The sequence below is a fragment of the Pseudomonas sp. 5P_3.1_Bac2 genome, from assembly GCF_025465995.1.
Lineage (GTDB): Bacteria > Pseudomonadota > Gammaproteobacteria > Pseudomonadales > Pseudomonadaceae > Aquipseudomonas.
This window is the reverse complement of record NZ_JANLNY010000022.1, coordinates 170420-226606: the sequence shown is the minus strand read 5'-3', so window position 1 is coordinate 226606 and position 56187 is coordinate 170420. Positions and strand designations below refer to the sequence as shown.

54 protein-coding genes and 1 tRNA gene (2 of these 55 only partly in view) are annotated in these 56187 nt (G+C 59.3%); 25 read left to right on the top strand and 30 right to left on the bottom strand.

The features are described 5' to 3' along the window. The 3 genes in view from NTD81_RS12485 to NTD81_RS12475 are tightly spaced (at most 50 nt apart) and all read right to left on the bottom strand, a layout consistent with a single transcriptional unit that may run on beyond the window. Positions 1–305: the 5' portion of an ABC transporter permease gene (locus tag NTD81_RS12485; RefSeq protein ID WP_262182780.1), read on the bottom strand. The gene continues 391 nt to the left of window position 1, outside the view; the window shows 305 of its 696 coding nt (coding positions 1–305); the start codon lies at positions 303–305; its stop codon lies off the left edge, out of view. A gap of 50 nt (positions 306–355) precedes the next feature. Continuing rightward, a complete protein-coding gene (locus tag NTD81_RS12480; protein ID WP_262182778.1) occupies positions 356–1108 on the bottom strand; it encodes an ABC transporter substrate-binding protein in 753 nt (250 codons plus the stop codon). A gap of 13 nt (positions 1109–1121) precedes the next feature. Then, positions 1122–1895 (bottom strand): ABC transporter ATP-binding protein, encoded by a 774-nt coding sequence (locus NTD81_RS12475; RefSeq protein WP_262182775.1) that lies wholly within the window; start codon positions 1893–1895, stop codon positions 1122–1124. Between the two features lie 879 nt (positions 1896–2774). Here NTD81_RS12475 and NTD81_RS12470 point away from each other — a divergent pair. Next, on the top strand, positions 2775–3731 hold the full coding sequence (locus NTD81_RS12470) for an adenylate cyclase (RefSeq protein ID WP_262182977.1): 957 nt from the start codon (positions 2775–2777) through the stop codon (positions 3729–3731). A gap of 273 nt (positions 3732–4004) precedes the next feature. On the opposite strand, the gene NTD81_RS12465 is transcribed toward NTD81_RS12470, so the two are convergent. Further along, the gene (locus NTD81_RS12465; RefSeq protein WP_262182772.1) at positions 4005–5375 is read right to left on the bottom strand and encodes an ATP-binding protein; all 1371 of its coding nucleotides are present in this window, start codon (positions 5373–5375) and stop codon (positions 4005–4007) included. After that, positions 5372–6037: a response regulator gene (locus tag NTD81_RS12460; RefSeq protein WP_262182976.1), complete on the bottom strand. Its 666-nt coding sequence runs from the start codon at positions 6035–6037 to the stop codon at positions 5372–5374. The genes NTD81_RS12465 and NTD81_RS12460 overlap by 4 nt, the downstream gene beginning before the upstream one ends. Before the next feature lie 148 nt (positions 6038–6185). On the opposite strand from NTD81_RS12460, the gene NTD81_RS12455 reads away from it, so the two are divergent. From NTD81_RS12455 to NTD81_RS12445, 3 genes are read left to right on the top strand one after another with little or no spacing between them, the layout of a single operon-like run. Further along, positions 6186–6452: a PepSY domain-containing protein gene (locus tag NTD81_RS12455; protein ID WP_262182769.1), complete on the top strand. Its 267-nt coding sequence runs from the start codon at positions 6186–6188 to the stop codon at positions 6450–6452. After that, complete coding sequence (locus tag NTD81_RS12450; RefSeq protein WP_262182767.1) at positions 6452–6997, top strand: cytochrome b/b6 domain-containing protein; 546 nt, start codon at positions 6452–6454, stop codon at positions 6995–6997. The genes NTD81_RS12455 and NTD81_RS12450 overlap by 1 nt, the downstream gene beginning before the upstream one ends. A 6-nt stretch (positions 6998–7003) precedes the next feature. Then, a complete protein-coding gene (locus NTD81_RS12445) occupies positions 7004–8725 on the top strand; it encodes a sulfatase-like hydrolase/transferase (RefSeq protein WP_262182765.1) in 1722 nt (573 codons plus the stop codon). A gap of 542 nt (positions 8726–9267) precedes the next feature. On the opposite strand, the gene NTD81_RS12440 is transcribed toward NTD81_RS12445, so the two are convergent. The 4 genes from NTD81_RS12440 to NTD81_RS12425 form a co-directional block, all read right to left on the bottom strand. Further along, positions 9268–9343: transfer RNA gene (locus tag NTD81_RS12440), tRNA-Phe, on the bottom strand. Between the two features lie 147 nt (positions 9344–9490). Next, a complete protein-coding gene (locus tag NTD81_RS12435; RefSeq protein ID WP_262182763.1) occupies positions 9491–9763 on the bottom strand; it encodes an oxidative damage protection protein in 273 nt (90 codons plus the stop codon). Next, the gene (gene mutY, locus NTD81_RS12430) at positions 9760–10839 is read right to left on the bottom strand and encodes an A/G-specific adenine glycosylase (RefSeq protein WP_262182761.1); all 1080 of its coding nucleotides are present in this window, start codon (positions 10837–10839) and stop codon (positions 9760–9762) included. The genes NTD81_RS12435 and mutY overlap by 4 nt, the downstream gene beginning before the upstream one ends. Beyond that, positions 10836–13070, bottom strand: coding sequence for an AsmA family protein (locus NTD81_RS12425; RefSeq protein WP_262182758.1), 2235 nt, complete (start codon positions 13068–13070; stop codon positions 10836–10838). Before NTD81_RS12425 ends, mutY begins: the two co-directional genes overlap by 4 nt. 324 nt (positions 13071–13394) lie before the next feature. Between NTD81_RS12425 and NTD81_RS12420 the strand changes: the two genes are divergently transcribed. The 7 genes from NTD81_RS12420 (at position 13395) to hisF (ending at position 19615) form a co-directional block, all read left to right on the top strand. Next, positions 13395–14609 carry a sterol desaturase family protein gene (locus NTD81_RS12420; protein WP_262182756.1) on the top strand — a complete coding sequence of 405 codons (1215 nt, stop codon included), beginning with the start codon at positions 13395–13397 and terminating at the stop codon, positions 14607–14609. Positions 14610–14735: 126 nt separating this feature from the next. Then, the gene (locus NTD81_RS12415) at positions 14736–16394 is read left to right on the top strand and encodes an OFA family MFS transporter (RefSeq protein WP_262182755.1); all 1659 of its coding nucleotides are present in this window, start codon (positions 14736–14738) and stop codon (positions 16392–16394) included. Positions 16395–16512: 118 nt separating this feature from the next. Continuing rightward, the gene (hisB, locus tag NTD81_RS12410; protein WP_262182754.1) at positions 16513–17106 is read left to right on the top strand and encodes an imidazoleglycerol-phosphate dehydratase HisB; all 594 of its coding nucleotides are present in this window, start codon (positions 16513–16515) and stop codon (positions 17104–17106) included. Next, positions 17107–17745: an imidazole glycerol phosphate synthase subunit HisH gene (hisH, locus tag NTD81_RS12405; protein WP_262182751.1), complete on the top strand. Its 639-nt coding sequence runs from the start codon at positions 17107–17109 to the stop codon at positions 17743–17745. It abuts the gene before it with no gap. Further along, positions 17745–18005, top strand: a complete 261-nt coding sequence (locus NTD81_RS12400; RefSeq protein WP_262182749.1) for a DUF2164 domain-containing protein — start codon at positions 17745–17747, stop codon at positions 18003–18005. Before hisH ends, NTD81_RS12400 begins: the two co-directional genes overlap by 1 nt. Before the next feature lie 37 nt (positions 18006–18042). Next, positions 18043–18780, top strand: coding sequence for a 1-(5-phosphoribosyl)-5-[(5-phosphoribosylamino)methylideneamino]imidazole-4-carboxamide isomerase (gene hisA / locus NTD81_RS12395; RefSeq protein WP_262182748.1), 738 nt, complete (start codon positions 18043–18045; stop codon positions 18778–18780). 64 nt (positions 18781–18844) lie between these two features. After that, positions 18845–19615 (top strand): imidazole glycerol phosphate synthase subunit HisF, encoded by a 771-nt coding sequence (hisF, locus tag NTD81_RS12390; RefSeq protein WP_262182747.1) that lies wholly within the window; start codon positions 18845–18847, stop codon positions 19613–19615. A gap of 525 nt (positions 19616–20140) precedes the next feature. On the opposite strand, the gene NTD81_RS12385 is transcribed toward hisF, so the two are convergent. From NTD81_RS12385 to gpmI, 3 genes are all read right to left on the bottom strand, one after another. Beyond that, the gene (locus NTD81_RS12385; RefSeq protein ID WP_262182745.1) at positions 20141–21442 is read right to left on the bottom strand and encodes a S41 family peptidase; all 1302 of its coding nucleotides are present in this window, start codon (positions 21440–21442) and stop codon (positions 20141–20143) included. A gap of 39 nt (positions 21443–21481) precedes the next feature. Further along, the gene (locus tag NTD81_RS12380) at positions 21482–22732 is read right to left on the bottom strand and encodes a murein hydrolase activator EnvC family protein (RefSeq protein WP_262182743.1); all 1251 of its coding nucleotides are present in this window, start codon (positions 22730–22732) and stop codon (positions 21482–21484) included. A gap of 148 nt (positions 22733–22880) precedes the next feature. Beyond that, positions 22881–24416 carry a 2,3-bisphosphoglycerate-independent phosphoglycerate mutase gene (gene gpmI / locus NTD81_RS12375; RefSeq protein WP_262182742.1) on the bottom strand — a complete coding sequence of 512 codons (1536 nt, stop codon included), beginning with the start codon at positions 24414–24416 and terminating at the stop codon, positions 22881–22883. A gap of 187 nt (positions 24417–24603) precedes the next feature. Here gpmI and NTD81_RS12370 point away from each other — a divergent pair, with 187 nt between their 5' ends. The 3 genes from NTD81_RS12370 to secB are packed head-to-tail and all read left to right on the top strand — an operon-like array spanning position 24604 to position 25792. After that, positions 24604–25017 carry a rhodanese-like domain-containing protein gene (locus tag NTD81_RS12370; protein ID WP_262182740.1) on the top strand — a complete coding sequence of 138 codons (414 nt, stop codon included), beginning with the start codon at positions 24604–24606 and terminating at the stop codon, positions 25015–25017. 1 nt (position 25018) lies between these two features. Further along, positions 25019–25273: a glutaredoxin 3 gene (gene grxC / locus NTD81_RS12365; protein WP_262182738.1), complete on the top strand. Its 255-nt coding sequence runs from the start codon at positions 25019–25021 to the stop codon at positions 25271–25273. Between the two features lie 39 nt (positions 25274–25312). Continuing rightward, positions 25313–25792, top strand: coding sequence for a protein-export chaperone SecB (gene secB / locus NTD81_RS12360; RefSeq protein ID WP_262182736.1), 480 nt, complete (start codon positions 25313–25315; stop codon positions 25790–25792). Between the two features lie 144 nt (positions 25793–25936). Here the strand turns inward: secB and NTD81_RS12355 are convergent, their stop codons facing one another. Continuing rightward, positions 25937–26185, bottom strand: a complete 249-nt coding sequence (locus NTD81_RS12355) for a DUF2790 domain-containing protein (protein WP_262182735.1) — start codon at positions 26183–26185, stop codon at positions 25937–25939. A 356-nt stretch (positions 26186–26541) separates the two neighbouring features. After that, complete coding sequence (trmL, locus tag NTD81_RS12350; protein ID WP_262182733.1) at positions 26542–26997, bottom strand: tRNA (uridine(34)/cytosine(34)/5-carboxymethylaminomethyluridine(34)-2'-O)-methyltransferase TrmL; 456 nt, start codon at positions 26995–26997, stop codon at positions 26542–26544. On the opposite strand from trmL, the gene NTD81_RS12345 reads away from it, so the two are divergent. Beyond that, positions 26996–27436, top strand: coding sequence for a hypothetical protein (locus NTD81_RS12345; protein ID WP_262182731.1), 441 nt, complete (start codon positions 26996–26998; stop codon positions 27434–27436). The genes trmL and NTD81_RS12345 overlap by 2 nt on opposite strands. Positions 27437–27719: 283 nt before the next feature. Here the strand turns inward: NTD81_RS12345 and ntrC are convergent, their stop codons facing one another. The 4 genes from ntrC to NTD81_RS12325 all read right to left on the bottom strand — a co-directional run bounded on the left by ntrC (position 27720) and on the right by NTD81_RS12325 (position 31627). Beyond that, on the bottom strand, positions 27720–29153 hold the full coding sequence (gene ntrC / locus NTD81_RS12340) for a nitrogen regulation protein NR(I) (protein ID WP_262182730.1): 1434 nt from the start codon (positions 29151–29153) through the stop codon (positions 27720–27722). Then, positions 29153–30232: a nitrogen regulation protein NR(II) gene (gene glnL, locus NTD81_RS12335; RefSeq protein WP_262182975.1), complete on the bottom strand. Its 1080-nt coding sequence runs from the start codon at positions 30230–30232 to the stop codon at positions 29153–29155. The genes ntrC and glnL overlap by 1 nt, the downstream gene beginning before the upstream one ends. Positions 30233–30451: 219 nt before the next feature. Continuing rightward, on the bottom strand, positions 30452–31069 hold the full coding sequence (locus NTD81_RS12330) for a DUF4124 domain-containing protein (protein WP_262182729.1): 618 nt from the start codon (positions 31067–31069) through the stop codon (positions 30452–30454). A 9-nt stretch (positions 31070–31078) separates the two neighbouring features. Beyond that, entirely contained in the window at positions 31079–31627 is a 549-nt protein-coding gene (locus tag NTD81_RS12325; protein ID WP_262182728.1) for a DUF4124 domain-containing protein, read from the bottom strand. Positions 31628–31825: 198 nt separating this feature from the next. Here NTD81_RS12325 and NTD81_RS12320 point away from each other — a divergent pair, with 198 nt between their 5' ends. After that, entirely contained in the window at positions 31826–33994 is a 2169-nt protein-coding gene (locus tag NTD81_RS12320) for a mechanosensitive ion channel family protein (RefSeq protein WP_315974690.1), read from the top strand. A gap of 3 nt (positions 33995–33997) precedes the next feature. Here the strand turns inward: NTD81_RS12320 and NTD81_RS12315 are convergent, their stop codons facing one another. Continuing rightward, on the bottom strand, positions 33998–34465 hold the full coding sequence (locus NTD81_RS12315) for a nuclear transport factor 2 family protein (RefSeq protein WP_262182727.1): 468 nt from the start codon (positions 34463–34465) through the stop codon (positions 33998–34000). Positions 34466–34628: 163 nt separating this feature from the next. Between NTD81_RS12315 and NTD81_RS12310 the strand changes: the two genes are divergently transcribed. Further along, positions 34629–35012 carry a winged helix-turn-helix transcriptional regulator gene (locus NTD81_RS12310; RefSeq protein WP_262182726.1) on the top strand — a complete coding sequence of 128 codons (384 nt, stop codon included), beginning with the start codon at positions 34629–34631 and terminating at the stop codon, positions 35010–35012. 63 nt (positions 35013–35075) lie between these two features. Here the strand turns inward: NTD81_RS12310 and glnA are convergent, their stop codons facing one another. After that, the gene (gene glnA / locus NTD81_RS12305; protein ID WP_262182724.1) at positions 35076–36482 is read right to left on the bottom strand and encodes a glutamate--ammonia ligase; all 1407 of its coding nucleotides are present in this window, start codon (positions 36480–36482) and stop codon (positions 35076–35078) included. A 326-nt stretch (positions 36483–36808) separates the two neighbouring features. Here glnA and thiI point away from each other — a divergent pair, with 326 nt between their 5' ends. The 4 genes from thiI to NTD81_RS12285 all read left to right on the top strand — a co-directional run bounded on the left by thiI (position 36809) and on the right by NTD81_RS12285 (position 41931). Then, positions 36809–38263, top strand: coding sequence for a tRNA uracil 4-sulfurtransferase ThiI (thiI, locus tag NTD81_RS12300; RefSeq protein WP_262182722.1), 1455 nt, complete (start codon positions 36809–36811; stop codon positions 38261–38263). Between the two features lie 191 nt (positions 38264–38454). Further along, positions 38455–40275 carry a translational GTPase TypA gene (gene typA / locus NTD81_RS12295; protein ID WP_262182721.1) on the top strand — a complete coding sequence of 607 codons (1821 nt, stop codon included), beginning with the start codon at positions 38455–38457 and terminating at the stop codon, positions 40273–40275. A gap of 203 nt (positions 40276–40478) precedes the next feature. Then, positions 40479–40727 (top strand): DUF2790 domain-containing protein, encoded by a 249-nt coding sequence (locus NTD81_RS12290; protein ID WP_262182720.1) that lies wholly within the window; start codon positions 40479–40481, stop codon positions 40725–40727. 259 nt (positions 40728–40986) lie between these two features. Continuing rightward, complete coding sequence (locus NTD81_RS12285) at positions 40987–41931, top strand: LysR family transcriptional regulator (protein ID WP_262182718.1); 945 nt, start codon at positions 40987–40989, stop codon at positions 41929–41931. A 50-nt stretch (positions 41932–41981) separates the two neighbouring features. On the opposite strand, the gene NTD81_RS12280 is transcribed toward NTD81_RS12285, so the two are convergent. The 9 genes from NTD81_RS12280 to NTD81_RS12240 all read right to left on the bottom strand — a co-directional run bounded on the left by NTD81_RS12280 (position 41982) and on the right by NTD81_RS12240 (position 51378). Next, complete coding sequence (locus NTD81_RS12280; RefSeq protein WP_262182717.1) at positions 41982–42872, bottom strand: HlyD family secretion protein; 891 nt, start codon at positions 42870–42872, stop codon at positions 41982–41984. Positions 42873–42884: 12 nt separating this feature from the next. After that, the gene (locus NTD81_RS12275; protein ID WP_410017150.1) at positions 42885–43100 is read right to left on the bottom strand and encodes a DUF1656 domain-containing protein; all 216 of its coding nucleotides are present in this window, start codon (positions 43098–43100) and stop codon (positions 42885–42887) included. Then, positions 43093–45243: an FUSC family protein gene (locus NTD81_RS12270; protein WP_262182716.1), complete on the bottom strand. Its 2151-nt coding sequence runs from the start codon at positions 45241–45243 to the stop codon at positions 43093–43095. Before NTD81_RS12270 ends, NTD81_RS12275 begins: the two co-directional genes overlap by 8 nt. 27 nt (positions 45244–45270) lie before the next feature. Further along, positions 45271–46764, bottom strand: coding sequence for an efflux transporter outer membrane subunit (locus NTD81_RS12265; protein ID WP_262182715.1), 1494 nt, complete (start codon positions 46762–46764; stop codon positions 45271–45273). Positions 46765–47081: 317 nt separating this feature from the next. Beyond that, positions 47082–48158, bottom strand: a complete 1077-nt coding sequence (locus NTD81_RS12260) for a polyamine ABC transporter substrate-binding protein (protein WP_262182714.1) — start codon at positions 48156–48158, stop codon at positions 47082–47084. Positions 48159–48224: 66 nt separating this feature from the next. Beyond that, positions 48225–48566, bottom strand: a complete 342-nt coding sequence (locus tag NTD81_RS12255; RefSeq protein WP_262182713.1) for a cupin domain-containing protein — start codon at positions 48564–48566, stop codon at positions 48225–48227. A 14-nt stretch (positions 48567–48580) separates the two neighbouring features. Then, complete coding sequence (locus NTD81_RS12250) at positions 48581–49987, bottom strand: NAD(P)/FAD-dependent oxidoreductase (protein WP_262182711.1); 1407 nt, start codon at positions 49985–49987, stop codon at positions 48581–48583. Positions 49988–50039: 52 nt separating this feature from the next. After that, complete coding sequence (locus NTD81_RS12245; protein ID WP_262182971.1) at positions 50040–50801, bottom strand: helix-turn-helix domain-containing protein; 762 nt, start codon at positions 50799–50801, stop codon at positions 50040–50042. 181 nt (positions 50802–50982) lie between these two features. Next, on the bottom strand, positions 50983–51378 hold the full coding sequence (locus NTD81_RS12240) for a YkgJ family cysteine cluster protein (RefSeq protein WP_262182710.1): 396 nt from the start codon (positions 51376–51378) through the stop codon (positions 50983–50985). A 233-nt stretch (positions 51379–51611) separates the two neighbouring features. Between NTD81_RS12240 and estP the strand changes: the two genes are divergently transcribed. From estP to NTD81_RS12220, 4 genes are all read left to right on the top strand, one after another. Then, positions 51612–53516 carry an esterase EstP gene (gene estP / locus NTD81_RS12235; protein ID WP_262182708.1) on the top strand — a complete coding sequence of 635 codons (1905 nt, stop codon included), beginning with the start codon at positions 51612–51614 and terminating at the stop codon, positions 53514–53516. A 91-nt stretch (positions 53517–53607) separates the two neighbouring features. Next, the gene (locus NTD81_RS12230) at positions 53608–54615 is read left to right on the top strand and encodes a class 1 fructose-bisphosphatase (protein ID WP_262182706.1); all 1008 of its coding nucleotides are present in this window, start codon (positions 53608–53610) and stop codon (positions 54613–54615) included. Between the two features lie 336 nt (positions 54616–54951). Beyond that, the gene (gene bamE, locus NTD81_RS12225) at positions 54952–55206 is read left to right on the top strand and encodes an outer membrane protein assembly factor BamE (protein WP_262182704.1); all 255 of its coding nucleotides are present in this window, start codon (positions 54952–54954) and stop codon (positions 55204–55206) included. Beyond that, entirely contained in the window at positions 55203–55742 is a 540-nt protein-coding gene (locus NTD81_RS12220) for a lipocalin family protein (RefSeq protein WP_262182703.1), read from the top strand. The genes bamE and NTD81_RS12220 overlap by 4 nt, the downstream gene beginning before the upstream one ends. Before the next feature lie 57 nt (positions 55743–55799). Here NTD81_RS12220 and NTD81_RS12215 read toward each other — a convergent pair whose 3' ends face one another. Then, on the bottom strand, positions 55800–56187 hold the 3' portion of the coding sequence (locus tag NTD81_RS12215; RefSeq protein WP_262182702.1) for a DUF2141 domain-containing protein. The gene runs 26 nt beyond the window's last position; only the last 388 of its 414 coding nucleotides appear in the window; its start codon lies off the right edge, out of view — the gene reads right to left on this strand; its stop codon occupies positions 55800–55802.

Sequence of the window (56187 nt, the reverse complement as noted above, 5' to 3'; positions counted from 1 at the left end):
GCAATGGTGCCGGCGGCGAAGGCGTTTAGCTCCAGGCTTTCCAGGCCCAGCCAGTCGGCGACATTGCGCAGCAACTGCACGGTGCCGAAATAAATCAGCAGCACCCAGAGCAACTCCGGGATGCCACGCACAATGGTGGAGTAGGTGCCGCCAAGCCATTGCAGCGGCTTGTAGGGCGAAGTCTTGGCCAGGGCGCCGAGCAGGCCGAGCACTAGGCCCAGAGCCAATGCGCAGAGCGCTAGCTTGATGGTCATCAGGGTGCCAGCAGCAAGTGCTGGACCGAATCCGTAGAGGTCAAAAGTCATGGGTAGCTCAGAAGGCTGCGCCGCCCAAGGAGCGGCGCAGTACGGTCAGCTTAGTAAATGCTGAACGGGAAGTACTTGTCGTTGATTTTCTTATAGGTGCCGTCAGCAACGATTTCTTTCAGCGCGCCGTTCAGCTTCTCGCGCAGGGCGTCGCCTTTGCGTACCGCGATACCGATCTTGTCGTTATCGAAGACGGGTTCACCTTTGAACTCAAAGCCTTTACCGGTTTCGCTCTTGAGCCATTCCCACTGCACGAAAGTGTCAGCGAGGATGCCGTCGAGGCGCCCGGAAGCCAGGTCGAGGTAGGCGTTTTCCTGGGTGTCGTAGAGTTTTACGTCAACCACACCATCGAGGTTGTCTTCCAGCCAGGTGCCGGCGATGGTGGCGCGCTGCGCACCGATGACCTTGCCTTTGAGGCTGGCTTTATCGGTTTTGAATTCGCCGCCTTTCGGGGCCACGAATTGCAGCTTGTTGGTGTAGTAAGCATCGGTGAAATCCACCGCCGCTTTGCGCTCTTCGGTGATCGACATGGAGGCGATCAGGAAGTCGAATTTCTTCGCGTTCAGCGCCGGGATGATGCCGTCCCAGTCAGAAGTCACGACTTCGCACTCAACTTTCAGTTTGGCGCACAGCGCCTGGCCGATTTCAACGTCAAAGCCGCCGACTTTGCCGCTAGCATCGATCAGGTTAAAGGGTGGGTAGGCGCCTTCAGTGCCTAGTTTAAGTTTGTCGGCAGCCACGGCGCTGGTGCCGAAAGTGAGGGCGGCGACAGCAGCCAGCAGGATGTTTTTGTAGTTCTGCATGGGGGGAGCTCCGTTATAGGTTGCTGGACATGAATTGTTTACAACGCGCTGAGGTGGGGTTGTTAAACACCTGCTCGGGTGAGCCTTGTTCTTCAACCAATCCTTGATGAAGGAACACCACTTCGCTGGAAACCTGACGAGCAAAGCTCATCTCATGGGTTACTAACAGCATAGTGCGGCCTTCATCAGCCAGTGCACGAATCACGTTAAGCACTTCTTGTACCATCTCCGGGTCGAGGGCCGAGGTCGGCTCATCGAACAGGATCACTTTCGGCTGCATGGCCAGGGTGCGGGCAATCGCCGCGCGCTGTTGCTGGCCGCCGGATAATTCGTTGGGGTAAGCGTGGCGCTTGTTGGCAATGCCGACTTTAGCCAGCAGCGCTTCAGCCACTTCAATCGCCTCGGCCTTGCTCTGGCCCAGTACGCGGCGCGGTGCTTCGATGATGTTATCGAGCACGCTCATGTGCGGCCACAGGTTGAAGTTCTGGAAGACGAAACCAATTTCGCTGCGCAGGCGGTTGATTTGGCGGTTGTCGGCTGCGATCAACTCGCCATTCTTGCTGGCCTTGAGCTTGAGCTCTTCACCGGCCAGCAGGATTCGCCCTTGATGAGGATTCTCCAGCAGGTTGATGCAACGCAGAAACGTTGATTTACCGGAGCCCGATGAGCCGAGAATGGAGATCACGTCGCCGTCGCGGGCGGTCAGCGAAATGCCCTTGAGCACTTCTAGTTCGCCGTAGCGCTTATGTAAGTCGCGAATTTCCAGCGCGGGCGTAGCCTCGGCCATGGTTTCTCCTAGGTAAATGGGGCGCTGGAATGGGGCGTGGCCTGTCTGACAATGGGCGCAACGCTAGCATAGCGTTTGGCGGAGCGCCAAGACGCAGGACGCTTTCACAATACGCTGTCGCGATCAGTGTGCAGGCACCCGCAAGATAAGGTGCACGGGTTAAACACTGTCCGATTTATCAGCAAAGTGATCCAGCAAAGCGGCCAATTGTAAAAGTCTTTGCGCAGATAGGCCAACACTGCGGCGACATTTACCGATGAATTAGCTGCGTCCAGGCGCTCAGCCAGCCAGATCACGTGCCTGCTATCAGGCAGCGGTCGCGCCGAGCAGTTTTTCGGCTGTGCATTTCTAGTCGTTTAGTTCCACAACAGCTTGGTGCGCGAGGGTGCTTGTGACGCAACGCTGTGTGCTGGCGCAGGTGTCGAGAATGTTACTGAGTGGGTGAGCTTATTGCAGAGGCGGATTTCGTCAGTCATCTGCTGTAGCCAGTAGGGTGTTCGACGGTATTTTTGCCCGCGAGGCGCAATAGCTGAGCTTAAGTGCAAGTTATTGTTTATATGTGGGATTAATAGATTGGTATTTATTAATTGATTAATAGTGGAGTGTTGGTGCTAGTTTATTTTTTGACTAAATAGCTTGTGTGTATATCTATTTGGTATTCCTCTGTCGGTTGTGTTTTAAGGTTTATGTGTTAATTGTGGATGCGCTGTAAATGTTTCTTGATCTTTGTATTTGATTCTAGCGGTGCCTCTTTTCGGGGTTGATTTTTCCTAGCCGATTCTTCTCAGTGTACTTACATAAGGATATGACGATGAATGCTATTAAGAACTTACTCTTAGAACACAATTAATCTGTACTGCAGCCGCTACTTTGCTCAGCGTGACGGCGTCTGTGCAGGCCTCGCAGTTGTTCGCAGCGTTTGGCCAGGCTAACGACCAGTACGCTGCCGTTGATAGCGCGGGCCCCTATGCTGTGGCGACCAACTCAGTGGCGGCTGATTGTCGTAGCTTGGTCGGGGTCTTGGCTAAGGTGGTGTTACTGGATTCGAATGTGCAGTGTAATGAGTCCTTTCCCTACGGATTTAAAAACCCCGTATCAAACAGTGTTTATTATCCAGAAAATATTCAGCAGTTGGATAAGCTGCCAGTCATTAACTTCGTGGGAGGAATACTTTCCAATCCGGGGGAGCATGAGCATTTAGTAAGGCAATGGGCCAGTTATGGTTTTGTTGTAGTCAGTTCGTCAGACTTTATTAATATTACGCCCACCATGCATGTGTTGGGGGTTTTAGAGGTAAGTAAGTTGAACAAAGACCCGCAGTCTCCTTTGTATGGCAAGGTGGATCTCAATAAAGTCGTGGTGGCGGGTCACTCCGCAGGTGGGCAGGCAACCGTACAGGTGTCGTCATTGCCGCAAAGTCTTTTGAGTTTGATCGATCCTGATCTTAAGCAGGTGGCGTCGCTACCGATTGAGCCGGGGGCTCTGGGCATTGGCCTGTTTGTTAACGTCCCGACGCTGATGCTGACCGGTGCTGCGGATTTTGTGGTGCCGGCATTTACGTGGCCCCTGCTGCAGAGCAGCACCCTCAAAAATGCTCCGGGGTGGTTCGCCACCGCCCATAACGCGACCCATTTCAGTCCGGTTCGAGTGAATAAGGAGAACGAGTTTGCCGGGATCAGTACGGCCTGGATTCTCTATACAGCGAAGGGGGATGCCACTGCCAAGCAGTACTTCGTGGGGCCTGACTACCGGCTGAGTAAAGATTCTCAGTTTATTCAGTCGCGCTTGCTGCCCGACCACGTTCAGCGTAACGCGTTGGCCGATGCACTGCGCTAGCTGGCCCTTGTGCAGCTATCGGCTGTCATGCAGTGCATAGCTAATGCTTAAGCGACATGCTGGCTGTAGTCGCTTAAGCACTGAGTGCTTGGGCTAAACGTCAGGTATTAAAACCCCTGTTACCTGCGGTATCAGGGGTTTTGGTATTTTGGTGCCCAGGGACGGAGTCGCGTACTCGGCATCGGTGAAGGTTTGACCAGTAAAACAATGAACCTAGGTGTTTTACTCAAGACATTTGCTGATGCTGCTAATGGTGCGACTGGTGGTGTGAACTCAAGAGTGAGCCTGCCGGGGGAATCTTAGCTGCACGCAGAAACCACCCTGGTCTCGATTGGAGAACTGCAGGACGCCACCCATGCGAAGGCTAATCATCTCGACGATGGCCAAGCCGAGTCCAACCCCATCGGGGTTACCTTCACTGTAAAAACGATCACACAGGCGGTTGAGCATGGCATCGCTGACTCCTGGTCCCTCGTCTAACACCTGCAACTCCACTTCCTGGTCACTGCAATGGCGCAGCCGCACGCGCACTTCGCTACCTTTTGGGGCGAAGGCCAGTGCGTTACTGAGCAGGTTTTGCAGAAGAATAGCGATAGAGCTAGGCTCACCCAGCAAGGAGCAGTCAGACTCGTTATCGAGCACGAGCTCAACTTCGCGACTAAGGGCAAGTGGCGCAAGCTCGGCCAGTTCTTCGCGCACTAGGGCGACCAAATCGAGCGGGCGTCGCTCATAGCCGGCAGGCTCCAAACGGGCCATGGTCAGCAATTGGCTGGCGGTTCGTGTGGCACGTCTCACACCCTGCTGTAGAAAATCCAGCGCCTCGTTGCGTTCCTCTTTGTTACTGGCTTGGCGTGCATTTTGTACGTGGATATCAATGACCGCCAGCGGCGTACGCAGCTCGTGGGCTGCGTCGGCAATAAAGCGACGTTCGCGCTCCAATACACATCGCAACTGTCCGAGCAGGCGGTCGAGTGCCGTGCGCATGGGCTCTAGCTCGGGTGGAAGCGGGCCTGAATTAAGAGGATCAAGGCTGTCCGCCGGGCGCGCGCGGATCTGCCAGGCCAAACGTTGCAGGGGCCTCAGCCCCCAGCCGAGAAGTAGCCAAATGATCATCGCCAGTAGAGGTAGGCCGATCAGGGTCGGAATTAGGGCGTGCTGCACGATGCGTTGGATGAGGTCCTGCCGCAGGTCGTCCTGTTCGCCTACCCAGATGCGCATTCCGTGCACGCGGTCCTGCAGTAGCACGCCACACCAGTTCTGGCCGTCGATAAGCAGGTCATGTAATCCCGCTGCTGGCGGTGATGGCAGTAACGGCGCATGTTGCGAGCGAACCAGTAGCTGACCATCCTGCGACCAGATTTGGAAGGACAGGTTGATTTCATAGGGGTGGCTGAGGATGCCCTCGCCGGATCGATCCAATGCCGCATCAAGGGCTGCGCCAATCTGTGCCCAATCAGTCTGCTGCGGATCATCCTGACGTTGGAGGATGCCCTCCAGTAGTCGTGCTGCTTGTACCAGTTGGGCGTCATAGACCTCCTCGATCTCGCGATGGCTATCGCGCCAAGCGAGTAGCCCCAGTGCCAAACTGCCGAAGATGACTAGGATGATGGTCGGCGCGAGGATGCGGGTGCGGATGGCAATCACGATCCGCGCTCCATCACGTAGCCGACGCCACGCACTGTGCGGATCAGGCGGCTATCCAGCTTTTTGCGTAGGTTGTGGATTAGCACTTCCAGAGTGTTGCCCGGTCCGCTTTCATGCCAGCCATAAAGGGTGTTGCTGAGCCGCTCGCGCGTCACCACCACGCCAGGGCGTATCAGCAACTGATGCAGTAACTGGTATTCCATGGGCGTCATCGTCACCAGGTTTTCCTGGTAGCGCACCTCTTGAGTGGCCGGGTCCAGGCTGATCCCGGAGTGCTCCAACAATGGCTGTGCACGCCCCTGGCTGCGACGCAGCAGAGCGCGGATGCGGGCTTTCAGCTCGTCGAGGTCGAAAGGTTTGATCAGGTAGTCGTCGGCGCCGGCGTCAAGGCCTTGGATACGGTCGGTGGTGGTGTCGCGTGCGGTGAGGATCATAACCGGCACATTGCCTTCTTCTCGTGCGCGCATTTCACGCAGTAAATCCAGGCCGTCTTGACGTGGTAGCCCCAGGTCCAATAGCACCAGGTCGAATCGCTCGCAACGCAGGGCGTGGCTAGCGTCTAGACCGTCGGCAACCCAGTCCATGGTGTATCCCTCACCTCTAAAGGCCATTCGAATCCCCTGGGCTAGGGCGCGATCATCTTCCACCAGTAACACCCGCAAGTGGCCGTCCTCCTTCTCAAGAATGCCGCCATGATGGCGAGCAAGGCGCTCGCTGGCTGCGGCCATGTGTTACTGGATATTGCTCGCTAAGACTTCATTAAGCTTCGCCCCTCACCGTAAGCCTCCCATCGACAAGAGAGCTTTGATCATGCGCTACGTACTGTTTTCAGCCTTGCTGCTGGCCAGCCCATTAGCGTTCGCCAAAACCGAATGCACCACTGCCCAGCGCTCCACCTGGCAAGACCCGGAGAAGTTCCAGGCGCAACTGAAGAGCCAGGGTTATCAGATCAGCAAATTCAAGATCACTGATGGCAACTGCTACGAGATCTATGGTCTGGACAAAGATAAGCGCAAGGTAGAGATCTACCACGACCCGGTTAGCGGTAACGCCGTGAAGACTGAGATCGAAGACTGATGAGCGCGGCGACGATCCGGCTGTGGGACCCACTAATACGTCTGTTTCACCTTTCCCTCGCGGGTGTCTTCGTCGCCAACTACTTCTTCAACGAGGCCGGCGATGATTGGCACACCTGGCTCGGTTACTACGCCTGTGCTTGGTTGCTGCTGCGTCTGGTCTGGGGCTTCAGTGGTCCGCGCAGTGCACGCTGGACGGACTTCTGGCCGACCCGTATGCGTCTGGCCGAGCACCTGTCTGCGTTGCGTCACGGACGCCCCTTTCACCGCCTAGGCCATTCGCCGCTCGGTGCCTTGGTGATGTTGCTGATGATGCTGGCAATTACCGCGCTGGGGCTAACTGGCTTACTGATGCAAGAAGTTGATGCGTTGTGGGGCGTCGACTGGCTGATGACACTGCATTCCTGGATCGCCGATGGCTTGCTCGCGCTGGTGTGCTTGCATGTGGCTGCTGCCCTCTACGAAAGCCTGCGCCTGCGAGAAAACCTGCCCTTGTCGATGATCACGGGGCGCCGCCGCCCTCTGCCCGACAAACACGGAGTCTGACCACGCATGTTGCTTTCCTCCCCCTTGCCCACCAAGCCGGTTACCTCGCGTGCCTGGCTCAATCTTGTGCTACTGGCCAGCCTAAGTTGTGCGCTATTACTCGCCGACGACTTTCTGCAGCAACTGTTCACTTCCAGCAACCGCGCCGAACTAGAGCTTGGCTATGGGGTGACGCTATGGCTGTTCAGTGCGGCGCTGTGGTTGTGCAATCTGCGCGCACTGACGGTGGCTATCGTGCTGCTATTCGTGCTGATGCAATTACTGCAACTGGGAAACATTAGTTTTTTCGGCGAGCCGCTCAGCGCTGTTGACATCCAGTCGCTGCTCAATGACTCCGCCGAAGTGCGCCAGACCGCGCTGCATAGCGCCGCACAGCATTGGCCGGTACTGTTCTGTGTGACAGTGCCCTACGGCCTGCTGTTGGCCCTTCACCTCCTAGTGCCGACACGGGTTGCCCTGCCACAGAGTCGTTGGGCGCTGGTATTGATTGCCGTGGTGCTGCTTTCGAAACCGTATCGGGCAACCTACCGAAACCTCGATTCCTTCGTGGCCAGCCCAAGCCGTAGCGCGCTGCACAATAGCCTCAATGCGTTTTCCGCTTGGGCGGTACGCCTGGCCTTTCGTGGCGAGGCCAGCCTGCCGCCTTCACCATTCGCTCCCTACAAGCTCAGCGCAATCCCAAGCAGCGCGCGCCATGTGTGGCTGGTAGTGGCCGACTCGCTGCGTAGCGATCGGTTGGGGCTGTTCGGCTATTCCCGCGATACCACGCCACAGCTCACGGCTTATCTACGCGACCACCCAGATGCCTTCTCCAGGCGCGGAGTTGCCGCCGGCGTAGCCACCGATGTAAGCCTCCCCTATTTGCTCAACCCCATTCGCGAACCAGGCCAGGACAACCTGTTGCGTAGCGGGCAAATCAACTTGTTCCGCTTTGCTCGTGAAGCGGGCTTTCGCACGCACTGGCTGTCATCGCAGGAGTCCAAGTTGTTGGCTCACCTCGGTAGCCGCTACCTTGATGTGTCCATCACCCGTGAAGATCATCCGCTGCGCTTTCTCCAGCGCCAGGATCGGGCGCTACTCGACATACTCGGTCAGCAGCGCTGGGCTGACCGAAACTTCGTGGTGCTCAATCTACGTACCGCTCATTTGCCGTATGCCCAGAACTATCATCATGAGCCGACCCCGGCACCCTGGCCGGACCAGGGGCCTGACGGGCAAAGCAACGCTTACGACAACTCGATTCGCTACCTCGACACAATGCTGGCGGAGATCCTTGCCGACTTCGACCGCTTGGAAGGTGAGCGCTATCTGATCATCACCGGTGACCATGGTCAGCGCCTGGGTGAGGGCGGTTATTGGGGGCACAACGACCTGGTGCCAGAAGTCAGTGACGTGCCGGTGATTGTGGTCGCTCGGGATGCACCGAGCGGAGCCTTGACTGACCTCTCCCGACAGCGCTGGATCAGTCATTACGAGGCCGGAAGCTGGTTGGCCGCTCGACTGGGTACCAAGATCGACAATCCCAATCTGCGGCCGAACGAATATTTCGTGCACGGTAAGCTGTTGTTCACCGATAACTTTATTCAACGGGTCTGCGAATCACCATCAGGGTTGCAGCACCAGCCACCACAGCAGTTGAGCGTGCTGCTGATCAATCCTGGAACTGGATGCCCTGGTAATCCCGCCTTAAATCCGTACTCGTCAGAAGTAGAGCTTTCTCATAATTGACGTCCCCCCAAATATTGCACCACTCAAAACTAGAGTTTCTCCCTAAGCGGCCTTGATCTTGGTTGCTGGGGAGAACGTCAGGCCACGAAGAGTACTGGTCAAAGTCGATGCAAATGGCTGATTAGTCGAATGCAAAGGGGGCAAGTCGGATCAGTTACCCAGTTGCAGCGCAGATCCAGTATTTGCCCTGCTGTTCGACTCGAGGGGCTGGGCTATGCGTGCCGCGCATACCGCGTAACTTGTAATCGTTCGGAGTGAAAGGCGGTCGGGCGCGCTCAGAGATCCTGTGGCGTGCCTGGGGAGCGAAAGGGTGCCTGGGGCGAGCTGTATGGCCGGCGTCTCAGCTTGTCTGTCGGAGGCTCTCAAGCTGAACGTTTCATTCAGATTAAAACTATTCAGTTTTTGGGGCTGTACCGAAAGTCTGTTGGACTGCTTGCCATCAAACGATCAAAGCGCCTTGGCCCAGAAATGCTCTAGCAGCCATTAAATCGTAGGTATTAAAAAACCCCTGGTACCTTGCGGTATCAGGGGTTTCGGTATTTTGGTGCCCAGGGACGGAATCGAACCGCCGACACGGGGATTTTCAATCCCCTGCTCTACCGACTGAGCTACCTGGGCAACGGGGCGCATTAAACGCGTTTCTCGAGGGGGCGTCAAGCGTGAAGTGAAAAAATATTTAATTATTTCCTGCGCTTAGCTTTGTTCGAGGGTTACAGCTAGGTTTTTCACCGGGCGTATTGAGCTGTCAATACGCCCGCAAAAGCTTTATTCACTAGGCGGCACATAGCCGTCGGCTTGGGCGTAGTCCTCGCCGGAGAGGAACTTGTCCATTTCGCCTTGGAGGAACTTACGATCGTCGGCGTTCATCATGTTCAGGCGACGTTCGTTGATCAGCAGGGTCTGGTGCTTCTGCCATTCGTCCCAAGCTTGCTTGGACACGTTATTGAAGATGTCCTCACCTTTGGCGCCTGGATAAGGCGGGCGCTCCAGGCCGGGGAGCTCTTGCTTGTGTTTGCGGCACTGTACGGTGCGGGTCATGCGGGTTCTCCAATAGTCGCGGTGGTGGCGAGTGCATCGGCGGCGCGTTTCAGTAGTTTTTTTACTGGGGCGGCAAGGCCCAGGCGCGGCGGGGTGGCGAGGTTATACCAGAGCCAGTCCGCCTCGGCCACGGCGCTAGGGGCACGCTCGACCTGCACCAGCCAGGGTTCGATTGCCAGCTGGAAATGGCTAAAGGTGTGGCTTAGCCCTGCCAAAGCTTGGCGCTGACCGATCTGGAGCTGGTGCTGGGCGGCGAGGTCATCCAGCGCGGCAATATCTTCGAGCTCCGGCAGGCTCCATAAACCGCCCCACAAACCGCTGGATGGCCGTCGATAGAGCAACACCTCGCCTGCGCGGTTGTGCAGCAGAGGCATCAGCGTGCGGCGCTGCGGCACAGCTTTACGTGGCTTGGCGATAGGGTAGCGAATCTCCAGGCCAAGCAAATGGGCTTGGCAGCCGCTTTGCAACGGACAAATCAGGCAGCTCGGTTTGCTTCGGGTACACAGGGTCGCGCCTAAGTCCATCATGGCTTGGGTGTAATGGTTAACCCGGCTCTGTGGCAGCAAGCGCTCGGCCACGTCCCATAGCTGCTTAGCCACCTTGGGCTCGCCGGGATAGCCCTCCTGGGCCACGTAACGGGCCAGCACGCGCTTGACGTTGCCGTCGAGGATCGGCGCGCGCAGGCCCATGCTTAAACTCGCGATAGCGCCGGCGGTGGAGCGGCCAATACCGGGCAGGGCGGTGAGTTGCTCGACATCGCGGGGAAACTCGCCGCCATGCTCGCTCATCACCCGTTGCGCAGTTTTTTGCAGGTTGCGCGCGCGGGTGTAGTAACCCAGCCCTGTCCAGAGGTGCAGCACTTCATCTTCCGGCGCTTCGGCCAGTGCCTTCACGGTGGGCAACGCATGCATAAAACGGTCGAAGTAACCCAGCACGGTGCTGACCTGGGTTTGCTGCAGCATGATTTCTGACACCCAGACCCGGTAGGGGTTGATGTTCTGCTGCCACGGCAGGTCCTTGCGGCCGTGGCTGTCGTACCAGGTTAATACCGCTTGGGAAAATTGCTCAGGGCTCATCGTTTGAACAGGCCCTTGAGTGCTTCCTTGAGTTCGGGGCTGACTTTATCGCCGAGCTTCTCTTCGATTTTTTCATTGAGCTTGTTGCCGGCCAGTTTGGCGGCAACTTTGCCCAAGCCGTCCTGATCCAGGCGGCAGGCTTTGCCGCCCATCTCCAGCGGGCCACGGCAACGTACCGGCCATTCGATGCCGACGTAGCGCGAGTTCACCTGGCAGGCTGGGTCTGGCATGGCGCGGGTATCGCCCTCCACGGTGATGCCGATGCGATAGTCCAGGCCCAGAATGCGCAGATCCAGATCGCCGTCGCCCTTAACCGCGAGGCCAGGTATGGCCACCTTCAGATCCGGGTTGCTGGCCACGCCATGGTTGATGTTGAGGCTGCCTTGCAGGGTTTCGAATGGAGTGTCCTTGCTGCGCACTTCGCTGCTGAGGGATTTACGGTTGAGCGTGGCAATGCCGCGGCACAGTTGTTGTTCCAAGTTGGCGCCGACCAGCGCGCCTTTATTGAGCAAGAAGCTGGCGTTGCCGTTCAGGCCGTCGACCCAGGCGCGTTGGCTGTTGCCGCTGGTGCTGAGGTTGGCGGTTAAGTCCAGCAGGCCTTTAACCGGCGCCGGTTGCTCTGGTTTGGTGAGGAAGGCTTGCACGGGGATTTGCTTAAGCGTGCTGTGCAGGCTGAGCAGGGCGTTGTCCGGGCGGGCGTCGATGGTGCCGTTGAAGGCGAAGTTGCCGTTGCCCAATTTGCCTTGTGCTTGTTGCAGGTTGATCAGGCCATCTTTGCCTTGCGCCTTGAGGCTGAAGTCACTGATGGCTTGCGTCTTGGCGGTGAGCTGCGCGAGGGCCAGGTCGAGCTGCAGATCAACCTTGCGCAGGCTGTTCAGTGGCAGCACTTCGGCAGTGCTCCAGGCATGTTGAGTTGGGGCGTTGGGCAGCGGGGTGCTGCCGCTTTCACCGGCGCTGGCGATGCTGGCTTTTACTTCCGAGGCGCGGGCGGCGCTGCTGCTCTTGGCGTTTTTATCCGGCGCTGGCAGGTAGCGGTCGAGGTTCAGTTGGTCGCCCTTGAGCTGCACGCGCAGGGCCTGCTTGCTGAAGTCGGCTACGGCGACTTGGCCGGTAAAATGGCTGTCGTCGAGGGTGACTTTCAGATCATCCAGACTCAGGCTGTTGGCGGTGCCGTTTAAGCGGGTGACCAGCTCGAATTGCTTGAGGGTTTTGTCGTCCGTCAGCGTCGGCAGTTTTTGCCCGATGGTGGCGAGGAATTCACGCAGGTTCAGTGGTGCAATGGACAAGCCACCGGTAATTTTCGGTGCGCTGCCAAGGTCGCGGACTTTGATCTCACCGAGTGCGCGCAGTTGGTTGCCGGAAAGCTTGAGGCCATTCCATTCGGCGATCTGTGCGGCTTGGTCGAGCAGCAATTGGCCTTGGGCGGAGTAGGTGAGGGTCTGGCCGTTAAGCGGCTCGCCGGAAATTTCCCCGGACAGCTTGCTGTCTTCCAGCTGGTAGCGCTGCAGGGCGCGGTCGAAGCGCAGGTTGCCTTGCAGCTCGGTGCGGGCGCGGATGATCGGCTGGTTAATGCCGAAGAAGGCACTGAGCTTGATCGGCACGCTGGCGCCGTCGCGGATGGCGCCGGTGGTGAGCTGGATGCTTTCCGCGCTGAATTGCTGGCCTTTTTGCAGGTCGTGGTAATCAACCCGCGCGCCGTTGACGATCAGGCTGTCGATATCCAGCTTGAGCGATTTGCTGGTGCTGGCGACCACGCTACTGTCGGCTGGGCTTGGGCTTTCATCGGTTGTCGCCGGTGCAGGGCTGTTGGCCGGGGTCTTGGCTGCGGCCGGTTTGCCGACGTTTTCCCAGTTGCTGTGGCCTTTTTCGTCGCGTTGCAGGTCGAGGCTTAAGCCATCCACGCGGATATCGCTCATCTGCAGCTCTTTGCGCAGCAGTGGCAGTACCCGTACCGACAGGCCGAGCAGACGCAGGTTGGCGAAAGGTTTGTCCGGGGTCTCGAGGCTGGCCAAAGTGGCATCAGTCAGTTCGAGGCCGAGCCATGGGAATAGGCTCCAGCCGATATCGCCCTTGAGATTCAGCTCGAGGCTGGCCTTTTCCCGCGCCAACTGCTGAATTTCGTCTTTGTAATCATTGGGATCGAACAGGTGGGTGAGGGCGAAACCGAGGCCCACGATGATCAGCAATAGCCCGAGGATTACCAGGCCGATGATTTTGCCGAGCGCTTTCATGTGCGAATCCTTGTGGTGAAGCTTAAAAGTAATGAGCGGCTTAGACCGACGAGTATAACGCCAGCGTTCGCCGAAGGGCGGCGTTGGCTGGCGGGGACGCGCTGATTAACCCAAGTGCTTGGCCCGGTGCGCTGTTTATGGCGCGCCCATGGCCGTGCGGCGCTTGGCGTGCGGGTGCAACTGGATGTTGTGTTTGGATAGCCGGTGAGCATGGCGGTTCCCCGCGGCTGGCGGATTAGGCTCGGTCATTTGGCGTTTTTAGCTGCTCGCAGGGCGGCGTGCTGGCGCTAGTCTGGCAGGCAGAATAATAAAACCGAGGTGGTTATGAACGTCGCGGTGCTGGCTTTTCCCCTGTATGTCCTGCTGATCCTGCTGGAGTTAGCTTACGAGCGTTACAGCGGCCGGCATACCTATCGCCTGGCCGATGCCAGCACCAGCATGCACACCGCGTTACTGCGCGTGCTATTGGAAGCGCCGCTGCGCCTGTTGTTGATCGTGCCCTACGCTTGGCTTTATGAGCATGCGCGCTGGCTGGAGTGGGACAGCCATTCGCCGTGGCAATGGCTGCTGGGTTTTATCTTGGTGGACTTCTGCTTTTACTGGTCGCACCGCAGCATGCATGGCTACAACCTGCTGTGGGGCGCCCATCAACCCCATCACTCCAGCGAAGACTTCAACTTATCCACAGCCCTGCGCAAAGGTGCCTTTCAAACTGGCTTCGACTGGCCGTTTTATTTGCCTTTGGCGCTGCTGGGCATGCCATTACCGATGTTCCTGCTGTTGTTGGGCTGCCAGCTGACCTATCAGTTTTGGATACATAGCCAGCACATCGGCAAGCTCGGCTGGCTGGAGCAGGTGCTGATCACGCCATCGCTGCACCGCGTGCACCATGGGCAAAACGACTGCTACATCGATAAAAACCACGGTGGTGTGTTCATTATCTGGGATCGCTTATTCGGTACTTATGCCCAGGAGCACGAGCCGGTGCGTTATGGCGTGACCACGCCGGTGAATAGCTTTGATCCGCTGCGGTTGCAGTTTTCCTGGTGGCGTTTGCTTTGGGCCGATGCCTGCGCCACCCGCCGTTGGTGGGACAAGCTGCGCCTGTGGTGGATGCCCACCGGCTGGCGGCCGCAGGATGTACGCCAGCAACCTTGGCCGAGCATGCCGGAGCATAAGTACCAAGGCCGTTATGCCCCTCAGTTGCAGGCCTATGCGGCAGTGCAGATGCTGTTGATCAATGGCCTGGCGCTACTGTTTTTGTTCAGCCTTAAACAGGCGGCCGCCTGGCAGGTACTGATGCTGGCGGGGCTGACGCTGCTGGGCTGCGTCAGCCTCGGGCGCTTGTTCGATGGCGCGCGCTATGTGTGGCAACTGGAAAGCTTGCGCCTACTGCTGCTGACGCTGGCGGCGCTGAGTTGGGGCTTACAGGGGCAGGTGCTGGGCTTAGTGCTGGCAGGGCTGGCTGTCGCGAACTGGGGCTGGTTTGTCTGGCTATATGGACGCGGATCGGCGCTGTCGGCGAGCCCTCTAAGCTGAGACGATCTGTGCGTTTGATCGTGTATGGCGGCAAAAATAAATGCTAATCTCACCGCTGTCGCGACATTTGCGTGCCAAACAAGGTTGCGGCGCGAGTTTTGCCTAACTCCCAATAAGAGAACAAAAATGACGGTCGCCATTAACCCGGACGGCGCATCTGCGCAGCCTGCTTTTCTCAGTAAAGAACGCATCATTGCCAAACCTGGCTTTAACCGCTGGCTAGTGCCGCCAGCAGCTTTGGCTATCCATTTGTGCATTGGCATGGCCTACGGTTTCTCGGTGTTTTGGTTGCCGCTGTCGAAGGCCATTGGCATCACAGCCCCCGTGGCGTGCAGCGCCGATCTAGGGTTTTTCGAGCAGGTGTTTGCCAGTAGTTGTGACTGGCAAATCTCCATGCTGGGGTGGATGTACACGCTGTTCTTCGTCTTTCTTGGTTGTTCGGCAGCGCTGTGGGGCGGCTGGCTGGAGAAGGCTGGGCCGCGCAAGGCTGGTTTGGTTTCCGCGCTGTGCTGGTGTGGCGGTCTGCTGATTTCCGCCCTCGGTGTCTACAGCCATCAGATTTGGCTGATGTGGCTGGGCTCAGGGGTGATTGGCGGTATTGGTCTGGGGTTGGGCTACATCTCGCCGGTGTCGACCTTGGTCAAGTGGTTTCCGGACAAGCGCGGCATGGCCACTGGCATGGCGATCATGGGCTTTGGCGGTGGTGCCATGGTCGGTGCCCCGCTGGCTACGGCGCTGATGGGCCACTTCGCCAGCGCTGATGGTGTGGGGGTGTGGCAAAGCTTTGTCGCTATGGCAGCGATTTATTTCGTCTTTATGCTGGCTGGCGCCTTGGGCTACCGCGTTCCGCCCACCGGCTGGAAACCTGCGGGTTGGACGGCGCCGGCTAAGCAAGCCAGCAACGTCATGATCACCCAGGGCCATGTGCACGTCAGCAAAGCCTGGCGCACCCCGCAGTTCTGGTTGGTATGGGCGGTGCTGTGCCTGAACGTGTCGGCGGGTATTGGCATTATCGGCATGTCCTCGCCGCTGTTGCAGGAGGTGTTCGCCGGTCAGTTGCTGGGTAATCAGTTGTCGTTTACTGAGTTAAGCGCGGCGCAGTTGGTCGAGATTGCTGCAATCGCCGCAGGTTTCACCGGTTTGCTTAGCCTGTTCAATATCGGTGGGCGCTTCTTCTGGGCTTCCTGCTCGGATTTTATCGGCCGTAAAGCCACTTACTTTGTGTTCTTCGGCTTAGGCTTTGCCCTCTATGCTGCAGTGCCGGCGCTGGGTAATGTCGGCAGTCTGGCGCTGTTTGTGCTGGCGTTTTGCATCATTTTGTCGATGTACGGCGGCGGCTTTGCCACCGTGCCCGCTTATCTGGCAGACCTATTCGGTACCCAAATGGTTGGTGCTATCCATGGCCGCTTACTGACGGCTTGGGCGGCGGCGGGGATTCTCGGCCCGGTGCTGGTTAACTATCTGCGCGAGTACCAGCTGAGCATTGGCGTCGAGCGTGCGGCCGCCTATGACATCACCCTGTATATCCTCGCAGGCCTGTTGGTGCTGGGCTTTATCTGTAACGCCTTGGTGCGTCCTGTGGCGCCTAAGCATTTTATGAGCGAAGCGGAGCTGGCTGCTGAGCGCGCCAGTGAGGCGAAAAAAGCTCCGCAAGCCGCTGAACTGTCCTGGGCGCCTGCCGCTGGCAGCCAAGCCTTGGCGCTGTTGGCCTGGCTGGCCGTGGGTATTCCGCTGGCCTGGGGCGTGTGGATCACCCTCGAGAAAACCTTGGTGCTGTTCCGCTAAGGCCCGTTGCCCTGCGCTCTGGTCGCAGTAGACCAGGCGCAGGCTGCGCTGGTAGCCGTGCAGGCCACGTGCCGCCTATAATGCCTGCCTTTTTCACGAGTTAATTCTGGAGCTGGTGATGGCCGAACGTACGGCATTCGTCGAGCGCAACACCCTGGAGACCCAAGTTAAGGTCTCGATCAACCTGGATGGTACTGGTAAAGCCAAGTTCGCTATTGGCGTGCCATTCCTTGAGCACATGCTCGATCAGATTGCCCGTCACGGCCTGATCGACCTGGATATCCAGTGCCAGGGTGATCTGCATATCGACGACCACCACACCGTCGAAGACGTCGGCATCACCCTGGGCCAGGCGTTCGCCAAGGCCGTGGGCGACAAAAAAGGCATGACCCGTTACGGCCACTCCTATGTGCCGTTGGACGAAGCCTTGTCCCGTGTCGTGATCGACTTCTCCGGCCGTCCTGGCCTGCAGATGCACGTGCCGTTCACCCGCGCGGTGGTCGGTGGCTTCGACGTGGACCTGTTCCAGGAGTTTTTCCAAGGTTTCGTTAACCACGCTTTGGTCAGCTTGCACATCGACAACCTGCGTGGCACCAACACCCACCACCAAATCGAAACCGTGTTCAAAGCCTTTGGCCGCGCCCTGCGCATGGCCATCGAGCTGGACCCCCGCATGGCCGGGCAGATGCCGTCGACTAAAGGGTGCCTGTAAGTGCAAACGGTAGCGGTAATCGACTATGGCATGGGCAATCTGCACTCGGTGGCCAAGGCCCTGGAGCATGTAGGCGCCGGTAAAGTGGTAGTGAGCAGCGATGCGCAGGTGATCCGCGAAGCAGATCGCGTGGTGTTCCCCGGTGTCGGCGCGATTCGTGATTGTATGGCGGAAATCAAACGTCTGGGCTTCGACTCGTTGGTGCGTGAAGTCAGCGTCGATCGGCCGTTCCTCGGCATTTGCGTGGGCATGCAGGCCTTGCTTGAGCACAGCGAAGAGAACGACGGAGTGGATTGCATTGGCCTGTTCCCCGGCCAAGTGCGCTTCTTCGGAAAGAATCTGGTGGAAGACGGCGCGCCGCTGAAAGTCCCGCACATGGGCTGGAACGAAGTGCAGCAGGTCACCGATCACCCGCTGTGGCAGGGCATCGACGATTTGTCGCGGTTCTATTTTGTCCATAGCTACTACATCGAAGCCGGCAACCCGGCGCAGGTAGTCGGTCGTGGTCATTACGGTAAGGACTTCGCCGCTGCGCTGGCCGACGGTTCGCGTTTTGCTGTGCAGTTCCACCCGGAAAAAAGCCACACCAACGGCCTGCAACTGCTGCGCAACTTCGTCAATTGGGACGGCCAACGCTGATGGCGCGCGGTCGCAGCAAAGCGCCCCTGATGACCCTCACGGTGGATCAGGAGCGTGATGCTTGCCAGGCGATCAAGCGCTTTATGGCGGATCGCTTCGAGCTGGACTTAGGCAGTTTCGAGGCCGCCGAAGTGCTTGAGCTGTTCGCCCGCGAGATCGCCCCGCACTACTACAACCGAGCCATTTTCGATGTGCAGACGCAGCTCAAAGAGCGCTTTGAGAGCATCGAAAGTGACCTGTGGGCGCTCGAGAAGAGCTGATCCACCGAATTTTTAAGACTTAGAGCAGGTTTTAGCGATGCTGATTATTCCCGCAATCGACCTTAAAGACGGCGCCTGTGTGCGTCTGCGTCAGGGCCGCATGGAAGACTCCACGGTGTTTTCCGATGACCCGGTAAGCATGGCCGCCAAATGGGTAGAAGGTGGCTGCCGCCGTCTGCATCTGGTCGACCTTAACGGCGCCTTCGAAGGCCAGCCGGTCAACGGCGAAGTGGTCACCGCAATTGCCAAGCGCTACCCGCAACTGCCGATCCAGATCGGCGGCGGCATCCGCTCGCTGGAGACCATCGAGCACTACGTTAAAGCGGGCGTCAGCTACGTCATCATCGGCACCAAGGCGGTGAAGCAACCGGAGTTCGTGGCCGAGGCGTGCAAAGCCTTCCCAGGTAAAGTGATTGTCGGTCTGGATGCCAAAGATGGCTTCGTCGCCACCGACGGTTGGGCGGAAGTCAGCAGCGTGCAAGCGGTGGATCTGGCCAAGCGTTTTGAAGCCGACGGCGTCAGCGCCATCGTTTATACCGACATCGCCAAAGACGGCATGATGCAGGGCTGCAACATCGAAGCCACAGCCGCCTTGGCTGCCGCCAGCCGCATCCCCGTGATCGCTTCGGGTGGCATCCACAACCTGGGTGATATCCAGAAGCTGCTCAATGCCCGTGCCCCTGGCATCATCGGCGCCATCACTGGCCGGGCGATCTACGAAGGCACCCTGGATGTGGCCGAGGCGCAAGCCCTGTGCGACGCCTTTAAGGGCTAAATCCGCCGCCTAGGCTGGCCTCTTGTGAGTGAGAGGCTGGCCCGAGTTAACCGAGAGCAGAGTTATGGCACTGGCTAAACGCATCATCCCCTGCCTGGACGTCGACAATGGCCGCGTGGTCAAAGGCGTCAAGTTTGAAAATATCCGCGATGCCGGCGACCCGGTGGAAATCGCCCGCCGCTACAACGAGCAGGGCGCGGACGAGATCACCTTTCTCGACATCACCGCCAGCGTCGATGGCCGCGACACCACTCTGCATACCGTTGAGCGTATGGCCAGCCAGGTGTTTATTCCGCTGACCGTGGGTGGCGGCGTGCGCACCGTGCAGGACATTCGCAACCTGCTCAATGCCGGCGCCGATAAGGTGTCGATCAACACCGCAGCGGTGTTTACGCCCGAGTTCGTCGGTGAGGCCGCTTCGCGCTTTGGCTCGCAGTGCATCGTGGTGGCCATCGACGCGAAGAAGGTGTCCGCCCCGGGTGAAGCGCCGCGCTGGGAAATCTTCACCCATGGCGGACGCAAGCCGACCGGTTTGGACGCCGTGCTGTGGGCGAAGAAGATGGAAGACCTAGGCGCCGGTGAGATCCTGCTGACCAGCATGGATCAGGACGGCGTCAAAAGCGGCTACGACCTGGGCGTTACCCGCGCCATCAGCGAAGCCGTGGGCATCCCGGTGATCGCCTCCGGCGGCGTAGGTAACCTGGAGCACTTGGCCGCCGGGATTATCGAAGGCAAGGCCGATGCGGTACTGGCGGCAAGTATTTTCCACTTCGGCGAATACACCGTGCCCGAAGCCAAGGCCTACCTGGCCAGCCGTGGCATCGTCGTGCGCTAAGCCTGCACGCAGTAAAAAGCCCGACCTTGAGTGATCAAGGTCGGGCTTTTTTATTGGGGCTGGCGACTAGGACGTGGCTTGAGTTGTTTGGGCGTTTGGGTCGTTATAGCGCGCCGAGAATGACTCGGTGCGTTACGCCGCTGCGCGGCTAACACACCCTACGGGTGGCAGGGGCACTCGTAGGGTGCAGTCGCCGCACAGGCGCTTGCACCATGGGGTCTGCGCGATGGTCCCGCAGGGGCAACGCCGCGCTGTCCGATGCTGAGGTTTGGCGTGGGTATGCTGAGGACGTTTGGTGCGTTACGCCGCTGCGCGGCTTACACACCCTACGGGTGGTAGGGACACTCGTAGGGTGCAGTCGCCGCACAGGCGCTTGCATCATGGGGTCTGCGCGGTGGTTCCGCAGGGGTAACGCCGAGCCGTCCGATGCTGCGGTTTTGCTTGGGGATGCTGGGGCGTAAGGTGCGTTACGCCGCTGCGCGGCTAACGCACCTTACGAGTTTAGGTTGCAAGCCCCGTTGGGGGTCAGTCCTTGCGGGTGACGTTTAGGCCTTTGAGCAGGTTAAGCGCCTGGCTGAGCTGGTAGTCATCATCCTGCGGGCGCGCTGGGCTGCTGGCTTTGCCTTTGCTCGGCTTGTCCGCACCGCCGTTGCCGTTACCCAGGTGCCCTTGCAGATCGGCTTCCTTGATGCTGGCGTCGTCCTGCTCACGGGTGAGCTTGGCACGGGTCACTTCGATGTCCGGGACGATGCCCTGGGCCTGGATCGAGCGGCCATTGGGGGTGAAGTACAACGCGGTGGTCAGCTTCAGGGCGCGGTCGTTGTTCAGCGGCAGCACGGTTTGCACCGAGCCTTTGCCGAAGCTGTCGGTGCCCATCAGCACGCCACGCTTGTGGTCTTGCAGGGCGCCGGCGACGATTTCCGAAGCCGAGGCGCTGCCGCCATTGATCAGCACCACCAACGGTACGCCTTCGCTGGCGTCGGCTGGGTCGGCGCTAAAGCGCAGTTCGGAGTTGGCGATACGGCCCTTGGTGTAGACGATCAGGCCGCTTTTGAGGAAGTGATCCGCCACTTCCACTGCCGCTTGCAGCACGCCGCCTGGGTTGTTGCGCAGGTCGAGGACCAGGCCGCTGAGTTTTTTGCCGTTGTCTTTGCGCAGTTTGCCCAAGGCCTTACCGACTTCTTCGCCGGTGTTGACCTGGAACTGCGAGATACGCACGTAGCCGTAGCCGCTCTCAAGCAGCTGGCTGCGCACACTTTTGACTTTGATCACGGCCCGTTTGAGGGTGACGTCGAACGGCTTGCCACCTTCACGGACGATGGTCAGCTCGATGCTGCTGCCGGCCTTGCCGCGCATTTTCTCGACGGCTTCCATCATCGACTGATCTTTAGTCGGTTGGCCGTCGATCTTGATGATCAGGTCGCCGGGCTGGATGCCAGCGGCTGAAGCCGGGGTGTCATCGATGGGCGAGACCACCTTGATAAAGCCGTCTTCGGTGCCGATTTCAATGCCCAGGCCGCCGAACTCACCGCTGGTGCTTTCCTGCAGGTCGCGGAAGTCATCCGGCTCCAGGTAAGCCGAATGCGGGTCAAGGTTGCTGAGCATGCCCTTGATGGCGTTTTCCAGCAGGGTTTTATCACTCACCGGCTCGACATAGGCCGACTTGATGCGGTCCATGACCTCCGCAAAGGTGCGTAGCTCTTCCAGCGGTAACGGGGCGCTGTCGTCGCCAATGCCCGCTTCGGCGGCAGTGGCGGCATAGCCTGCCGTGCTGCCCAGCAGCGAAAGGGTCAAGGCTAGAGCCGTACGGCGCAACAAATGCGGCATGTCGAAATTACTCCTGTGGTCAATCTTTAGATGCAGCACTTATCCCTGGGCTCTGCACCACTGCGCAGGATCGGTCGCATGACCCTGCTGACGAATGGCGAAATACAGCGCTGAGGTGTCTTGCCCGCCGCTATTGCCGACCGTGGCAATGGCTTCACCTGCTTTGACGACATCCCCGGCATCTTTGAGCAGGCTTTGGTTGTGGCCATACAGGCTCAGGTAACCGTTGCCGTGATCAAGAATAACTAACAGCCCAGCGCCGCGTAGCCAGTCGGCAAAAACCACGCGCCCCCCGTGCACGGCATGCACTTGGCTGCCGGCCGGCGCTCCGATCAGCACGCCATCCCATTTAGTCCGCGAGTCAGTGCCGCGTGGCGTGCCATAACGGGCGACCAGGCGGCCATTGACTGGCCACGGCAACTTGCCGCGCGCACTGGCGAAAGGACCACCATAGCTGGCACCGGCACTCACCAATGGACCATCGACTGGCGCTTTGGTGCTATTGCTTGGGCTTTGTTGTTGCGCCAACAGGGCACGCTGACGCGCTTGTTCAGCTTCGCGGGCCTCACGGGCTTGGCGCGCCAAGGTCTCTTCGATGGTCTTGAGTACGCGGGTCAGGTTGGCTTGATCTTGCTCGCGGGCTTTGAGTTTTTGGTCGCGGGCGGAGAATTCTTTATTCAGCTTGGCCAGCGCCAGTTGCCGTTCTTTACGAGCGGCGGCGAGCTCCTCGCGGCGGCCATCCAGCGCGCTCTTTTGCTCAAGCAGTTGCTGCTGCTGGTTAGTGATGTCGGTTTCGACATTAGCCAGCTGGCGCAGGGTTTCGTTGAACGAACTGAGCTGCTCCAGACGCGCTTCGCTCAGGTAATCGTAATAGGTCAGGGTGCGCGAGAATTTTTCTGGATTCTGTTGGTTCAGCAGCAGCTTGAGGTATTCCTGGCGACCGCTCTGATAAGCCGCGCGGGCTTGAATGCCAATCAGACGTTGCTGCTCGATGCGCGCGCCTTCGAGGGTTTTTTTCTCGCCGTTAAGGCGTTGCAGTTCGCTTTCACTTTTTTTTAGATCCTGCTGCAGACCTTTGACTTGCTTCTCCAGCTGGCCCATTTCGCTTTCGGTTTTCTGCAGTTGTTGCTGCACGCCGGATTTCTCCTGCTGCAGCTTTTCCAGCAGTTGCTTAAGCTCGCCAACGTCAGCGCGCGCAGCATCCAATTGTTTTTGCGTCGCGGCTTTGTCATCGGCGAACGCCGGTAGCAACACAAGGCTCAGTAAAATAACGGCTAGGGCACGGAACATGGGGCTGGCAGCACCTAAAGCGAGGATCGGCCTAGTATGCCTAAAAATTCATCAGCAAGCTGCAAGTGAGCTGATTTGCAGCATTTTCTGCGAACTGTGGCTGACCACTGGCAGGTCAGGCATTGCACCTGACCTGCGCGGGCGTGGCTTACTTGAGTTCGACGATGCTGGTGCCGGTCATTTCGGCAGGCACTGGCAGCCCCATCAGGGTTAGCAGAGTGGGCGCTACGTCAGCCAGCACACCGCCTGGGCGGATGGTCGCCGGGCGTTTGCCGACATAAATGAACGGCACCGGCTCACAGGTGTGCGCGGTGTGGGCTTGGCCGGTGCTGGCATCGGACATCTGCTCGACGTTGCCGTGGTCGGCGGTGATCAGCGCCTCGCCGCCCACTTTATCCAGCGCGGCCACTACGCGGGCGATGCACTGATCCAGGCATTCCACGGCGGCTACAGCGGCAGAGAACACGCCGGTGTGGCCAACCATGTCGCCGTTGGCGTAGTTGACGATGATCACGTCATAGCGCTGCTCTTCGATGGCCTCTACGATTTTGTCGGTGACCTCAGGCGCGCTCATCTGCGGTTGCAGGTCGTAGGTGGCGACTTTCGGCGACGGAATGAGGATGCGTTCTTCACCGGGGAACAGCTCTTCGCGGCCACCGGAGAAGAAGAACGTCACGTGGGCATACTTCTCGGTCTCGGCGATACGCAGCTGGGTTTTGCCGTTGTTGGCCAGGTATTCACCGAGCACGTTGGTCAGCGCCTCAGGCTTATAAGCGCTGGGCGTGGGGATGCTGGCCGAGTATTGGGTGAGCATGATGAAGTCAGCCAGTTGCGGCACGCGCTGGCGCTTGAACTCGGCAAAGCCGGGCTCCACGAAGGCGCGGGTCAGCTCGCGGGCGCGGTCGGCGCGGAAGTTCATAAACACCACGGCGTCGCCATCTTCAATGCGCACTGGCGCGCCGATGCGGGTGGCTTTGACGAACTCGTCGCTCTCATCGCGGGCATAGGACGCGGCCAGACCTTCGCTGGCGCTGGCGGCCTCGTACTGCGCTTGGCCATCGACGATCAGGTGATAGGCCTGCTCGACGCGGTCCCAACGGTTGTCGCGGTCCATCGCGTAGTAGCGGCCGATCAGGCTGGCGATACGGCCTTTGCCGAGCTTGGCGAAGGTCGCTTCAAGGAAGTCGATCGAGCTTTGCGCGCTGCGCGGCGGGGTATCGCGACCGTCGAGGAACGCGTGCAGGAAGATATGCTGAGCCCCGCGCTGCGCGGCCAGTTCGACCATCGCGGCGATGTGCTCCTGGTGGCTGTGCACGCCGCCATCGGAGAGCAGGCCGAGGATGTGTACCGACTTCTCTGCGGACACGGCGCTGTCGACCGCGCCGACGATGGTGGGGTTGCTGAAGAAATCACCGTCGCGGATGGCTTTGGTCACGCGGGTGAAGTCTTGATACACCACGCGGCCAGCGCCCAGGTTCATGTGGCCCACTTCGGAGTTGCCCATCTGCCCGTCGGGCAAGCCGACGTCCATGCCGCTACCGGAGATCAAACCGTTGGGCTGGGTGGCGCGCAGGTGGTCGTAGGTGGGCGTGTTGGCCGCCATGATGGCGTTGGACTCGGCACTGTCGCTGTGGCCGAAGCCGTCGAGGATTATCAGTACCAGGGGTTTTGGCGTGGCGCTCATAAAGCTGGCTCGCTGTGGATAGGTGGCAAGAGTTAACGGGTGCAGGCCTGTCCGGTGTGGCCGGTAAGGCTAAACAAAGTGTCGGCAGTTTACGGGCAAGCGCTTTAAACGTCACCGTCATACGGGGTTTGGCCGGCTTGTTGGGCTGTGTATACTGGCCCACATTTTACCGTCCCGGAACCGCATAATGCTTGCCCACCTGATTGAATTTGTCTCTGCCCACTATGTATTGAGCGCCTCCTTCTTGGTGCTGTTGGCACTGCTGATCTTTACTGAGTCGCGCAAAGGCGGCAAAAGCCTGAGCAGCCGTGAACTGACTGCGCTGGTGAATAGCGAGCAGGGCTTAGTGTTGGACATCCGCACGCAAAAAGATTTTGCCGCCGGTCATATCGTTGGCGCGCTGAACATCCCGCAAGACAAACTCAGCACCCGGGTTAGCGAGCTGGACAAGCACAAGGGCAAGACCATCATCGTGGTCGACGCCATGGGCCAGCACTCCGGTACTGTATGCCGCGATCTGAAAAAGGCTGGCCACAACGCCGCCAAACTGTCCGGTGGCCTGGCCACATGGCGCGGCGACAACCTGCCCGTGGTGAAGTGAGATGCAGACAGTCGTCGTCTACTCCAGCGATTACTGCCCTTATTGCATGCGCGCCAAGCAACTGCTGCAGCACAAGGGTGTCGACTTCACTGAAATCAGGGTCGACGGCAAGCCTGAGGTGCGCGCCGAGATGACGCGCAAGGCGCAACGTACTTCGGTGCCGCAAATCTGGATTGGTGATACACATGTGGGCGGCTGTGATGATCTCTATGCGTTAGAGCGCGCAGGCAAACTGGATTCTCTACTCAAGGCATAACGCCTCTCGTCATAACAACTGAGATAACAAGGACTTTTCATGACAGACCAAGCTACCAACGGCGCAGCACAGGGCGAGACCGCACAATTTTCTCTGCAACGTATCTACGTGCGCGACCTGTCGTTTGAAGCCCCGAAAAGCCCGGAAATCTTCCGTCAGGAGTGGGCACCGAACGTGGCCCTGGACCTCAACACCCGGCAGAAGCCGCTGGAAGGCGACTTCCACGAAGTGGTGCTGACCCTGTCCGTGACCGTCAAAACGGGCGAAGAAGTGGCTTTCATTGCCGAAGTGCAACAAGCCGGTATCTTCCTGATCAAGGGCCTCGACCCAGCAGCCATGAGCCACACCCTGGGCGCGTTCTGCCCGAACATCCTGTTCCCTTACGCCCGTGAAGCGTTGGACAGCTTGGTCGTGCGTGGCTCGTTCCCAGCGCTGATGCTGTCGCCGGTGAACTTCGACGCGCTCTATGCGCAAGAGCTGCAACGCCTGCAACAGGGCGGTGAAGTGACTGCCCACTAAGGCGTCGCCTGCACTGAAGAAACGCCCTGCGGGGCGTTTTTTTATGGGCGCGATTTGTTCTTGGTCGGCAAACGGGCAAAAAAAACGCCCCTCGAGAGGGGCGTTCAACAACTCCTGCGGTGCGCAGGAGGTTGGGACTCGGTATTAGTTGTCGAAGCAACCGTTACCCACGACCAGGTATTGCACGGTGTGTTGCTGACCCTGGTGGTCGAGGTAAATCATTTGCACCGGCGCGACGCCACAGGCGGTGGGGGTGTCATCGCGGTGCAGCACTTTGGCGACGTCGAGGTGAGTGCCGTAGTGGTATTGCTCAACAACTGCTTGATCAGCCAGGGCCATTTGGCTGCCCAGCATGACTAAAGAACAGGCGACTAACGCTTTAAACAGTTTCATTTTTCAGTGTCCCAACGATGCAAACGATTAAGTTCGTCTTCAGTCGGTTACGAAAAGGCTGAAGGCTCTACGTAACAGTGCGGGAGGTTTGCTTAGACCCGGGATCGCTGTTGCGTGGCTTTGTTTCGAAGCTGGGGTCAGTTTATGCCTCTGCCAGATTCGATAAATCCCCGCTCGAGCAAAGCACTGTTAGGGTAAAGGTAATAATAGTTGGCACTATTAGTTTAGTCGAACGTACCAATAACCTGCTTGATCGCCGAAGTTGCAGGTCGATGGCCTCAGTGCTGCGGCCTGGGCGAGGGTGGGCCTCGCAGCTCAGCGAGGCCCTGGCTGACGTGGCAGACAGGGCTGGGTGGTTAAGCGAAGTCGTGTTGGCGCCAGGCTTCGTACACCGCCACGGCCACTGTGTTGGACAAGTTCAGGCTGCGACAGCCTTCACGCATCGGCAGCACCACCCTTTGCTCCGGCGGCAACGCCTCGCGCACTTCTTGCGGCAGGCCACGGCTCTCCGGGCCAAACAAGAAGGCATCGCCGGGCTGATAGCGGACCTGATGAAATGGCTGGCTGCCCTTGGTGGTAAAGGCAAATACCCGCGGATTGCCAATGCTGCTGAGGCAGCTGGCGAGATCGGCATGGCGTTTAAGTGGCGCGTATTCGTGATAATCCAGTCCGGCACGGCGCAGGCGTTTATCATCCAGCTCAAAGCCCAAGGGTTCGATCAAATGCAGCTGACAGCCGCTGTTGGCGCAGAGCCTGATAATGTTGCCGGTATTCGGCGGGATTTCTGGTTGAAAAAGGATAACGTGAAACATGCGCGGCTCCAGCCCCGAAGACGGCGTGCATTCTACCCCTGATATTGGTCCAAGGCCCCGCCCTTGGCTGCGAGTTATTGGTTCATTGGCCATCTTTGGCTTTTTAATCGGTTTAATGATTGGCCGTCTGCTGCAGCCCGACCCGCAGTGGCTGCGCGAAGTGCAGGTGCAAGAGAACGCCTTGGTGCTGTGGCTCGATGCCGAGCCGCAGCCGCGCATCAGCCACGCGGCAGGGGTGTTTAGTTTGCGTCTGGAGAGTCTGGGTCGCGAGCAACAGGGCCAGGTAAGCGTGCAAGGTAATAAGGCGAACTGGCGGCTGCAGCGCGAGGATAGCGATCTGTTGCTGAGGGTGGTCGCGGCCCGTCCACTGCTTGGCACTTGGCGTGCGCAGGCAATGGACGGTCGCTGGCGGCTGATAGTCAGCCTGATGCAGGAATAAAAGAGGGGATTCCCGGCCTGCCTGTACCAAGGTCCCCAAAACGGGTGTTGTTCAACTAATTGAGTGATTGCAGGGCGCGTGCCAACTTTGCGATTTTTCTTAATCGCCCGGATTTAGCGGCTCTGGCTTGCGGGCTTAAGGCCAGCAGTTGCGGGTGTTTGCGCAGAAGTGAACCGTTGCTGTGCGTCCGTTGCGGTGCGTGCCTTGCTGTGGCGCACAATTTTTTCGCAGATGAAAAAAACGGGCCCGTAGGCCCGTCAGGTGTGAGTAGCGCAAGCGCGGCTTATTCCTCGCCTTCTTCCTCGTCGCCACCGTCGATATTCATGCCCAGTTCTTTGATCTTGCGCGTCAGGGTGTTGCGCCCCCAGCCCAGCAGCACGGCGGCGTCGCGGCGGCGGCCGGCGGTGTGCTTAAGCGCCGTCTCGATCATGATCCGCTCAAAGGCCGGTACGGCGCTGTCGAGCAGGCTCGATTGGCCGCGGGCCAGGGCTTGATCCGCCCATTGGCGCAGGCCTTGTTCCCAGTTGCTCACCGGCGCGCATTCCTGCGGCTGGCTAAGCAGTTCCGGCGGCAGGTCGTCGATATGCACTTCACGGCCCGAGGCCATCACGGTGATCCAGCGGCAGGTGTTCTCCAGCTGACGCACGTTGCCGGGCCAAGGCAGTTGTTGCAGGTAATCCTCGGTCTGGCTTTTGAGCAGCTTAGGCTCGACAGCCAGCTCTAGGGCTGCGCGACTCAGGAAGTGGCGGGCCAGGGTGGGGATGTCTTCACGGCGATCCGCCAGGCGCGGAATATGGATGCGGATCACATTGAGGCGGTGGAACAAGTCTTCACGGAACTTGCCGGCCTGCACCAGGCTTTCCAGATTTTGGTGGGTGGCAGCGATGATCCGCACGTCGACCTTGACCGGTGTGTGTCCGCCGACCCGGTAGAACTCGCCGTCGGCCAGCACGCGCAGCAGGCGGGTTTGGGTATCGGCCGGCATATCGCCGATTTCATCGAGGAACAGGGTGCCACCGTCGGCTTGCTCAAAGCGCCCACGGCGCTGGTTGGCCGCGCCGGTAAAGGCGCCTTTCTCGTGGCCGAACAGCTCGGACTCCATTAAGTCCTTCGGAATGGCCGCCATGTTCAGCGCAATAAATGGCGCGGCGGCGCGTGGGCTATGGCGGTGCAGGGCGTGGGCAACCAACTCTTTGCCGGTGCCCGACTCGCCGTTGATCAGCACGGTGATGTTGGAGTGGCTGAGGCGGCCAATGGCGCGGAACACCTCCTGCATGGCCGGCGCTTCGCCGATGATTTCCGGCGTGCGCGGCTGCTCCACTGGCACTGCGAGGCTTTGCTGCTCCTGGGCATGCTGATTGGCGCGCTTGACCAGCGATACGGCTTCATCGACATCGAACGGCTTGGGCAGGTACTCGAAGGCGCCGCCCTGATAGGAAGCCACCGCGCTGTCGAGGTCGGAGTGGGCGGTCATGATGATCACCGGCAGACGCGGGAACAGCTCGCGAATCCGCGCCAGCAAATCCAGGCCGCTGGCGCCGGGCATGCGGATGTCGGAGATGATCACATCCGGTTGCTGGCGATTGAGGCGACTGAGCACGCCGTCGGCGCTGTCGAAACTGTGGGTGGTCATGCCTTCTTGTTGCAGGGCCTTTTCCAGCACCCAACGGATAGAGCGGTCATCATCGACGATCCAGACGGTTTCACTGCGACTCATTACGACGTTACTCCTTGTTCCAGTGGCAAGAAGATCGAAAACACGGTGTGCCCTGGATGGCTCTCGCATTCGATCAGGCCTTGGTGCTGGCTAATGATGTTCTGGGTGATGGCCAGGCCCAGACCGGTGCCGTCGGCACGTCCGCTGACCATGGGGTAAAAAATCGTTTCTTGTAGTTCGGGGGCCACGCCCGGGCCGTTATCGATAATTTCAATTTTGCACACCAGGCGATGGCGGCAATGGCCAATGGTGAACTGGCGTAAGGCGCGGGTACGCAGGGTGATGCGGCCCAGGCGTAGATCGCTCTGGCTGGCTAATGCCTGCATGGCATTGCGCACGATATTGAGCACGGCCTGGATCATCTGCTCGCGGTCGATCAGGACATCCGGGATGCTCGGGTCGTAGTCGCGGACCAAGGTGATGGTGCCTTGGCTTTCGGCTTCGACCAGGCTGCCCACGCGTTCCAGCACTTCATGGACATTGGTCATGAGTAAGGTCAGCAGCTTGTTCGAGCCAAGCATGCGGTCGACCAGGTTACGCAGGCGGTCGGCCTCCTCAATGATCACGTTGGTGTAGTCCTTGAGGCTTTCCTCGGGCAGCTCGCGGGCCAGCAACTGGGCTGCACCACGGATGCCACCTAAAGGGTTTTTGATTTCATGGGCGAGGCCACGCACCAGCATTTTGGTGGTTTCCTGCTTCGACAGCTGGGCCTCTTCTTTGGTGATGCGCAGTAAGCGATCCCGCGGCAGCACTTCGAGCAGCAGAAGGGTTTCGCCGCCGCTCAGCAGGGGCGTCACGGCGTAGTCGACGGTCAGCGTCTGGCCGGCAATGGAAGTGACCACGGCTTCGCGCTTATTAAATGGATGGCCCTGCTCCACGGCTTGGCGCAGGGCCCCTAAGGCCTCGCTGGACTCGGTAAACAGCTCGCTGATGAACTGCCCATGGCTGCGTTGGCCGCTGACGGCCAGGAGCATTTCCGCCGCCGGGTTCATGTACTCCAAGCGCAGCTCGGAGTTAAGCAGCAGCGTGGCTGTAGTTAGGTTGTCGAGCAACAGACGGTGGAGGGCGTCATTGATCATCATAATAGTTATTTGCAGACCCTGAGGTTGCGGCTTTGCTGCGAGAAAATGCAAGAAGCAAACCAAAGCCCCGAAAAGAAGCGTTTTTTTCAGACGATCAGCTGGAGAGGGGCCGATTAGAGCGCATGGCTGAATTGGTGGTGAACCAAAACAGGGAGAGTATAGGAGTGAGTGGAATATAGAGCACCATTATGGTGCAAATATTCGCTACAGCTGGATTTATATGAAGGGCACGAGGGGAATGTCAGATTCTTCTTCTGGTTTGTCCTTCAGCGGGCATTCTGGGCGCACACCGAAATCGGCCTTTTGGCAGGGGTTGACCTTACGCTTCTGCGCCAAGCTGATGCGCAGCATATGAAACGGCTGGCTGGGCGTGCGCTCGATGATGCGCCCTTGCGGATCGATGATCTCCACCGCCAATTGGTGGCTGCCGCGGTCGATATTGTATAGCGGGAATACCGGGCTGGTGCCTGGTTCGCCAACCACCTGGCCGTCCAGTAGCAGGCGATAGCGATGGCCGGGGAATAGCGCCGGTTCGCTATTAACGCTGACGATCAGCTCGCCGGCGCCGTCGCGAATACTGGCGTCTGGCTGCGGCACCAGAATCCGCAGCAGGTTATAACGCAGTTCTGCCGGTGGCGGCGCGCTGGCGCTCGGCGGTGCCGGAATTTCCGCTGCTGGCATGCTGTTGCTTGGCGCCAACTCGACGCGTTGGCTAGCGCTCGACTTGGGGCTGTCGGTAAATACCCGATTCCCTTCGCTATCTATATAGGTATACACCTGCGCGGCAGCGGGCAGGGCGCATAGCAACAAGCAGCTAAACAGCAAACTACGCATGGTTTGGACTTATCTGGGGGTAGGCGGTGGTGGGCGCAGGGCCGGGCTTTGGGTGTTAACGCGCTGCACGGTAAGGGTTTGGGTCAGGCTTTGCTGGATGACTTGCTCACCATTCAGCACTTCCACCGCCAGACTGTGTTCGCCGCGGTCCAAATGACTGACCGGCAGACTCAGCTGGGTAGTGGCTTGGCCATAAGGTTTGCCGTCTACCAGTAAGCGCAGTAAATGGCCTTGGGCTAAACGCGGGGCAATCTCGACGCTGACAGCGAAGCTGCCATTGTTGGCGCGCAGTGCTTCAGCGTTGGGCAGGCCAGTCAGGGCCAAGGTTTTGTAAGGCTGTTCGTGGCTGGCGCTGGGATCTTCCGTTGCGCTTGCGCTGGGGGCCGGAGTGGCCATGGGCAGGCTGTTAATCGGCGCCAGGTCGATGCTTTTGGCGGCGGTGCCTTGCGGGGGCTGATCGGTAAAGACAGTGTTGCCTTTGGCATCGGTGTATTTGTAAATCTGCGCACTGGCGCTCAGGCTCAGGAAACACAGCAGACAAGCAGTGAGCAGGCGCATGGATGACCTCTGGTTAGACAGTTTAATAAGACTTGCACTGTCTTGGCTGCCTGGCAAGTCGACGCCTGGGGTTATGCGCAAGGGTTAACAGTCCCGGATAATCGCCGGGCGATGCAGGGCATGGATGGCGCGCTTGTATGATGCAAACGCGAGCGTGCAGCACCAACGCAGGATGACGTGGAGAGAAGGGTGAAGTTTATGCAGCGATTGATCGGCCTGGTACTGCTCTGGTTCATGTTGAGCAATGTGGCGCATGCAGCGCTGCCGGGGCTGGGCAGTGTCACGGAGAAAACTGAGCCGGGGGTTTCCAACGCACAGTTAGAACAGTCGCTCAATCAAGTCATCCAGGTGCTGGAGAGTGACAAACAGCGCACCGAACTACTGGCTAAGCTCAAGCAGATGCGCGAGGTTACGGCCAAGGGCAATGCCGAAAACCCTGGCGTGATGGGACTGCTGGGGGAAACCCTGGGCAGCCTGGAGAAGCAATTTCGCGGTGCCAACAGCCCGGTGGTGTTGTGGTCGCAGAAGTTTGAGCAGGCCGGTCAGGAGCTGTTGGAACGGGCGCCGAGTTGGCAGCGCGGCTCAGGCATGGTGCTCGACTTCTTCTTGTTGCTGCTGCTGTGGGGCTGTCTGGCGGTGGTCTTGCGCTGGCTGGCGCGGCGCATGCAGCAGCGCTTCGGCTTGTCCCAGGAGCTGCCGCAGCAGCCGAAAACCCGCGATTTAATGTTGTTTGCCTTGCGCAAGTTAGGGCCTTGGCTGATCGCCTTTGTCATGACCTTGTACTTTTCCGTGGTCTTGCCCAGCTCGTTGGGCCGCATGCTGGCGCTGATCACCGCCTATGTGCTGGTGTGTGGCACGCTGTTCTCGGCCCTGTGCGTGATTTCGTTGTCACTGCTCAGCGGTCCCCATCGCATGCGCGCCCTGGATATTCTCAGGCGTCAGGCGTTTCACCCGCTGTGGTTGATTGGCAGCCTGGCCACCTTGGGTGAGGTGATGCACGACGGGCGCGTCGAGGAAGGCCTCGGTGCAGCCGCGGCGCTGTGCGTGGCGTCCCTGGCCAACATTGCGGCGGCTTTGGTCACTGCGGTGTTCACCCTGCGTTTCCGCCGGCCGATTGCCCACCTGATTCGCAACCAGCCGCTGGAGCGCCGCTTAAAGCGCCGTGGCGTGCATGAGCTGCTCGAACTGGTCGGCAATATGTGGTTCGTACCGCTGCTGTTGCTGGTGGCGATCTCTCTGTTCGCCACCTTGATCAGCGCCGGTGATAGCACCTATGCGCTGCGCCGCGCACTGCTCAGTTCGGTGGTGGCGGTGGTGGGGTTGACCGTCATCGGCTTGATTCGCCGCACCCATAACCGCGCGCCGCGCAGTGCTTTGCGGCCTAGCGTGGCCTATGTCGAGCAGCTGAAAAAGTTCTTCTACACCCTGGTGGTGATGGGCACGGTGTTGATTTTCGTGGAGGTTGGCCTGCGCGTCTGGGGCTTGTCGCTGCTGCGTTTTGCTGAGGGCGAAGGTTCTGACATCAGCATGAAGGTGGTCAGTTTTGCCACCACCTTCCTGATTGCCTGGCTGGTGTGGATTCTCAGCGACACGGCAATCCAGCATGTGCTCGGTTTAGGCGGTAAGCAGCGCAGCAGCACCCGCGCGCTGACCATGTTGCCGCTGATTCGCAACGTGCTGTTTGTCACCATTGCCGTGATCGCGCTGATCGTCGCCCTGGCCAATATGGGCATGAACGTCACGCCGCTGCTGGCCGGTGCCGGGGTGATCGGTCTGGCCATCGGTTTTGGTGCGCAGTCGCTGGTGGCGGACTTGATCACCGGGTTGTTCATCATCATCGAGGACTCGCTGTCGATCGATGACTACGTGGATGTTGGCGGCCATATCGGTACGGTGGAAGCGCTGACCATTCGCACCGTGCGCCTGCGGGACCTGGATGGGGTGGTGCATACCGTGCCGTTCAGTGAGATCAAAACCATCAAGAACTATTCGCGCCAGTTTGGCTACGCCATGTTCCGCTGGCCGGTGCCGGCCAATATGCCGATGGACGATGCGCTGGTCTTGATTCGCGAGGTGGCCCACGAGCTGCGCGGTGATCGCGTGGTCAGTCGCAATATCTGGTCGCCGCTGGAAGTCCAGGGCGTGGAGAACTTTGATAACGGCCAGGCGATTTTGCGCTTCCGCTTTAAAACCGCGCCGATCAAACAGTGGGAAGTGCAGCGGGCGTTTAACTTGCTGCTGCGGCGCAAGCTCGACAAGCAGGGCATGGAGCTGTCCATGCCGCGCCTGAATGTGCAGCTGTCGCGGCGCCCGGCTGGGACTAACCCGGCTGGGCCTAAAGAGCAGCCGGACGCCAGCGGCATCTAAACCTTAGAACATGGTGTTGGTGTTAGCGGCTTTCTCTGGGACGGGTTGAATCACGTCCCAGTGCTCGACGATTCGGCCATCTTCAACCCGGAAAATATCCACCAGGGCGACGCCACGATCAGTCTTGCTGTCGGTGGAGTGCACGTGCAGGTACACCAGGTCGCCGTCGGTGGCGCTGCGCACCACTTTGGCGCGGGCATCCGGGTAAGTCTTAAAGAACTCGGTGAAGTACTCCACCATCGGCGCCTTGCCGTCCGGTACGTGCGGATTGTGCTGGCGATAGTCGTCAGTAATGAGCTTGGAGGCTGCGGCGGTGTCGTGTTCATTAAAGAACTGGTTATAGAACGACAGCACCAGCGCGCGGTTGGCTTCTTCCTGGGCCAGATCGCGTGGCGCAGCTTGGCCGGCAAGCAGGTTGCCGGATAGGGCCAGGGTCAGGGCGGCAGCGGGCAGTGCGCGGCGTAGGGTCATGGGAGTACTCCAAAGGCAGGTGAACAGTCTCAAGTTGAGGCCTAGTCTGAAATCTAGACTAGCTTTGGCGGGCGAGGTTACAGTTGCGCGTTTCAGCTCACAAGCAGTCAGCCGGGAGTGACCAGGTCATTGCCGGCTGACCTAGGTCGGTAAGGGGATAGTCGTGACCAAGCGCAACGCAGCCCAGGTGTTTGATCACCCATGCCCGATTCGCGGGGTGTTGGATCGCTTGGGTGATCAGTGGAGTTTTCTCGTGCTCACGGCGCTGGCGCAGGGCACCCGGCGCTTTAACGAGTTGGGTCGGGAGATTGCCGATATCTCCAAACAGATGCTTTCGCAAACCTTGCGCCGCTTAGAGCAGGACGGTTTCGTCCAGCGCACGCTGTACGCGCAAGTACCACCACGGGTGGAATACTGCCTGACGGATTTAGGCCGCTCATTTTTGCTGCCGATGAATCAGCTGATTGATTGGGCGCAGGAGCATCATGGGCAGATTCGCCAAGCTCGTCAGCAGATGGCGCTTCAGGCCGAGCGCCTGCGCGATTAACCGGCAGGCATAAAAAAGCCCGTGGCACGCCAGGCGCCACGGGCTTTTTAGTACCGCTGAAAGTTAGACGCTGTAGTACAGGTCGTATTCCAGTGGGTGTACGAAGGTGCGTACTTTGATTTCTTCTTCGGCCTTCAGCTCGATGTAAGCATCGATGAAGTCGTCGGAGAACACGCCACCTTTGGTCAGGAACGCACGGCCCTTGTCCAGTTCTTCCAGAGCTTCTTTCAGGCTGCCGCACACTTGTGGGATCAGCTTGCCTTCTTCTGGTGGCAGGTCGTACAGGTTTTTGTCAGCTGCATCGCCAGGGTGGATCTTGTTCTGGATGCCGTCCAGGCCAGCCATCAGCAGTGCTGCGAAGCACAGGTATGGGTTAGCGGCTGGGTCCGGGAAGCGCGCTTCGATACGGCGAGCTTTCGGGCTGGAAACGTAAGGGATACGGATCGAGGCCGAACGGTTGCGCGCCGAGTAGGCCAGCATTACTGGCGCTTCGAAACCTGGGACCAGACGCTTGTAGGAGTTGGTCGCTGGGTTGGTGAAGCCGTTCAGTGCTTTACCGTGCTTGATGATGCCGCCGATGAAGTACAGAGCGGTATCGGACAGGCCGGCATAGCCTTCGCCGGAGAAGGTGTTCTTGCCATCTTTGGAGATGGACATGTGTACGTGCATACCCGAGCCGTTGTCGCCGTACAGTGGCTTAGGCATGAAGGTTGCGGTTTTGCCGTAGACGTCAGCGACGTTGTGCACGCAGTACTTGAGGGTCTGAACTTCATCAGCCTTCTTCACCAGGGTGTTGAACTGCACGCCGATTTCGTTCTGGCCGGCAGTTGCCACTTCGTGGTGGTGAACTTCGATGACCAGGCCCATTTCTTCCATGGCATTACACATGGCAGTACGGATTTCGTGGTCGTGGTCGCATGGCGGAACCGGGAAGTAACCACCTTTAACGGCTGGACGGTGGCCTTTGTTGCCGCCTTCGACGTCTTGGTCGGTCATCCACGAGCCTTGCTCGGAATAGATTTTGAACATCGAGCCGGAGATGTCGGACTTGAACTTCACTTGGTCGAAGATGAAGAACTCAGGCTCTGGGCCAACGAATACGGTGTCACCGATGCCGGTGGTTTTCAGGTATTCCTCAGCACGCTTGGCGATCGAGCGTGGGTCGCGATCGTAGCCTTGCATGGTGCTTGGCTCGATGATGTCGCAGACCAGAATCAGGGTCGGCTCTTCGGTGAATGGGTCCAGCACGGCGGTGTCGTCAACCGGCAGCAGGATCATGTCGGAGGCTTCGATGCCTTTCCAGCCATGGATGGAGGAGCCGTCGAACATTTTGCCGACTTCGAAGAAGTCTTCGTCCAGCGCGTCGCGAGCAGGCATGGTCACGTGATGCTGCTTGCCCTTGGTATCGGTGAAGCGCAGGTCAACCCACTTCACGTCGTGTTCTTTAATCAGTTGAATCGACTTCGACATGCTGTCCTCCAGATGGATAAGGCTCAACTATAAGCCCTCAGAATACGGTGCAGCCCGGCGGCATAGTCCTCCAGGGCATCCTGCCTCACAAGGGAGCAAATTGCATGCCAGTGCACGGGATTGGGCGCGAGCCCCGAGATTGAGGCTTGGCGCCTGTAACGGCAGTATTTTGCAAAAATAAATGCACTATTACTGGGCGCGCAGTCTACCTGCTGCGCTGAGTTGGTGCGCGATTTTGGTGCGCGACTTTTTTGATCAAACCTTGAGCAATTTCCGCTATAATCCGCGCCCCTGTTTTTTTGGCTGCCCTGGCGCGCACTGTTTTCATGAAACTGATCGTTAAAGTCTTCCCAGAAATCACCATTAAGAGCCGGCCGGTGCGCAAGCTCTTTATCCGGCAGTTGGCGAAGAATATTCGTGCGGTTTTGCGTGCCTTGGACCCACAGGTGCAAGTCAGCGGCGTGTGGGACAACCTCGAGCTGATCACTGCGGTCACTGATCCCAAAGTGCTGCAGGCGATGATCGAACGTCTCAGCTGCACGCCCGGTATCGTGCATTTCCTGCAGGTTGATGAGTACCCGCTGGGCGATTTCGACGACATCCTCGCCAAGTGCAAGCAGCACTTCGCCGAGCAACTGCCGGGCAAGATTTTCGCCGTGCGCTGTAAGCGTGCCGGTAAGCACAGCTTCACTTCCATGGAAGTCGAGCGTTATGTCGGCAGCCAGCTGCGGCAGCAGTGCGGCGCGGCGGGCATCTCGCTGAAAGACCCGCAAGTGGTGGTACGCATGGAGATCCGCGACCAGCGTCTGTTCGTTATCCACCACCAGCATGAAGGCCTCGGCGGTTATCCGCTGGGCTCGCTGGAGCAGAGTCTGGTGCTGATGAGCGGCGGCTTCGACTCCACCGTGGCGGCCTACCAGATGATGCGCCGTGGCCTGTTGACCCACTTTTGCTTCTTTAACTTAGGTGGCCGCGCCCATGAATTGGGTGTGATGGAAGTGGCGCACTACCTGTGGAACAAGTACGGCAGCTCGCACCGCGTGCTGTTTATTAGCGTGCCGTTTGAAGAAGTGGTCGGCGAGATTCTTGGCAAGGTCGATAACAGCCAGATGGGCGTGATCCTCAAACGCATGATGCTGCGCGCCGCGACGCGCATGGCCGAGCGTTTGCAGATCGATGCGCTGGTGACTGGCGAGGCGATCTCCCAGGTGTCCAGCCAGACCCTGCCGAACCTCTCGGTGATCGATGCGGCGACCGACATGCTGGTGCTGCGCCCGCTGTTGGCCAGCCATAAGCAGGACATTATCGATACCGCCGTCGAAATCGGCAGCGCCGACTTTGCCCGGCATATGCCCGAGTACTGTGGGGTGATTTCGGTCAACCCGACCACCCGGGCGAAGAAGCCGCGTATCGAATACGAAGAAAGCCAGTTTGATATGGCGATTCTTGAGCGTGCCCTGGAGCGCGCCACCTTGCTGCCAATCGATCGGGTGATCGATGAGCTGGGTAAAGATATTCAAGTTGAAGAGGTCAGCGAAGCGCTGGCCAGTCACGTGGTGATCGATATCCGTCACCCGGACGCCAGCGAAGAACAACCCTTGGAGCTGTCGGGTGTGGAAGTGCAAGCGCTGCCTTTCTATGCTCTGAACAGCCGCTTTAAAGAGTTGGACGCCACGCGCCAGTACTTGCTGTATTGCGACAAGGGCGTGATGAGTCGTTTACATGCCCATCATCTACTCAGTGAGGGGCATGCCAATGTGCGCGTTTATCGTCCGGCATAAAACGCCGGGCTTAAATGGTGGCAGCATCCGCCATCGCCCTCCCGACGCCTAGGCGGGGTAACAGCCAGCGCAGCAGCCTGATCGAGAGGCCGCCGCGCCCCTGGTGCACCGCCTGACCGAAATCGCCGTACGTTAATACTCGCCGCCTAGACTAAGTGGCAGACCAAATCCTCTGATCGAGATACACACACGTGATCGAAAAACTACGCAACATCGCCATCATTGCCCACGTTGACCATGGTAAGACCACTCTGGTTGACGCCCTGCTGCGTCAGTCCGGCACCCTGGAACGTAACGAGCTCAACGACGAGCGCGTGATGGACAGCAACGACCAGGAAAAAGAGCGCGGCATTACCATTCTCGCGAAGAACACCGCGATCAAATGGAGCGGCTACAACATCAACATCGTCGACACCCCCGGCCACGCCGACTTCGGCGGTGAAGTTGAGCGCGTGATGTCGATGGTTGACTCGGTGCTGCTGGTGGTTGACGCCCAAGACGGCCCAATGCCACAAACCCGTTTCGTGACCAAAAAGGCTTTCGAAGCTGGCCTGCGTCCAATCGTGGTCATCAACAAGATCGACCGTCCGGGCGCACGTCCTGACTGGGTTATGGATCAAATCTTCGACCTGTTCGATAACCTCGGCGCTACCGACGAGCAACTGGACTTCCAAGTTGTTTACGCCTCGGCACTGAACGGCATCGCCGGCCTTGATCACACCGACATGGCCGAAGACCTGACGCCGCTGTACCAGGCCATCGTTGACCACGTACCGGCGCCGTCGGTAGACGTTGATGGTCCGTTCCAGATGCAAATCTCGGCTCTGGACTACAACAGCTTCCTCGGCATTATCGGCGTGGGCCGTATCGCCCGTGGCCGTGTCAAGCCGAACACCCCAGTGGTTGCCATCGACGTTGACGGCAAGCGCCGCAACGGCCGTATCCTCAAGCTGATGGGCCACCACGGTCTGCACCGTGTCGACGTTGAAGAAGCCACCGCCGGTGACATCGTTTGCGTCAGCGGTATGGATCAGCTGTTCATCTCCGACACCCTGTGTGACATCAACAACGTTGAAGCCATGACTCCGCTGACCGTTGATGAGCCAACCGTATCCATGACCTTCCAGGTCAACGACTCGCCGTTCTGCGGTAAAGAAGGCAAGTTCGTCACCAGCCGTAATATCAAAGAGCGTCTGGACAAAGAGCTGCTGTACAACGTGGCCCTGCGTGTTGAAGAAGGCGACAGCGCGGACAAGTTCAAGGTCTCCGGGCGTGGTGAGCTGCACCTGTCGGTACTGATCGAAACCATGCGTCGCGAAGGCTTCGAGATGGGCGTTGGCCGTCCAGAAGTGATCATTCGTGAAGTGGGCGGCGTGAAACAAGAGCCGTACGAAAACGTCACCATCGACATCCCTGAAGAGTCGCAAGGCAAAGTCATGGAAGAGATGGGTCTGCGTAAAGGCGACCTGACTAACATGTCGCCCGATGGCAAAGGCCGTGTGCGTCTGGAATACAACATCCCGGCCCGTGGTCTGATCGGTTTCCGTAACCAGTTCCTGACCCTGACCAACGGTGCAGGCATCCTGACCTCGATCTTCGATCGCTACGACACCATGAAGTCCGGCCACATGTCCGGCCGTCAGAACGGTGTACTGGTGTCGGTAGAAACCGGTAAGGCCCTGACCTACTCCCTGGAAACCCTGCAAGCGCGCGGCAAGCTGTTCGTTGAGCACGGCCAGGAGATCTACAACGGTCAAATCGTCGGTCTGAACAGCCGTGACAACGACCTGGGCGTCAACCCAACCAAAGGCAAGAAGCTGGACAACATGCGTGCCTCGGGTAAAGACGAAACCATCGCTCTGGTTCCGCCTGTTCGCTTCACTCTGGAACAGGCCCTGGAATTCATCCAGGACGACGAGCTGTGCGAAGTCACGCCTAAGTCGATCCGTCTGCGTAAGAAGATCCTCGACGAAGGCGAGCGTACCCGCGCTGCCAAGAAAGCCAAGAACTAAGTTCGGCTGACTTAAAAAGCCCCCGCCAACGCCAGTTGGCGGGGGCTTTTTGGTTCCTGAGGGCAGCGCTCGGATATTGTTGCGCAAGCGGCAACGGTGGTTTTCTGAAAGTGCCGTTTTTCCCCTAGGGGGGCGGGCAGATAATTGCGCCCATCGAAGGCCAACACCCTGGCACTTCGCCCAAGCCACCCTGGAACACCATCATGAAATACTCAGCTTTAGTACTGGTTGCACTGTTTGCTTCGGCTAACGTTATGGCTGCTGAAGAGTCGGTTAAGGCCGTTGATTACAAATACGGCATGGACCTCGACGTCGCGACCGTGATCAGTATCGTTGACCAACCGCACCAGCCTTGCAGCCTGGTCAAATCGCAAATGACCTACAAAGATTCGCAAGGTGAAGTACACGCTGTGAACTATGTGAAACTCGACTCCGAGTGTGCACAGAACTAACAGATATTAGGTCTCGCCGCCTGCGGGCGGCGACCTCTGTTGCAAGCCCCGCCTAGCTTTTCCCCGCGCAAGACCTTGCGCCGCGTAAATCCCCGTCCGAGCATTCTTCGTCTACGCTGTGATGCTCAATCAATCAGAATGTCCGACTAGCATATTGGCTTAGCCTTAGGCATCCTGCGTGGCTATTCGCTAGTGCGCGAATATTCTTTAGTGTCATAAAGGCAGCGCCTCCATGGGCTGCTGTACAGCGGGTCAAGTTATGGATGTGGTTCAGGCAATGCGGGTGTTTACCCGCGTCGTAGATAGCGGCAGTTTTACTTCGGCAGGGCATTTGCTGGACCTGTCCACCGCCCAGGTGTCGCGACTGGTTTCGGATTTAGAAGCCAGCCTGCAGGCCCGCTTACTCCAGCGCACCACCAGGCGTTTGCGCCTGACTGAGGTCGGCGAGCGCTACTTGCAGCGCTGCCGGGAGATTCTCGCCAGCATCGATGAGGCCACCGCCGAGGCCAGCGGTGCCCATCTGTCGCCGCGTGGTCATTTGCGCGTGCATGCCTTCTCCGGTATCGGCACCCAGTACGTGGTGCCGATGTTGGCACGCTACACCGAGCTGTACCCCGAGGTGCAGTTTGATCTGACCTTGTCGCAGCAAATCCCCAACATCCTTGAAGACGGTCACGATCTGCTGCTGACCCATTCGCGTTCGCTGCCGGACTCCGAGTTGGTGGCGCAGCGTCTGGGCACTTTGTTCAGCGTGGTCTGCGCCTCGCCCGGCTACTTACAGCGCTTTGGCGTGCCCAAGGTGCCACGGGATCTGCTGGAGCATCGCTGCCTGAGCCTGATCGACCCGGTATTCGGTGAGGAGTGGGAGTTCGAGGGCGATTCGCAGCTGCATATCCAGTCCGGCAAGCGCTTTCGCGTTAACCTCTCCGACGCCATGGTCGAGGCCGCCAAGCAGGGCATGGGGGTTTGCGTATTACCTAACTTTATCGCTGCCCGGGCCATGCGTGATGGCCGTTTGGTGCGGGTCTTGCCGCAATGGCGCTTGCAGGAGCGGCAGCTGTACGCGCTGTATTCGTCGCGGCGCTACCTGGATGCCAAGATCAAAGCTTGGGTGGAGCTGATGAAGGAAGAGATTCCGCGCCTGCTGGAGCGCGATGCGCAGGATTTGGAAAACCCCGACTACTGGGCCAGCGGCGCCCTGTAAGCCCGCCGCCGGATGGCTAACGCCGCGCCCGCGGCGTTAGCTGTTGGGCCTTACTGAGGCGCCGCCTCCGACTGTTGCAGGCGCGGTTCAATCACGGTCACGGTGCATGTCAGGCCGGCGGAGAGCATCACGCTTTGCGGCACTTCATCGAGGCTGATGCGCACGGGCACGCGCTGGGCCAGGCGCACCCAGTTAAAGGTTGGGTTCACGTCAGCAATCAAATCACGGCTTTCGGGGTTGTCGCGGTCATAGATGGCGCGGGCGAAGCTGTGTACGTGGCCCTTCATGACCTGGCCATCCATCAAGCGCATTTGCACCTGATCGTTGAGGCGGATCTTCTGCAGCTTGGTTTCTTCGAAGTAGCCGTAGACCCAGAACGAGTGGCGGTCGACCACCGCCAGTTGGCGATCACCGGCACGGGCGTAGTCCCCCGGATGCACCATGCGGTTGGTGACGTAACCATCCACCGGCGACAGCACGGCGGTGCGTTTGAGGTTCAGCTCAGCCTCGGCCAGCATGGCCTGGGCTTGTTGATACAGGCCACGGGCTTCGCCAGCGTCGTTGACCGCGTCCTCGCGGTCTTCGCGCGAGACCACGCGGTCGTTCAGCGCGGCGCGGCGATTGGCGTTGTCTTGGCGCCGATCCAGCGCCGCTTTGCGCGCAGCCACTAAGGCCTTGGCTTGCTTAACCGCCAGCTCATAGCGATCCGGGTCGATGCGCATCAGCAGATCGCCTTTCTTCACTTCCTGGTTGTCCTTGACCGCCACTTCGACCACCAGGCCGCTGACGTCGGGGGCCACGGTGACGATGTCAGCGCGCACGCGACCGTCGCGGGTCCAGGGGGATTCCATATAGTTGAACCACAGTTTTTGCCCCAGCCAAATGGCCAGGAGCAAAACGATCAGGGTGGCGACAAAACTGATAATCGATTGGCGGGACATGAAGGACTCAGCTTAGGAAGAGTGAACAAGCAGACCCATGCCTACGTACACGCAGACAAAGACGCTTAAGCGGAACAGGTTGATATGCCAGACATACTTGTACAGGCCGATGCTCGCGAGGACGCGATCCAGGCCCCAGGTAATAACGCCGGCGAGCAGAAACAGCAGGGCCACGGTGGGGATCAAGACGCCGTTAAAGGCCATCTCCCGTGGCAGGTGATCAAGCATGGCGACCTCTTTGTCGAGCGATCTTGCTGCTCAGTGGCGACTGTGGGTCGAGCAATGAGCTGCGGATAAAGTGCAGGTAGCTTTCCAGGCGCAGGCTAGGGCTGGTGGCGAAATGTGAATTCAGCGGTAGCGGGGTGCGCTGCAACTGGGTAATGGCTTCTTCCAGGACATTCAGGGTGTGTTGAAAATGAGCCTGAGTGGGGCGTTCAAACAAGGTCACCAGGCTCGTTTTCAGACGTTTCCATATCGACGGCCAGGCGTGGCCGAGGCTGTCCTCGAGGTTGTGGCGCAACTGATACAACTCTTGGCGCAGTTCGATGAAGTTCTGCCCAATCTCCAGGCTCAGGTACATCCAGTGCAGGGCGCTGCGCTGTACGTCTGGGCGGCTGGCGGCCAGCTCGTGGGCCTGGGTCATGAGGTCACGGGTCGAGGTTTCAAAGTGATAGGGCAGGCTCGGCAGGGGATCGCGCACCGCACTGACCACTTGCAAGCGCAGATCGCGCGCCAGCTGGCGCCACATCCAGCGGCTGTTGGTCGGGCAGAACACCAGGATCGCGGTGATCGCCATGAGCATGGCGGCGATCATGGCGATGTACTTGTTAATCAGCAGCACCGGGTCGTGCACCATAAAGTTGCCGGGCACGCTGGCGTAGGCGAAGAACAACACCAAACCCGTGCCCAAACCCACAAAACGCGGGCGGGTGGCAATGTATAAGCCCGGTACGTAGACCACCGCCAGGCCCAGGGCGAGCATGGCGAAACTGCTGACCTTGGGCAGGTAGAAGAAGGTCATCAGAAAGCCCAGCACAGCGGCGATCACCGTGCCTTGGCAGATCTGGATGGCCACCCGCGCCGGATTGTTGCTGGTGCTGGCCAGGGCCATGACGATGGCGGCGGTGGTGGTGAACATGGCGCCCTGTTTCCAGTCGGTCTGAATCCAGAACCAGCTGCACGCGGCCAGCAGCAGGAACATGCGCAGACCGGTGAGCAGCGCCGCAATGGGGTTGGCCTTGGCGGCAAAGCCGACGCTCCAATGCTCCAGCGGATGATGGTCGGGGCCAAGGGAGGCATGGGTGACGCTGTAGTTGTGCAGGTCATCGGCGAGGCGATAGAGCAGCTCGGCCGCGGTGTTGAAGTCCATACGGATCTGGCTGTTGCCCGGCAGGTCATCCAGCGGCTGGCGCGCCTCGCGGATCATCTCCATCAACTGCTGGCGGTAGTCGAACAGCTGGTTGGCAAGGAGCGCGGCCTGGTCGGTGCTGAGCGTTTGCTGGGCCCAGGGTTTGAGCACTTCCAGCAGGCTGTCCAGGCACGGATCGATGGCTTCCAGGGCGCGTACGTTGTGCTGTTTGCGCAGGCGACCGAGCAGTTGCTTAAGGGTGTGGAAGCGCGTGGTCAGGGCCAGGAAGTCCTGGTTAAGACGGTGAATGCGGCCCATGCGCATGTTGACCAGCGGATCGTCGTAGCCACTGACGCTGCGCTGGATTTCAATCTTCACCGTTTCCGAGGCGAAGCGCGTATTGGCATTGGCGAAGGCTTCGGCGTCGTCACCTTTAAGGTGCTGCTGGGTGTGGCTGGCAAACTCGCCGAAGCGCTTGCGAACCAGGGCGCGCAGGTTCGGCCCGGAGCGCACCGGAAAGACGATGGCGTTAAGCAGGGTGCAGAAGAACACGCCGGTGGCGATCTCAACGAAACGCCACATGGCCTGGGTAAAGGCCATGTCCGGGTGTTCAATCACACTCAGGGAAATGACGAAGGCGGTGTAGCCGGCGAGGATGCAGGCGTAACTGCGAAAGTCGCGGTAGCGCGCCGAACCAGCGGTGCAGATCCCGGCCCAGAGACACAGGCAGAGCATCATCATGGTCGATTCTTGGGAGAACAGCGCGATGATCGGGATGGTGCCGCAGAAGCCGGCCAGGGTGCCCACCATGCGGAACACGCCCTTGGCCAGGACCTGACCGCTTTGCGGTTGCATGGCGATAAACACGGTCATCACCACGGTGAAGGGCTGGGGCATTTCCAGGCGCATGGCCACCCACATCGCCAGTAGTGCGGCCATTGTGGTTTTCAGCACAAAGGCCCAGCTCATCCCTTCGGTTTTCAGCCAGGTGAGGAGTTCAGCTGCCCAGCTTGGCTTTTGCATGTGGTTCATTGGGGCGGATAGGCCTAATCAATTATTCGGTTGCAGGTGCTGGTCGCTGGGGATTTCTTTGCTGCTCACTAGACCACCGCCCAGTGCGCATACCAGGTTGGCATGTGCCATGAGGCGTGCCGCCCACACCTGCTGTTGCACTTTCTGCTGCTGGAACAGCATGGTTTGCGACTGCAGTACGTTGAGGTAATCGGTCAGGCCGCCGCGGTAAGCCTCATCGGCGATCTCGTAGCTTTTCTGCGCCGCATCCACCGACTGCTGAGCGAGGTGTTGCTGCTCTTCACGGGAATGTATTTCCATCAACTGGTCACTGACCTGACGTAGAGATTCGACCAAGGTGCGGTTGTAACGTGCCACCGCTTGGTCGAATTGGGCGTCCGCTACTCTCAGTTGGCTACGCAGACGACCGCCATCGAGGATCGGCAGGCTGATCGCCGGGCCAATCGAGGCGCCGAGTTTTTCGTGGCTGAAAGCGTCGAGAAAACGTCCACCGACCATGTCAAAGCCAAGGCTGGCGATCAGGTTGATGTTGGGGTAGAAGTCGGCCTTGCTGACATCAATACCGCGTGCCTGCGCGGCCACTTCCCAGCGTCTGGCGACCACGTCGGGGCGGCGGCCAATCAGCTCGGCGGGCAGTACCGCCGGCAGCACCGGCTGAGCATTCAGGCTGATGCTCGGGCGTTTGATCTGCTCGGCTTCGCCTGGGCCTTTACCGGCCAGGGCGGCGATCTGGTTGCCGATCAGGGCAATCTGGGTTTTGTACTCATCGATCTGCCGATGGGTTTCCGGCAGCGGCACGCTGGCTTGGCTGACCTCGAACTCCGTACCCAGATTGGCGGCCAGGCGTTGCTTGGCCAGATCGAGAATGTGCTTCTGCTGCTCGTAGGTGTTTTGCGTGATTTCCAGTTGGTTGTACAGCAGGGCCAATTGCACGTAGCTCGCGACGATGTCGCGTTCCAGTTCCAACTGCACGGCACGGCTTTCGGCGGCACTGGCATAAGCCTGGTTGAGGCTGCGCGCCGAGTTGTTTTTCTCCCGGTCCCAGAAGTCCAAGACGTAGCTAAAGCCCAGGGCGTGGTTGCTGGTGAAGTTGGTCTGGTTGCCCAGGTCGCCAGGGCCGTTGAAGTAGTCGGTCGGCCAATGTTTGATCTTCGAGTTGCCTGCGTAGTTGATCTGCAGTTTCTCGTCGGCCTCGGTCACTTCGGCCATGGCCATGGCTTCACGCACTCGCGCCAGGGCTTCGTCCAGGCTTGGGCTGTTGGCCAAGGCCAGAGTGATCCACTGATTCAGTTGTGGGTCTTGATAAGCCCGCCACCACTGATCTGTCGGCCACCCGGCCTCGCGCTTGGCTTGGGCGATAGCCGTGCCGGTGTCCAGCGTGTTGGCGTCGAGCAGATTGCCTTGTGGCTCGATGCCCTTGCTGGAGAGGCAGCCAGTGAGACTCAGGGAGAGAGATAAAGTCAGCGCGGCCGTGGCCGAGTAGGTCAGCCACGGTTTCAGTCGAATAGCCACGATAGTATCCAGGTAGTGCGGGGGGCAGGTTGGGGGCCTGCGCGGCTATTGTATGAACAGTGTTTGGAGGTCAGTAAGGAGAGGGGGTAAGAAGCTTATTTGTGCGCGGTGCAACAATAAAACCGGCCAAGCTCTACCGACTTTCAAATGGCTATGCTAGGGGACTTTGGTAGGGGCTTTTGGCTGCGCCGAAAAAGAAGGGATTTTCTTTTAAGAATCATTGACTTGGGTGGATTATTCGGTGTTTCAAATGGCCACTAAAAAGCCCCTGTCAGGAGACCTGAGCAGGGGCTTTAACAGGGCTCTAGCGGCGTGGTTTAAAGACCGCTTTTGACCTTGCTCCAGATCCGTGTGCGCACCCGGTCAATATTCAGGGGCATGGCTTCCAGAGCGTACAGGTTGGCCATGGACGACTCCGCCGGATAGATGCGCACATCGTTGCGCACCTGCGGGTCTACCAGCTTATCGGCTGCCGGAATGGCGTTGGCGTACTGCACGTAGTTGGTGATCTTGGCCATCACTTCTGGCTGCAGCAGGTAGTTGATAAAGGCGTAGGCGCTGTCATCGTTGTTGCTGTCGGCCGGCATGGTGACCATGTCAAACCAGATCGGCGTGCCTTCTTTGGGGATCACGTAATCGATCTTAATGCCGTTCTTGGCTTCATTGGCGCGGTTGCTGGCTTGCAGGATGTCACCAGAGAAACCGACCGCGACGCAGATGTCACCATTGGCCAGGTCGCCGACGTATTTCGAGGAGTGGAAATAGCGCACGTTTTTGCGCATTTCGAGCAGCAGCGCCTCGGCCTTTTTGTAGTCATCCAGGTTTTTGCTGTGGTGCGGCAAGCCCAGGTAGTGCAGGGCGATGGGCAGCAGCTCCGGGCCGTTATCGAGTACGGCCACGCCGCACTGGCTGAGCTTGGCCAGGTTCTCGGGCTTGAAGATGATGTCCCACGAGTCGACCACCACATCCTTGCCCAGCACCTGGCGGACTTTGTCGATGTTGTAGCCAATCCCGGTGCTGCCCCACAGGTAGGGGACGCCGTACTGGTTGCCGGGGTCGTTAACCTCCAGCGCCTTGAGCAGGGCTGGATTGAGGTTGTTCCAGTTAGGCAGGCGGCTCTTATCCAGCTTCTTCAGCGCGCCGCCTTGGATCTGCCGGGCCATGTAGTGGTTGGATGGGAACACCACGTCGTAGCCGCTGCGCCCGGCCATCAATTTGGCATCCAGGGCTTCGTTGCTGTCGTAAACGTCGTAGTGGTTTTTGATGCCAGTGCTTTGCTCGAACTCCTTGAGCGTATCTGGGGCTACATAATCGCTCCAGTTGTAGATCCGTACGGCATCGGCGGCGTGGCCGATACTGCTAACCAGTAACAGGGGAAGGATTTTCTTCAGCATGGGAGTCCTCATTATTTTTATCGGTGCGAGCAATGCTGCGGATTAAGCGTTGGCTTTAGCAGGTTGTTACTTGAGCAAAACGTAGGTCTTGCGCACGGTCTCCTGAATGTCCCAGATACCAAAGGTGTTGGCCGGGAAGAGCAGGGCGTCGCCAGGGTTGATGGTGATAGGTTCACCACCATCGGGGGTGAAGGTGCAGCGCCCGGAGATGAAGTGACAGAACTCTTGCTGGGCGATCTGCCGGCGCCAACGCCCAGGGGTGCATTCCCAGACGCCAGCGGCCACGCCGTCGGCGTGCTCGATGCCCTGACCGCTGGTGATCGCTACCGGCTCGCCCAGTGGCACGGCCACTGGTGTCGGCTCTGCCAGGCTCAGCTGGGGGGTGTTTTTAAAGTGGTGAATAGTCATGCAGGTCTCCGCTGTTAGCGCATAAAGCCTTCCAGGGCGCCGGCCACGGCTTGGGCAAGGCGGCGGCGCCATGGGGCGGTGGTGAGGTCGGCCAGGACTTGGTCTTCGTGGACGAAACTCTTGATGATCGCGTTGTAGCCCAGCCAGCGCAGTGGTTCCGGCTCCCAGCGGGCGAGGTGATTGAGTGGCTGTTGGCGGTGTACCCAGGGCTGGTTGGTCAGCTCAGAATCTTTGCCGAGGATTAAGTCAGCCAGGGTGCGCCCGCCTAAGTTGCTGGCGCCCACGCCTTCGCCGCCGTAGCCACCGGACAGGGCCAGGCCGCTGCGCTGATCGAGCAGCATGTGCGGGCGGAAGCGCCGCGCCATGCCCAGGTTGCCGCCCCAGGCGTGGGTCAGGCGCACGTCTTTGAGTTGCGGGAACAGCTCGCCGAACAGATAGCGGCGCAGTTCGCGCTCATCTTGGGTCAGGTTGAAGTCCGTGCGCAGGCGCCCGCCAAAGCGATAGCCGCCACGGGCGCCAAACACCAAGCGGTTGTCGGCGCTGCGTTGGCCGTAGGTGACCTGACGGCTGAACTCGCTGAAGGCCTGGCCGCGCTCCAGGCCAATCTCGGCCCAGACTTCTTTGCTTAACGGCTCGGTGGCGACGATCAGGCTCTGCACCGGTAACTGATGTTTGCCCAACGGTGGCAGGGTCGCGGCGTAGCCTTCCACGGCCGGCACAATCCAGTCGGCCTTCACGCTGCCTTGGGCGGTGCGCACCAGGCCGGTTTGCCAGTCGGTGACGGCGCTTTGCTCGTAAATCTCCACGCCCATGGCGGCCACTGCCTTGGCCAGACCGCGGACTAGCTTGGCCGGTTGAATGGTGGCGCAGTGCGGGGTGTGGATGGCGCCTAAGGCCTTGTCGATTTGCAGTTGTTTGCCCAGATCAAAGGGTGTCAGCCAGCGGTAGTCCGACTCATCCAAACCTTGCTCGTGCAAGTGCTTGAGGTGCTCGCGCAGGCTGCTCAGTTGCTCCGGATAACGGGCGGCGCAGTACAGCACGCCGCCTTTGCGGTAATCGCAGTGGATCTGCTCACGGTCAAGCACCTCGGCCACTTCATCGGGGATGCCGTGCAGCAGTTGGTAGGCCGCATGCCGCTCGGCGCTGGGCAGATCGGCCAGCAGGCGGTCTTCACCGAGGATATTGCCCATCAGCCAGCCGCCGTTGCGGCCACTGGCGCCAAAGCCGGCCGTCTCGGCCTCAAGGATGACGATGCGCAGCTGCGGCGCCTGACGCTTGAGGTAATAAGCCGTCCACAGTCCGGTGTAGCCGGCGCCGACAATCGCCACATCGGCCTGCAGGTCGTGGCTCAGGGCCGCCCGTGGCGTCAGCGGCTCGCTGAGTTGGTCCATCCACAGGCTGATTGAGCGCCAGGGGTTCATGAGTCGTCTCCGGGGAAAACAGGTTCGCTGGGTTAGAGACTATTGAAGCGCCTTAGGCCTTGTCTTGTGTGCGTGCCCGCAAGGAAATTTGCTTGAGATAGGCCTTCGGCGAGACTCCGGTGTGGGCGCGAAAGCATTTGTAAAACGCCGACAACGAATTAAACCCAGCACTAAAAGCCAGCGTGTCGATGGCCGACGCGTTGGGGTTGTCGTGCAGTTGCTGTAACAGGTGCTGCAAGCGTTGCTGATGCACGTAACGGTAGAAGCTCTGGCCCAGCACCTGATTGAGCAGATGGGACACCTGATTGCGGCTATAGCCGGTGGCGCTGGCCACCTGCTGCAAATTCAGCTGCGGGTCGAGATAGGGCTGCGCGCGCTGCATGTACTCTTGCAGATCCTGTGCCATTTGCCCCAGTTGCCGGGCACTGAGGCCCAAGCGGCTGAGGGCCGGGCGACTGCTTTGCGCGGCACTGGCCGGGCTCGGCTGGCGCAGCAGGGTGGCGTATTCGTGCACGCGCCAAATCAGGTCATCGCGCACGGTGATTGCCTCGCTGCTGCGAAACGCCGACAAGCCTTGGCTGCCATGCAGGCTGATGCGGTACTGGATAAACGCGGTATGGCCGTCGACCCGCACCCGGTCGCTGTGCTCCAGGGCTTCGTCGGGCTGGCGCGGCAGGTTCGCGCGCACATAGTCACGCAGCTCGGCATAGCCCATGCAGCGCTGCTGGAAAAAGTCGTGGTACTCAACTTCGGGGTGATACAGCGCCATCACCGCGTCGAGATCGCGGTCTTTCCAGCTGTAGTGATAGCGCATCACCGTGGCGCGGGTGCGCGCGGTTTGTTCGGCGTCGTCGGCCAGCTCAACGATGTCCAAGGCTTAACAACCTGCTCAAGGGCGAAAGCACAAAGGCCGAGCTTAACCTGAGCTGCGCAGGTGTGGCAGGCACTGAGTCGCTTTGCCGGCGGATTTGTCGTTTATTCGGGTGTTTACGCGCTTATTTCTTCGGCTGGTAAGCGCAGTAGCCAGGCCGCGGGCCGACGCGCGGGTGGTTGCGGCAGGTCTCTGGGCGCTTGTCGTAGATGGTGCACAGGCGGGTCTTGCGATCCAGGTAATAACAGTCGTTATTGCTCATGCGCACCAGGGTGAAGATCCCCGACTTCTGATTGAAGCGCTCGACCAAACCGTCCTTTTGCAGGCGCTTGGCGATGTTTTTCGGCGGCTCGCTGCGCTCGAACTCATCCACCACGCCGATGCGGATCAGGTCATTCAAGCGCACTTCCACGGGCATGGTGCAGCAGGTGGAGTGGCAGCTATGGCACATATCGCCGGTGTATTTGGCCCAGGTTTCCAGGCGGTCGATTTCGGCGGCGGCAATCAGGTTGTTTTTCATGTTTTTCGGTGAGAGTGGGCGCAAGGGCGCGCGATGATAACCAGCTTGCTGACTTTGCGTCGGACTATCTTCTCAGTGGCCACTATTTGGCAGCGTGATAATTCACTACAGGCCATGGCGGGTGAGGCTTTGACCAACGGCCAGGGTGGCCGGTGAAAGTTGGGTGCAATTGCTCGCGATAATTACTACATTGAAGTGGGTGAACTCCAATAACAATAAAACTTAGGTGATTCATGAAGCACTTACTCACACCTATAGCCGCTGCTTGCTTGCTCGCCGCACCCTTTACCGATGTATCCGCCGGGCCGTACTCGGGCATGGTGGTGTTCGGCGATAGCTTAAGCGACGCTGGCCAGTACGCCGACGCAGCGGGCCCTGACGGCGCGACGCGGCGCTTCACCAACCGGGTAGGCCCGACCTATCAGCCCGGCAGTGGTGAAATCTACGGCGCCACCTCGGTCATGTTGCTCAATCAGCAACTGGGCCTTGGTCAACAGACCGGTTCGACTTCGCCAGTCAACGCCGCCAACGGCGTGGCCGATGGCAATAACTGGGCGGTGGGGGGCTACCGTACCGATCAAATCTACGACTCCATCGCCACGGCCGGCGGCTCGGTGGTCGGCACCCGCACCCGCGATGGTTATTTAGTGGGCCTGGCCAATAGCGGCCAACGGCTGGACAGCAACACGCTGTTCTACGTTAACGGTGGCGGTAACGATTTTCTCCAAGGCACCATTTTCAGCCTCGGGGCTGAGGCTTCTGCAGGCCAGTTGGCCGATGGCGTAGCCGCGCTGCAGGGCGCCGGGGCGCGCTACATCATGGTGTCGCTGCTGCCTAACGTGGGCACCACGCCGGCTATCTCCGGTACGCCGTTGGCGGCGACGGTCAGCCAGATTGGTGAGGACTTCAACGTCGAGCTGATCCGCCGTCTTGAAGGCATCGATGCGCAGATCATCCCGCTCAACGTGCCGCTGATGTTCGATGAAATGCTCAGCAATGCGGCCGCGCAGGGCTTCGATACCAGCCAGAACCTGATGGGCACCTGCTTCGATGGCTGCGCCCAGGTCAATAGCACCTGGGGCATCAATAGCGCCACGCCGGACCCCAGCAAGCTGATCTATAACGACAGCGTGCATCCGACCACCCAGGTGCAACAGATTTTTGCTGATTACGCCTACTCGCTGCTGGCGGCGCCTTGGGAACTGAGCCTGTTGCCAGAGATGGCTCACGGCAGCCTGCGCAATCATCAGGATCAACTGCGTAACCAACTGCTGGCGGATTGGCAGGCCTGGCAGGCCGTGGGGCAGTGGCGCAGCTTTGTCAGCGCCGGCGGCCAGCGTTTGGACTTCGACTCCCAGCGCGCGGGCGCCAGTGGCGACGGCAATGGTTACAACCTCAACTTGGGCAGCAGCTACCGGCTCAATCAGGATTGGCGCATCGGCCTGGCGGCCGGTTTGTCGCAGCAGGATCTCGAAGCAGGCCGCGCCGACTCCGACTATAAGCTGCGCAGCTACCTGCTCAGCGCTTTTGCGCAGTATCAGCACGAGCGCTGGTGGGCGGACTTAGCGGCCAGTGCCGGCTATCTGGATTACGACGACCTCAAACGTAAGTTTGACCTAGGCAAGGTCAAGGGCAGTGAAAAAGGCGATAGCGACGGCAAGCTCTGGGCCTTTAGCGGACGTCTGGGCTATGACATCGCCCAGCACGCCGACAGCGCTTGGCACCTGAGCCCCTTTATCAGCGCGGATTACGCCAAGGTTGAAGTCGACGGTTACAGCGAGTCCGGGGCGCGTTCCACGGCCCTGAGCTTTGCTGATCAGCAGCGCACCTCCAAGCGCTTGGGCGTGGGTTTGCAAGGTCGTTGGCAGGTGGCGCCGAGCACTTTGCTGTTTGCTGAAGTGGCCCAAGAAAAAGAATACGAGGATGACCAAAGCCATGTGCGTGCCTCGCTCAATAGCCTGCCGAGCGTGTCGTTTAAGCTTGATGGTTATGAACCTGACGACCGGCTGCAGCGCTTAAGCCTGGGCTTTAGCCAGCAGTTGGCTCAGGATCTGAGCCTGCGTGGCGCCTACAATCTGCGTAAAGGTTCGGACGACCAGCAGCAGGGTGTGAGCCTGGCCCTGAGCCTCGACTGGTAAGACGCCAGCTGATCTAACGGCGGTGGCAGGAGACGCTGCCGCCGTTAACAGAGTAAACTGCGCGCGATTTTCTATCCTTCCGGAGCTATTCATGTCCCGCGTAACCCTTAGCCGCTATCTGATCGAGCAGACCCGCAGCCACAACACCCCAGCCGATCTGCGTTTCCTGATCGAAGTAGTGGCCCGTGCCTGCAAGGAGATCAGCCACCAAGTCTCCAAAGGCGCCCTGGGCGGCGTACTGGGCAGCATGGGCACGGAGAACGTGCAGGGCGAAGTGCAGAAAAAGCTCGATGTGCTCTCTAACGACATCCTCCTGGAAGCCAACGAATGGGCCGGTAATCTGGCTGGCATGGCTTCCGAAGAAATGGATCACCCTTATCAAATTCCCGGCAAGTACCCCAAAGGTGCTTACCTGCTGGTGTTCGACCCATTGGACGGCTCCAGCAACATCGATGTGAACGTCTCGGTCGGCACCATCTTCTCGGTGCTGCGTTGCCCTGAGCGCCATGGCGAAGTCGGCGACCTCAGCGAAGAGGCCTTCCTCCAGCCAGGTACCGCGCAAGTGGCCGCCGGTTACGCCATCTATGGTCCGCAAACCATGCTGCTGCTGACCTTAGGCGACGGCGTTAAAGGCTTCACCCTGGACCGCGAGCTGGGCAGCTTTGTGCTGACCCACGACGACATCAAGGTGCCTGAAGCCACCAAAGAATTCGCCATCAACATGTCTAACCAGCGCCACTGGGAAGCCCCGGTACAGCGTTACGTCAGCGAGCTGCTGGCTGGCGAAACCGGTCCGCTGGGCAAGAACTACAACATGCGTTGGATCGCCTCGATGGTTGCCGACGTGCACCGCATCCTGACCCGTGGTGGCGTGTTTATGTACCCGCGCGACAGCCGCGAGCCAGAGAAGCCAGGCAAGCTGCGTTTGATGTACGAAGCCAACCCGATGGCGATGATCATCGAGCAGGCCGGCGGCGCCGCCACCAATGGCACCCAGCGCATCCTCGACATCCAGCCGGATAGCCTGCACCAGCGCGTGCCAGTGTTCCTCGGCTCGAAAGAAGAAGTGCTGCGCATCAGCGCTTACCACCGCGAGTAATCCCGCTTCAGGCCAGCCGCTACGCTTAAGCGCAGCGGCTGCGCATCCAGAGCCTGGGTCCCGGGCTTAGCTCCTCACCGCATCCCCGCCAACACGCGCCGCGCTGTCATCAGTGCATGGCCGGCGCTTGCTATGGCCCCCTGAGCGGCAGCAATTCAGGCGTCATCACGGGCATTTGGCGCAAGAACACGGCAGAAAGCGGCCGATATGCCGACAATCATTAACTCAGGTTGTGTGGCGATGTGAGGAACCAGAGCGATATTTTCTGGGTCAACCTTAGACGGCTTAGGCTTGACTATGCTGAATGGAATTCCAAAGCGAATCAGGAGCTTTCCCATGTCACTGCGCACTTTGGCGGTATTTGCCGCCTGCCTACTTTTGGCAGCCTGCAACAAAGTTAACCAGAGCAATTACGCTCAACTTAAGGCGGGCATGGACAAAGCCGCGGTCGAAAGCCTGCTGGGTAAGCCTACCGAGTGCTCGGGTGCATTGGGGGTCTCCAGTTGCACCTGGGGCGATCAGGAGCAATTTATCAGCGTCCAGTACGCTGGCGATAAAGTCATGATGTTTTCAGGGAAGGGTCTTAAATGATTCGACTGTGTTCTGTATTAGTGGCCGCTGCTCTGCTGGCTGGCTGTGCTAATTCTGGCACCGGTAACGTGCCACCTAAAACCGTCCATTCGGTTGATCTCAAACGCTATCAAGGCACCTGGTATGAGCAAGCGCGCCTGCCGATGCGCTTCCAAAAAGACTGCGTGAAATCTGAAGCTAAATACACCCTGCAAGACGATGGCAGTGTCGATGTGCTCAACAGCTGCGTGACCGCGCAAGGCGAGCTGCAGCAGGCGCATGGTAAGGCTGTGGCGCAGGTGCCGGGCGAAACCGACAAGCTGTGGGTCAACTTTGATAACTGGTTCAGCAACCTGCTGCCCGGTCTGACCAAGGGTGATTACTGGGTGCTGTACCTGGATAAGGACTACCAGAGCGTGCTGGTCGGCACCCCCAACCACAAGTACCTATGGCTGATGACTCGCAACGAGAAAATCACCCAAGAGCAGCGCACCGAGTTGCTCAAGCAAGCCCGCAGCCATGGTTACGAAACCGCAGAGCTGATCTGGCGTCAGTAAGCCGCACGATGCATTCGGGGTGAGCGCCATGGGCGCTTACCCCAGCGCGGCCCGCGCTTAGCCACGCTGCTGGGCGGAGCCAGACGCTGGCGGCGCATATAAACGAATCAATAGCTGTGTATCCGTCTCGCCGTGGCTAAATCCGCACTGCGCAGGCTTAGGCTTGCCGTCGAGCAGCGTTGGATTATTGCTAAAGCCTACGGGCTCCTGGGGAATGCCGCGCAGGCTCTGATCCAACTGGGCATTGCCGTTGCGGTCCTGATACAGGGCAATGGCGTACTGCCCGGCAGGCACCTCAGTGAACGCCAAGGTGGCGCCACCCTCGCTGATAGCGATACGCAGCGGCACGGCGGGCCACTGCGCCTGCCCGGCGTTAATCAGCGCGGCGCGGATAATTCCAGGCCCTTGCACGCCTTGCAGTTGCACGCGCACATCCGCCGCCATG

Bases quoted from the DNA above. Each gene is read 5' to 3' on its own strand.
- hisB (WP_262182754.1), top strand. From the start codon at position 16,513: ATGGCCGAACGTACGGCATTCGTCGAGCGCAACACCCTGGAGACCCAA.
- NTD81_RS12380 (WP_262182743.1), bottom strand. From the start codon at position 22,732: ATGTTCCGTGCCCTAGCCGTTATTTTACTGAGCCTTGTGTTGCTACCG.
- NTD81_RS12385 (WP_262182745.1), bottom strand. From the start codon at position 21,442: ATGCCGCATTTGTTGCGCCGTACGGCTCTAGCCTTGACCCTTTCGCTG.
- NTD81_RS12475 (WP_262182775.1), bottom strand. From the start codon at position 1,895: ATGGCCGAGGCTACGCCCGCGCTGGAAATTCGCGACTTACATAAGCGC.
- hisF (WP_262182747.1), top strand. From the start codon at position 18,845: ATGGCACTGGCTAAACGCATCATCCCCTGCCTGGACGTCGACAATGGC.
- NTD81_RS12250 (WP_262182711.1), bottom strand. From the start codon at position 49,987: ATGAACCCCTGGCGCTCAATCAGCCTGTGGATGGACCAACTCAGCGAG.
- NTD81_RS12240 (WP_262182710.1), bottom strand. From the start codon at position 51,378: ATGAAAAACAACCTGATTGCCGCCGCCGAAATCGACCGCCTGGAAACC.
- NTD81_RS12255 (WP_262182713.1), bottom strand. From the start codon at position 48,566: ATGACTATTCACCACTTTAAAAACACCCCCCAGCTGAGCCTGGCAGAG.
- NTD81_RS12245 (WP_262182971.1), bottom strand. From the start codon at position 50,801: ATGCGCTATCACTACAGCTGGAAAGACCGCGATCTCGACGCGGTGATG.
- estP (WP_262182708.1), top strand. From the start codon at position 51,612: ATGAAGCACTTACTCACACCTATAGCCGCTGCTTGCTTGCTCGCCGCA.
- ntrC (WP_262182730.1), bottom strand. From the start codon at position 29,153: ATGAGTCGCAGTGAAACCGTCTGGATCGTCGATGATGACCGCTCTATC.
- NTD81_RS12270 (WP_262182716.1), bottom strand. From the start codon at position 45,243: ATGCAAAAGCCAAGCTGGGCAGCTGAACTCCTCACCTGGCTGAAAACC.
- NTD81_RS12400 (WP_262182749.1), top strand. From the start codon at position 17,745: ATGGCGCGCGGTCGCAGCAAAGCGCCCCTGATGACCCTCACGGTGGAT.
- NTD81_RS12275 (WP_410017150.1), bottom strand. From the start codon at position 43,100: ATGCTTGATCACCTGCCACGGGAGATGGCCTTTAACGGCGTCTTGATC.
- NTD81_RS12420 (WP_262182756.1), top strand. From the start codon at position 13,395: ATGAACGTCGCGGTGCTGGCTTTTCCCCTGTATGTCCTGCTGATCCTG.
- NTD81_RS12220 (WP_262182703.1), top strand. From the start codon at position 55,203: ATGATTCGACTGTGTTCTGTATTAGTGGCCGCTGCTCTGCTGGCTGGC.
- NTD81_RS12285 (WP_262182718.1), top strand. From the start codon at position 40,987: ATGGATGTGGTTCAGGCAATGCGGGTGTTTACCCGCGTCGTAGATAGC.
- NTD81_RS12280 (WP_262182717.1), bottom strand. From the start codon at position 42,872: ATGTCCCGCCAATCGATTATCAGTTTTGTCGCCACCCTGATCGTTTTG.
- glnA (WP_262182724.1), bottom strand. From the start codon at position 36,482: ATGTCGAAGTCGATTCAACTGATTAAAGAACACGACGTGAAGTGGGTT.
- NTD81_RS12315 (WP_262182727.1), bottom strand. From the start codon at position 34,465: ATGACCCTACGCCGCGCACTGCCCGCTGCCGCCCTGACCCTGGCCCTA.
- NTD81_RS12320 (WP_315974690.1), top strand. From the start codon at position 31,826: ATGCAGCGATTGATCGGCCTGGTACTGCTCTGGTTCATGTTGAGCAAT.
- NTD81_RS12355 (WP_262182735.1), bottom strand. From the start codon at position 26,185: ATGAAACTGTTTAAAGCGTTAGTCGCCTGTTCTTTAGTCATGCTGGGC.
- NTD81_RS12290 (WP_262182720.1), top strand. From the start codon at position 40,479: ATGAAATACTCAGCTTTAGTACTGGTTGCACTGTTTGCTTCGGCTAAC.
- mutY (WP_262182761.1), bottom strand. From the start codon at position 10,839: ATGAGCCCTGAGCAATTTTCCCAAGCGGTATTAACCTGGTACGACAGC.
- trmL (WP_262182733.1), bottom strand. From the start codon at position 26,997: ATGTTTCACGTTATCCTTTTTCAACCAGAAATCCCGCCGAATACCGGC.
- NTD81_RS12370 (WP_262182740.1), top strand. From the start codon at position 24,604: ATGCTTGCCCACCTGATTGAATTTGTCTCTGCCCACTATGTATTGAGC.
- thiI (WP_262182722.1), top strand. From the start codon at position 36,809: ATGAAACTGATCGTTAAAGTCTTCCCAGAAATCACCATTAAGAGCCGG.
- NTD81_RS12435 (WP_262182763.1), bottom strand. From the start codon at position 9,763: ATGACCCGCACCGTACAGTGCCGCAAACACAAGCAAGAGCTCCCCGGC.
- NTD81_RS12330 (WP_262182729.1), bottom strand. From the start codon at position 31,069: ATGCGTAGTTTGCTGTTTAGCTGCTTGTTGCTATGCGCCCTGCCCGCT.
- NTD81_RS12480 (WP_262182778.1), bottom strand. From the start codon at position 1,108: ATGCAGAACTACAAAAACATCCTGCTGGCTGCTGTCGCCGCCCTCACT.
- NTD81_RS12455 (WP_262182769.1), top strand. From the start codon at position 6,186: ATGCGCTACGTACTGTTTTCAGCCTTGCTGCTGGCCAGCCCATTAGCG.
- hisA (WP_262182748.1), top strand. From the start codon at position 18,043: ATGCTGATTATTCCCGCAATCGACCTTAAAGACGGCGCCTGTGTGCGT.
- NTD81_RS12325 (WP_262182728.1), bottom strand. From the start codon at position 31,627: ATGCGCCTGCTCACTGCTTGTCTGCTGTGTTTCCTGAGCCTGAGCGCC.
- gpmI (WP_262182742.1), bottom strand. From the start codon at position 24,416: ATGAGCGCCACGCCAAAACCCCTGGTACTGATAATCCTCGACGGCTTC.
- NTD81_RS12450 (WP_262182767.1), top strand. From the start codon at position 6,452: ATGAGCGCGGCGACGATCCGGCTGTGGGACCCACTAATACGTCTGTTT.
- NTD81_RS12415 (WP_262182755.1), top strand. From the start codon at position 14,736: ATGACGGTCGCCATTAACCCGGACGGCGCATCTGCGCAGCCTGCTTTT.
- NTD81_RS12230 (WP_262182706.1), top strand. From the start codon at position 53,608: ATGTCCCGCGTAACCCTTAGCCGCTATCTGATCGAGCAGACCCGCAGC.
- secB (WP_262182736.1), top strand. From the start codon at position 25,313: ATGACAGACCAAGCTACCAACGGCGCAGCACAGGGCGAGACCGCACAA.
- NTD81_RS12445 (WP_262182765.1), top strand. From the start codon at position 7,004: ATGTTGCTTTCCTCCCCCTTGCCCACCAAGCCGGTTACCTCGCGTGCC.
- grxC (WP_262182738.1), top strand. From the start codon at position 25,019: ATGCAGACAGTCGTCGTCTACTCCAGCGATTACTGCCCTTATTGCATG.
- bamE (WP_262182704.1), top strand. From the start codon at position 54,952: ATGTCACTGCGCACTTTGGCGGTATTTGCCGCCTGCCTACTTTTGGCA.
- NTD81_RS12260 (WP_262182714.1), bottom strand. From the start codon at position 48,158: ATGCTGAAGAAAATCCTTCCCCTGTTACTGGTTAGCAGTATCGGCCAC.
- NTD81_RS12425 (WP_262182758.1), bottom strand. From the start codon at position 13,070: ATGAAAGCGCTCGGCAAAATCATCGGCCTGGTAATCCTCGGGCTATTG.
- NTD81_RS12345 (WP_262182731.1), top strand. From the start codon at position 26,996: ATGCGCGGCTCCAGCCCCGAAGACGGCGTGCATTCTACCCCTGATATT.
- glnL (WP_262182975.1), bottom strand. From the start codon at position 30,232: ATGATCAATGACGCCCTCCACCGTCTGTTGCTCGACAACCTAACTACA.